51 protein-coding genes (2 of these 51 cut by a window edge) are annotated in these 55,789 nt (G+C 67.8%); 24 read left to right on the top strand and 27 right to left on the bottom strand.

Annotated elements, in window-relative coordinates:
• Both JC616_RS01195 and JC616_RS01190 read right to left on the bottom strand, forming a co-directional pair.
• Positions 1 to 404 carry the 5' end (the start) of a TolC family protein gene (locus JC616_RS01195; RefSeq protein WP_227106330.1) on the bottom strand. Its footprint begins 1,120 nt before the window's first position, so only the first 404 of its 1,524 coding nucleotides appear in the window; the start codon lies at positions 402 to 404; its stop codon lies beyond the left edge, outside the window.
• A gap of 54 nt (positions 405 to 458) precedes the next feature.
• Positions 459 to 6,779: a DUF4347 domain-containing protein gene (locus tag JC616_RS01190; RefSeq protein WP_227106327.1), complete on the bottom strand. Its 6,321-nt coding sequence runs from the start codon at positions 6,777 to 6,779 to the stop codon at positions 459 to 461.
• Positions 6,780 to 7,288: 509 nt separating this feature from the next.
• Here JC616_RS01190 and JC616_RS01185 point away from each other — a divergent pair.
• A complete protein-coding gene (locus JC616_RS01185; protein ID WP_227106325.1) occupies positions 7,289 to 8,071 on the top strand; it encodes a class I SAM-dependent methyltransferase in 783 nt (260 codons plus the stop codon).
• On the opposite strand, the gene JC616_RS01180 is transcribed toward JC616_RS01185, so the two are convergent.
• From JC616_RS01180 to JC616_RS01170, 3 genes are read right to left on the bottom strand one after another with little or no spacing between them, the layout of a single operon-like run.
• On the bottom strand, positions 8,043 to 8,396 hold the full coding sequence (locus JC616_RS01180) for an antibiotic biosynthesis monooxygenase family protein (protein WP_227106323.1): 354 nt from the start codon (positions 8,394 to 8,396) through the stop codon (positions 8,043 to 8,045). The genes JC616_RS01185 and JC616_RS01180 overlap by 29 nt on opposite strands.
• Positions 8,393 to 9,499: a cytochrome P450 family protein gene (locus tag JC616_RS01175; protein WP_227106321.1), complete on the bottom strand. Its 1,107-nt coding sequence runs from the start codon at positions 9,497 to 9,499 to the stop codon at positions 8,393 to 8,395. Before JC616_RS01175 ends, JC616_RS01180 begins: the two co-directional genes overlap by 4 nt.
• Positions 9,496 to 10,122, bottom strand: a complete 627-nt coding sequence (locus JC616_RS01170) for a DUF6058 family natural product biosynthesis protein (protein WP_227106319.1) — start codon at positions 10,120 to 10,122, stop codon at positions 9,496 to 9,498. Before JC616_RS01170 ends, JC616_RS01175 begins: the two co-directional genes overlap by 4 nt.
• A gap of 80 nt (positions 10,123 to 10,202) precedes the next feature.
• On the opposite strand from JC616_RS01170, the gene JC616_RS01165 reads away from it, so the two are divergent.
• A complete protein-coding gene (locus JC616_RS01165) occupies positions 10,203 to 10,922 on the top strand; it encodes an ArsR/SmtB family transcription factor (protein WP_227106318.1) in 720 nt (239 codons plus the stop codon).
• A gap of 257 nt (positions 10,923 to 11,179) precedes the next feature.
• Here JC616_RS01165 and JC616_RS01160 read toward each other — a convergent pair whose 3' ends face one another.
• Entirely contained in the window at positions 11,180 to 11,629 is a 450-nt protein-coding gene (locus JC616_RS01160) for a hypothetical protein (protein WP_227106316.1), read from the bottom strand.
• Between the two features lie 1,041 nt (positions 11,630 to 12,670).
• On the opposite strand from JC616_RS01160, the gene JC616_RS01155 reads away from it, so the two are divergent.
• Together JC616_RS01155 and JC616_RS01150 are read left to right on the top strand one after the other, a co-directional pair.
• Positions 12,671 to 13,225: a cysteine hydrolase family protein gene (locus tag JC616_RS01155; protein WP_227106314.1), complete on the top strand. Its 555-nt coding sequence runs from the start codon at positions 12,671 to 12,673 to the stop codon at positions 13,223 to 13,225.
• Between the two features lie 21 nt (positions 13,226 to 13,246).
• Positions 13,247 to 13,633: a VOC family protein gene (locus tag JC616_RS01150; RefSeq protein WP_227106312.1), complete on the top strand. Its 387-nt coding sequence runs from the start codon at positions 13,247 to 13,249 to the stop codon at positions 13,631 to 13,633.
• Here the strand turns inward: JC616_RS01150 and JC616_RS01145 are convergent.
• From JC616_RS01145 to JC616_RS01090, 12 genes are read right to left on the bottom strand one after another with little or no spacing between them, the layout of a single operon-like run.
• A complete protein-coding gene (locus tag JC616_RS01145; RefSeq protein WP_227106310.1) occupies positions 13,557 to 15,023 on the bottom strand; it encodes a lipid II flippase MurJ in 1,467 nt (488 codons plus the stop codon). The genes JC616_RS01150 and JC616_RS01145 overlap by 77 nt on opposite strands.
• Before the next feature lie 13 nt (positions 15,024 to 15,036).
• Positions 15,037 to 15,897, bottom strand: coding sequence for an acyltransferase (locus JC616_RS01140; protein WP_227106308.1), 861 nt, complete (start codon positions 15,895 to 15,897; stop codon positions 15,037 to 15,039).
• A complete protein-coding gene (locus JC616_RS01135) occupies positions 15,894 to 17,321 on the bottom strand; it encodes an O-antigen ligase family protein (RefSeq protein WP_227106307.1) in 1,428 nt (475 codons plus the stop codon). The genes JC616_RS01140 and JC616_RS01135 overlap by 4 nt, the downstream gene beginning before the upstream one ends.
• Positions 17,318 to 18,421 carry a glycosyltransferase family 4 protein gene (locus JC616_RS01130; RefSeq protein WP_227106306.1) on the bottom strand — a complete coding sequence of 368 codons (1,104 nt, stop codon included), beginning with the start codon at positions 18,419 to 18,421 and terminating at the stop codon, positions 17,318 to 17,320. The genes JC616_RS01135 and JC616_RS01130 overlap by 4 nt, the downstream gene beginning before the upstream one ends.
• Positions 18,405 to 19,646, bottom strand: coding sequence for a glycosyltransferase family 4 protein (locus JC616_RS01125; protein ID WP_227106305.1), 1,242 nt, complete (start codon positions 19,644 to 19,646; stop codon positions 18,405 to 18,407). Before JC616_RS01125 ends, JC616_RS01130 begins: the two co-directional genes overlap by 17 nt.
• Positions 19,643 to 20,971, bottom strand: a complete 1,329-nt coding sequence (locus JC616_RS01120; protein WP_227106303.1) for a cellulase family glycosylhydrolase — start codon at positions 20,969 to 20,971, stop codon at positions 19,643 to 19,645. Before JC616_RS01120 ends, JC616_RS01125 begins: the two co-directional genes overlap by 4 nt.
• Complete coding sequence (locus tag JC616_RS01115) at positions 20,964 to 22,148, bottom strand: glycosyltransferase (protein WP_227106302.1); 1,185 nt, start codon at positions 22,146 to 22,148, stop codon at positions 20,964 to 20,966. Before JC616_RS01115 ends, JC616_RS01120 begins: the two co-directional genes overlap by 8 nt.
• Positions 22,145 to 24,139 carry a GumC family protein gene (locus tag JC616_RS01110; protein ID WP_227106301.1) on the bottom strand — a complete coding sequence of 665 codons (1,995 nt, stop codon included), beginning with the start codon at positions 24,137 to 24,139 and terminating at the stop codon, positions 22,145 to 22,147. The genes JC616_RS01115 and JC616_RS01110 overlap by 4 nt, the downstream gene beginning before the upstream one ends.
• A gap of 27 nt (positions 24,140 to 24,166) precedes the next feature.
• Entirely contained in the window at positions 24,167 to 24,973 is an 807-nt protein-coding gene (locus JC616_RS01105; RefSeq protein ID WP_227106300.1) for a polysaccharide biosynthesis/export family protein, read from the bottom strand.
• Positions 24,974 to 24,978: 5 nt separating this feature from the next.
• Entirely contained in the window at positions 24,979 to 25,893 is a 915-nt protein-coding gene (locus JC616_RS01100) for a glycosyltransferase family 2 protein (RefSeq protein ID WP_227106297.1), read from the bottom strand.
• Positions 25,890 to 27,353, bottom strand: a complete 1,464-nt coding sequence (locus tag JC616_RS01095) for a mannose-1-phosphate guanylyltransferase/mannose-6-phosphate isomerase (protein ID WP_227106295.1) — start codon at positions 27,351 to 27,353, stop codon at positions 25,890 to 25,892. Before JC616_RS01095 ends, JC616_RS01100 begins: the two co-directional genes overlap by 4 nt.
• 7 nt (positions 27,354 to 27,360) lie before the next feature.
• Complete coding sequence (locus JC616_RS01090) at positions 27,361 to 28,794, bottom strand: undecaprenyl-phosphate glucose phosphotransferase (protein WP_107801480.1); 1,434 nt, start codon at positions 28,792 to 28,794, stop codon at positions 27,361 to 27,363.
• A 234-nt stretch (positions 28,795 to 29,028) separates the two neighbouring features.
• Between JC616_RS01090 and JC616_RS01085 the strand changes: the two genes are divergently transcribed.
• The 17 genes from JC616_RS01085 to JC616_RS01005 all read left to right on the top strand — a co-directional run bounded on the left by JC616_RS01085 (position 29,029) and on the right by JC616_RS01005 (position 43,925).
• The gene (locus JC616_RS01085; protein ID WP_227106293.1) at positions 29,029 to 29,208 is read left to right on the top strand and encodes a DUF3460 family protein; all 180 of its coding nucleotides are present in this window, start codon (positions 29,029 to 29,031) and stop codon (positions 29,206 to 29,208) included.
• 63 nt (positions 29,209 to 29,271) lie between these two features.
• Positions 29,272 to 29,940: a class I SAM-dependent methyltransferase gene (locus JC616_RS01080; protein ID WP_227106291.1), complete on the top strand. Its 669-nt coding sequence runs from the start codon at positions 29,272 to 29,274 to the stop codon at positions 29,938 to 29,940.
• Positions 29,941 to 30,063: 123 nt separating this feature from the next.
• Positions 30,064 to 30,474: a biopolymer transporter ExbD gene (locus tag JC616_RS01075; protein WP_227106289.1), complete on the top strand. Its 411-nt coding sequence runs from the start codon at positions 30,064 to 30,066 to the stop codon at positions 30,472 to 30,474.
• Entirely contained in the window at positions 30,471 to 31,340 is an 870-nt protein-coding gene (locus tag JC616_RS01070; RefSeq protein WP_227106287.1) for an energy transducer TonB, read from the top strand. Before JC616_RS01075 ends, JC616_RS01070 begins: the two co-directional genes overlap by 4 nt.
• A gap of 74 nt (positions 31,341 to 31,414) precedes the next feature.
• Positions 31,415 to 32,704: a Tol-Pal system beta propeller repeat protein TolB gene (gene tolB, locus JC616_RS01065; RefSeq protein WP_227106285.1), complete on the top strand. Its 1,290-nt coding sequence runs from the start codon at positions 31,415 to 31,417 to the stop codon at positions 32,702 to 32,704.
• A 14-nt stretch (positions 32,705 to 32,718) separates the two neighbouring features.
• On the top strand, positions 32,719 to 33,246 hold the full coding sequence (gene pal, locus JC616_RS01060) for a peptidoglycan-associated lipoprotein Pal (RefSeq protein ID WP_107801475.1): 528 nt from the start codon (positions 32,719 to 32,721) through the stop codon (positions 33,244 to 33,246).
• A gap of 161 nt (positions 33,247 to 33,407) precedes the next feature.
• Complete coding sequence (gene ybgF / locus JC616_RS01055) at positions 33,408 to 34,154, top strand: tol-pal system protein YbgF (protein ID WP_227106282.1); 747 nt, start codon at positions 33,408 to 33,410, stop codon at positions 34,152 to 34,154.
• A gap of 333 nt (positions 34,155 to 34,487) precedes the next feature.
• Positions 34,488 to 36,155 carry an RCC1 domain-containing protein gene (locus JC616_RS01050; protein WP_227106280.1) on the top strand — a complete coding sequence of 556 codons (1,668 nt, stop codon included), beginning with the start codon at positions 34,488 to 34,490 and terminating at the stop codon, positions 36,153 to 36,155.
• A gap of 27 nt (positions 36,156 to 36,182) precedes the next feature.
• The gene (locus JC616_RS01045) at positions 36,183 to 37,661 is read left to right on the top strand and encodes a S8 family peptidase (protein ID WP_107801472.1); all 1,479 of its coding nucleotides are present in this window, start codon (positions 36,183 to 36,185) and stop codon (positions 37,659 to 37,661) included.
• 320 nt (positions 37,662 to 37,981) lie between these two features.
• Complete coding sequence (locus JC616_RS01040; RefSeq protein ID WP_146176772.1) at positions 37,982 to 38,818, top strand: CPBP family intramembrane glutamic endopeptidase; 837 nt, start codon at positions 37,982 to 37,984, stop codon at positions 38,816 to 38,818.
• A gap of 102 nt (positions 38,819 to 38,920) precedes the next feature.
• A complete protein-coding gene (gene purE / locus JC616_RS01035; protein ID WP_191186231.1) occupies positions 38,921 to 39,409 on the top strand; it encodes a 5-(carboxyamino)imidazole ribonucleotide mutase in 489 nt (162 codons plus the stop codon).
• Positions 39,409 to 40,539 (top strand): 5-(carboxyamino)imidazole ribonucleotide synthase, encoded by a 1,131-nt coding sequence (locus tag JC616_RS01030; protein WP_227106279.1) that lies wholly within the window; start codon positions 39,409 to 39,411, stop codon positions 40,537 to 40,539. Before purE ends, JC616_RS01030 begins: the two co-directional genes overlap by 1 nt.
• A 39-nt stretch (positions 40,540 to 40,578) precedes the next feature.
• Positions 40,579 to 40,998 carry a fosfomycin resistance glutathione transferase gene (locus JC616_RS01025; RefSeq protein ID WP_227106277.1) on the top strand — a complete coding sequence of 140 codons (420 nt, stop codon included), beginning with the start codon at positions 40,579 to 40,581 and terminating at the stop codon, positions 40,996 to 40,998.
• Entirely contained in the window at positions 40,995 to 41,681 is a 687-nt protein-coding gene (locus JC616_RS01020) for a DNA alkylation repair protein (RefSeq protein WP_227106275.1), read from the top strand. The genes JC616_RS01025 and JC616_RS01020 overlap by 4 nt, the downstream gene beginning before the upstream one ends.
• Positions 41,678 to 42,556: a phosphoribosylaminoimidazolesuccinocarboxamide synthase gene (locus JC616_RS01015; RefSeq protein WP_227106273.1), complete on the top strand. Its 879-nt coding sequence runs from the start codon at positions 41,678 to 41,680 to the stop codon at positions 42,554 to 42,556. The genes JC616_RS01020 and JC616_RS01015 overlap by 4 nt, the downstream gene beginning before the upstream one ends.
• Before the next feature lie 232 nt (positions 42,557 to 42,788).
• The gene (locus tag JC616_RS01010; protein ID WP_227106271.1) at positions 42,789 to 43,334 is read left to right on the top strand and encodes a cysteine hydrolase family protein; all 546 of its coding nucleotides are present in this window, start codon (positions 42,789 to 42,791) and stop codon (positions 43,332 to 43,334) included.
• Positions 43,335 to 43,343: 9 nt separating this feature from the next.
• Positions 43,344 to 43,925, top strand: a complete 582-nt coding sequence (locus JC616_RS01005) for a GNAT family N-acetyltransferase (RefSeq protein ID WP_227106269.1) — start codon at positions 43,344 to 43,346, stop codon at positions 43,923 to 43,925.
• A 305-nt stretch (positions 43,926 to 44,230) separates the two neighbouring features.
• Here the strand turns inward: JC616_RS01005 and JC616_RS01000 are convergent, their stop codons facing one another.
• Complete coding sequence (locus JC616_RS01000) at positions 44,231 to 44,602, bottom strand: hypothetical protein (RefSeq protein WP_227106267.1); 372 nt, start codon at positions 44,600 to 44,602, stop codon at positions 44,231 to 44,233.
• A gap of 432 nt (positions 44,603 to 45,034) precedes the next feature.
• Between JC616_RS01000 and JC616_RS00995 the strand changes: the two genes are divergently transcribed.
• From JC616_RS00995 to JC616_RS00985, 3 genes are all read left to right on the top strand, one after another.
• Positions 45,035 to 45,961, top strand: a complete 927-nt coding sequence (locus JC616_RS00995) for an alpha/beta hydrolase (RefSeq protein ID WP_227106265.1) — start codon at positions 45,035 to 45,037, stop codon at positions 45,959 to 45,961.
• Positions 45,962 to 46,044: 83 nt separating this feature from the next.
• Positions 46,045 to 46,866: a class I SAM-dependent methyltransferase gene (locus JC616_RS00990; protein ID WP_107801461.1), complete on the top strand. Its 822-nt coding sequence runs from the start codon at positions 46,045 to 46,047 to the stop codon at positions 46,864 to 46,866.
• Positions 46,867 to 47,388: 522 nt separating this feature from the next.
• Positions 47,389 to 47,823 (top strand): lysozyme, encoded by a 435-nt coding sequence (locus JC616_RS00985; RefSeq protein ID WP_227106263.1) that lies wholly within the window; start codon positions 47,389 to 47,391, stop codon positions 47,821 to 47,823.
• An 89-nt stretch (positions 47,824 to 47,912) separates the two neighbouring features.
• On the opposite strand, the gene JC616_RS00980 is transcribed toward JC616_RS00985, so the two are convergent.
• The 8 genes from JC616_RS00980 to JC616_RS00945 all read right to left on the bottom strand — a co-directional run.
• Positions 47,913 to 48,350: a DUF2846 domain-containing protein gene (locus JC616_RS00980; RefSeq protein ID WP_227106261.1), complete on the bottom strand. Its 438-nt coding sequence runs from the start codon at positions 48,348 to 48,350 to the stop codon at positions 47,913 to 47,915.
• Positions 48,351 to 48,469: 119 nt separating this feature from the next.
• Positions 48,470 to 49,567: an AAA family ATPase gene (locus tag JC616_RS00975; protein ID WP_227106259.1), complete on the bottom strand. Its 1,098-nt coding sequence runs from the start codon at positions 49,565 to 49,567 to the stop codon at positions 48,470 to 48,472.
• A 49-nt stretch (positions 49,568 to 49,616) separates the two neighbouring features.
• Positions 49,617 to 50,444: a S1/P1 nuclease gene (locus tag JC616_RS00970; RefSeq protein WP_227106258.1), complete on the bottom strand. Its 828-nt coding sequence runs from the start codon at positions 50,442 to 50,444 to the stop codon at positions 49,617 to 49,619.
• A 189-nt stretch (positions 50,445 to 50,633) separates the two neighbouring features.
• A complete protein-coding gene (gene tauD, locus JC616_RS00965) occupies positions 50,634 to 51,464 on the bottom strand; it encodes a taurine dioxygenase (RefSeq protein WP_227106256.1) in 831 nt (276 codons plus the stop codon).
• A 55-nt stretch (positions 51,465 to 51,519) separates the two neighbouring features.
• On the bottom strand, positions 51,520 to 52,392 hold the full coding sequence (gene tauC / locus JC616_RS00960) for a taurine ABC transporter permease TauC (RefSeq protein WP_227106254.1): 873 nt from the start codon (positions 52,390 to 52,392) through the stop codon (positions 51,520 to 51,522).
• Positions 52,379 to 53,173, bottom strand: coding sequence for a taurine ABC transporter ATP-binding protein (locus JC616_RS00955; protein WP_048408212.1), 795 nt, complete (start codon positions 53,171 to 53,173; stop codon positions 52,379 to 52,381). Before JC616_RS00955 ends, tauC begins: the two co-directional genes overlap by 14 nt.
• A gap of 16 nt (positions 53,174 to 53,189) precedes the next feature.
• On the bottom strand, positions 53,190 to 54,200 hold the full coding sequence (gene tauA / locus JC616_RS00950) for a taurine ABC transporter substrate-binding protein (RefSeq protein WP_227106252.1): 1,011 nt from the start codon (positions 54,198 to 54,200) through the stop codon (positions 53,190 to 53,192).
• 250 nt (positions 54,201 to 54,450) lie between these two features.
• Positions 54,451 to 55,789 carry the 3' portion of a glycoside hydrolase family 15 protein gene (locus JC616_RS00945; RefSeq protein ID WP_227106250.1) on the bottom strand. Its footprint extends 1,271 nt past the window's final position, so the window shows 1,339 of its 2,610 coding nt (coding positions 1,272–2,610); the start codon falls outside the window, past its right edge — the gene reads right to left on this strand; the stop codon is at positions 54,451 to 54,453.

The raw sequence follows: 55,789 nt of genomic DNA, 5'->3' as shown, positions 1-55,789 counted from the left end.
ATCGACGGCACCAGCGATTGTTCGCCGGTGGCCACGTTCTGGGACGAGGACGCGTTGTCCTTGTTGCGGGCGGTGTAGCCGGCCGCCAGCGCCAGCTTGGGCAGCATGTCCAGGCTGGACAAGTCCAGTTGGCGCTGCGCCATCGCCTCTTCCATCAGCTTGACCCGGTAATCCAGGTTGTACTTCAGCGCGCGCGCCATCGCCTCTTGCAAGGTCACCGGCCCGGCCAAGGGCTCCTGGCTGCCGAACATGGCCTGGCGGTCCGCCGCCAGCGTGGCCTGGCGGTCGCTCAAGCTCATCGGCGCGGGCGTGACCGCGCAGCCGGTCAAGGCCAGCGCCGTCAGCGCGGCCAGCGTTGAATAAACGCCGCGGCCGGCCCCTCCCCCCTGTGTTGCTTTCTTCATATCGTCCCCTGTGCGGTTTGTTGGTTTAGTGGCTCGCCGGCTAGGACCTTGCGGTCAAACCGCGTCCTCCGCCTGCAGCCATCCGGCGATCTGTTGATCGAAGGCGGGCTTGCCGTGCTGGCGGAACTGCTCGTGCAGGGCCGGCTTGCCGGCCGCCGCTGCTTTTTCCGTCGCCGCGGCCGCCTGCTCGCCCGCGCCGGTTTTCAACTGCATATGAGTGACGCCGCGGTGGCCGTTCTGGTCGCTGACCGTCACTTCCAGAGACAAGGAACGGTTCCAGCCCGCCGGCGGCGTGCCGCTGAAACGACCGGTCTGCGGATCGAACTTCAGCCAGGCCGGCAGCGGCTGGCCATTGCTCTGCCGCACCTGGATGTTCAGCACCGCGTCCGGATTGCGGGTGATCACCGTGCCGGGCGGCAGGCTGAAGTTGAAACCCTGTCCGGCCACCAGCGGCCGCACGCCCAGATCCGGCATCACTTGCAACGGGGCGCCGGAGGTGCCGCCCAGATTGGAAACAAAGGGCAGGCCGGCGTTGCCGCGGCCAAACGGCTCGCTGGGCGTCGGCGCGAAGCGGTCCTGGCCGAAGGCAAGCTGGATGGGGTTGCTCGTCTGCGGCCCCGCCGGGCCCTGCGGCGTCGGCGCGGCGCCCGGCCCGTTGCCGTTGCCCGCGCCGCTCACCGCGGCCAGCACGATATTGGGCGTGATGGGCGCGATATTGATGACCGGCGCCGCATTGGGCGGCAGCGGCGCGTCCGCAGGCGGCACAGGCTGGATCGGCGGGGGCGTCTCTGTCCTTGCGCTGCGCAACTGGTAAGCCGGCGCCACCGTTTGCTGCTGGGTCACATTGCCGGCCAGGTCCGCCGCCGCGCCGGATTTGAGCGCCAGCGCCACCGAGCCCACGCCGCTGACCCCGGTCAATTGCACCACGTAGTGGCTGTCGCTGATGCGGACGATATTGCCGATGCCGGCGCTGGCGCTGCCGCTGGTGATCACGCTCAGATCACCGGCGCTCAGGCCGACGATGGGTTTGTTCAACACCAGGTCGTAACGCAGGCTGCCGGCGACGCCGGAGGCCGGGTCCAAGCGGGTGAAGGACTGCGGCGCCGGCGCGGTGGTGTCCACGACAACGGTGAACGAGGCCGACTGCGCGCTGATGTTGCCGGCCGCGTCGGTGGCCGTGGCGCGCACGCTGTGGCTGCCGTCCGCCAGCGCCTGGCTCAGATTGAACAGCCAGACGCCGCCGCCGTCGGCGGTGGCGGTGCCCACCTGCACGCCGTCGATGAACACGGCCACCTTGCTGCCCGCCTCGGCCAGACCGGTGACGCTGGGGCGGTTGACGTTGGTGATGCCGTCGCGGTTGCTGGAGCCGCTGTCGGTGGCCAGGCTCAGACCGGTATTGGCCGGGCTGTCCGGCGCCACGGTGTCCACCGTGATGATGTAGGCCGTCGATTGGCCGCTGGCGTTGCCGGCCAGATCAGTGGAGGTGGTGCGGATGCTGTGATTGCCGTCCGCCAAGGCGCTGCCAAGGCTGTAGCTCCACGCGCCGCTGCCGTCCGCCGTCGCCGTGCCCACCGCCGTGCCGTCCACATACACCGTCACCGTGCTATTGGCTTCCGCCGTGCCGGTGACCGTGGGCCGGTTGTTGCCGGTGATGCCGTCGCCGTGATTGCTGCCGGTGTCCGTCCCCGTGCTCAAAGCCACGCCGGACGGCGCCGCGGGCGCGCTATTGTCTATCACCACGTTGAAGGCGCTGGATTGGCCGCTGCTGACGCCGCCGCTGCTGACCACGGCGGTGATGGCGTGCGCGCCGGAACTCAGGCTGGAGACAAAGCTGTAACTCCAGGCCCCGCTGCCGTCCGCGACCGTGCTATCGATGGGCACCCCGTCCACATAGATGATGACAAGGCTGTTGGCGATCCCGGTGCCGGTCACCGTGGGCGTGGCGTTGCTGGTGACGCCGTCGCTATGGCTGCTGCCGGTGTCGGTGCCGCTGGTCAGGCCGGAGACGCTGGGCGGCATCAGCTGCAAGGCTATGTTGCGGGTGACTGCCGCGCTGTTCTTGGTGCCATCGTTGACGGTGAAGCTGACGGTGCGGGTGGCGGTGTTGGGCGAGCCGGCGGTGTCGATGTAAGTGACCGCGCGCAGCGCCGCCTGCCATTGCGCCAAGGTGGCCGTGGCGCCGCTGGACGTCAGCGTCAGCACCCCGGTGCCGGCGTTGTAACTGGCCGTGATATTGCCCATGGTGCTGCCGTTGTTGGTGAAGGCCAGCACGTCCTCGCCGCTTTGGAAGTTGCCGCTAATCGCCACCGTGGCGCTGGCCAGGGTGGTGTTGTCCAAATCCGACACGGTCAGGCCGCCGTCCACCGGCGTGGCGGCGCCGCCCACCACATAGGCCCCGGCGCTGCCGGTGGTGGTGGCGACAGGCGTTTGATCCGTGGCCGCCACGGTGACGGAACGCGTCGTCGCCGCGCTGTCCTTGCTGCCGTCGTTGACGCTGAAACTGATGGTGCGGGTGGCGGTATTGGGCGTCACCGCGGTGTCGGTGTAGGTAACCGCGCGCAAGGCCGCCTGCCATTGCGCCAGCGTGGCCGTGGCGCCGCTGGACGTCAGCGTCAGCACCCCGGTGCCGGCGTTGTAGCTGGCGCTAATGTTGCCGAAGGTGACGCTATTGGTGTTGCTGAAGGCCAGCACGTCCTGGCCGCTCTGGAAGTTGCCGCTGATGGACACCGTGGCGCTGGCCAGCGTGGTGTTGTCCAGATCGCTGACCGTGATGCCGGAGTCCACCGCCACCGGCGTGGACGTGGTGTTGTCCCCCGCGGTGAAGGCCGCGCTGCCGCCGCTGGCGGTGGCGATAGGGGTTTGGTCCGTCGCCGCCACAGTCACGCCGCGGGTCACCGCGCCGCTGTTCTTGCTGCCGTCGTTGATCTGGAAGCTGACGGTGCGGGTGGCGGTATTGGGCGTCACCGCGGTGTCGGTGTAGGTGACCGCGCGCAGCGCCGCCTGCCATTGCGCCAAGGTCGCCGTGGCGCCGCTGGACGTCAGCGTCAGCACCCCGGTGCCGCTGTTGTAGCTGGCGGTGATATTGCCCATGGTGCTGCCGTTGTTGGTGAAGGCCAGCACGTCCTGGCCGCTCTGGAAATTGCCGCTGATCGACACCGTGGCGCTGGCCAAGGTGCTGTTGTCCAGATCGCTGACCGTGAGGCCGGGATCCACCGCCACCGGCGTGGACGCGGTGTTGTCGCCGGCGGTGAAGACCGCGCTGCCGCCGCTGGCGGTGGCGATAGGCGTTTGATCCGTGGCCGTCACCGTCACCGAACGCGTGGCCACGCCGCTGCTGGCGCTGCCGTCGTTGACCTGGAAGCTGACGGTGCGGGTGGCGGAATTGGGCGTCACCGCCGTATCGGTGTAAGTGACCGCGCGCAAGGCCGCCTGCCATTGCGCCAAGGTGGCGCTGCCGCCGCTGGAGCTCAGCGTCAGTACCCCGGTGCCGGCGTTGTAGCTGGCGGTGATATTGCCCATGGTGCTGCCGTCGTTGGTGAAGGCCAGCACGTCCTGCCCGCTCTGGAAATTGCCGCTGATGGACACCGTGGCGCTGGCCAGCGTGGGGCCGGCGTTATTGCTCACCGTGATGCCGGAATCCACCGCCACCGGGGTGGACGCGGTGTTGTCGCCGGCGGTGAAGGCCGCGCTGCCGCCGCTGGTGGTCACCACCGGCACCACCGCCACGCTGACGGTGGACGCCACGGCCAGCGTGGTGGTGTCCACGCCGCCGTTGCTGGTGCCGCCGTTGTCCTTGACGCTGGTCAGCGTCACCACTCGGTTGCCGATGGAGGGGCTGCCGTTGCTGTCGCGATAGGTGATGCCGTTGATCACGCTGGCCGCGGTGCTGCCGGAAACGCCGCCGCCGCTGCTGATGGACACCGTGGCGGTGCCGCCGGACACCGAGACGGTGACGCTCAGGCCGTTGCCGCTGGTGGTAACCGAGTTGCCGTTGGTCAGCGCCACATTGCTGCCGTCTATGGACAGGATTTCGCTGCTGCCGTCTTGCAGGCCGGATACGGTCAGCGTCAGCAGGATCACACTCTGGCTGGATTCGACGGCGCTGACGCTGGCGCCGCTGAACACCGTCACCGCGGAGCCGCCCATCGTGAAGGTGGGATTGGAGGCGGTGGCGCTGCCGGTGGGCGCGTCGTTCACCGCGGCCACCGCCACCGTCACATTGCTGGAGCCGGTGCCGCCGCGGCCGTCGTTGACGCTGACGTTGATGGTGCGGGTGGCGGTGTTGGGATCGTTGCTGCTGTTGTTGTAAGTCAGCGCCGCCAGCAGAGTGGCCACCCGCGACGGGGTGGCGTTGCTGTTGAAGGTGACGATCAGATCATGGCCGCCCACGCCGTCGCCGTTGCTGGCGATCACGCCTATGCTCACGCCGCCCACCGTCACCACGCTGCCCACGCTGGTGCCGCTGGACAGGGACACCGAGCCGCTGGTGTCGACGCCCAGCACATCCTGGCCGCTCTGGCCGTTGGCGGAGATGTGCACGGTCAGATTGCCGCTGTTGAAGTTGGGGGTGTCGCTGTCCGTCACCGTGACCGCGGTGCCCACGTCCAGTTTCACCGCGCCGCCTTTCTCGGTGAAAGTGGGGTTGTCGCCGTTGAGGTTGCCGATCACCGGCGCGGAATCCGCCGCCACCGTCACCGTCTTGGTCACCGCGCTGCTGTTGATCGCTCCGTCGTTGATGGCGAAGCTGATGGTGCGGTTGCCGGTATTGGGCGACAGCGAGCTGTCGGAATAAGTCACCGCGCGCAAGGCCGCCTGCCATTGAGCCAGCGTGGCCGTGGCGCCGCTGGACGTCAGCGTCAGCACCCCGGTGCCGCTGTTGTAGCTGGCGGTGATATTGCCCATGGTGCTGCCGTTGTTGGTGAAGGCCAGCACGTCCTGGCCGCTCTGGAAGTTGCCGCTGATGGACACCGTGGCGCTGGCCTGGGTGCTGCTGTCGGAGTCGGACAGGGTGATGCCGCTGTCCACCGTCACCGCGGTGCCGGTGCCGCTGCTGTAGGCGCTGGAGCCGCCGCTGGCGGTCAGCGTCGGCGCAAAGCCGAAATTGATGGCGTTGATGGCGCCTATGCCTATCATGCCCGTCACATTATGGCCGCTGGCCGCCAACACCCGGAAGGAATCGATGCCCTGGAAGGCGCTGTTGCCGGACACGTTGAAAGTCACCAGCCCGCCGCTGCCTTGCAGCGCGTCACCCACGTTCAGCGTCAGCGTCGCCCCGCTGACCGCCACGCCGTTGATATAACCGACCAATTGCAGATTGCCGCCGGAAGTGGCGGAATCGTAGCCATTCAGCACCACGCCGATGGAGTTCAAGGTAAAGCGGCTGCTGTCGTTGGACTTGACGCTGAAATAGGAGATGGGAATGGTGCCGTCGCTATAGCCGTCCACCGTTTCCGTGGTCACCGAGCCGGCCTTTTCGACAATAATCGTCTGGCCGCCGTTATTGGTGGAGCCCAATTGCAACGTGAAATCCCAGCCCTGGAGGTTGCCGGCGCTCACGGTACTGCCTGAGGGGTTATAGGTGTTGCCGTCCGATGTGGTGAAATCGGTGGTGCCGGTTACCGGCCGCGCCAGCAAGGCGTCGTAGCTGAAATGCAAGGCATCCACGTCGATATGGCCGCTATTGCGCTCCAGCGTCCAGTCGCCGCCCAGGCGCGCCGCGCCGGTGGAGTCGGTGGACGCGGCCACGTCGGCCTGAGTGTAGCGGGACAGCGCGCTGACGAAGGCCGCGCCGCTGCTGCCGGCGGCGATATCGCAGCCGTAGAGCAGGATGTCGCCGTCGGCGCGCAAGGATTGGCCTATGGTTTTCAGGTCCGCCTGGCGGCTGTCCAGCTTGGCCGTGGTCAGTTCCATGTTGCCCAGCATCAAATCCCCGCTCTGACCGTGGGAAATGATGTGGATGGCGGCGTAGCCATGGTGGGTTTTGGCCCACTCGGCGATCTGGCTCAGGCCGTCCTTGCCGGCGTTGAGCACCACCACCTCCATGCCGGCCGGCATTTGCGCCAGCAGGCTTTGGTAATTGGCGACATTGGATTCGACGAACACCACCTGCTTGGGCGGCGCGGTCGGCGCCAGCGCCGCGGCGAGCTTCTCCGCCAGACGCTCCACCGCGGCCGATCGCGGCGCTTCCGTCGGCGCCGGGCGTTCCGCCGGAAGCGGCGCGTCCGCATGCGCCGAGGCGGCGGCGGCCGTGGCGGCCGCCGCGCCGTCGAACATCAACCTGGGCTCCAGAGCCTGCAACAGCAGGCGCGAGCGCTTGAGAGCCGGTGTCTTCTTGTCACTGCCTTGCGATTGCCCCGCTGATTTCCACCACCCCATCACGCTCTCCCGGATTATTTCGGCTTAAGCGGCTGTTCAACATCTTGCGAGCAAGAGCGAGACAAGGCGAAGACGGCAGAGAAGGCGAAATGTACATACGGTACATAGGCCTTTCTTAAGACGTATCCGCCCGCTGACGCTTCACCAAGCGCAACAAGCATTGAACAGGCGCCAAGACCCAGATCGAACCACGCTTGCGACTACATCCCAAAAGCTGCTTAGCGGATTAGAACCTGTATCAAAGCAAAAATAAATGACAATTAAATAAATTCGAATCAGAACAACAGCGACACCGTAACAAACCGGGCAGCCGGCAAGCTGACAAAAGCTGTCAAGCGCGACCAAGAAGCCCCCTCTTTAAAAAATAGTTGTTCCTCACGCGAAGTAAGCTAAGTGCAAATACGTAGCACACATGATATTTGTTCAACATATTAAAAATCCCCCGGCTTGCCCTCGCCCGCCGCATCCCGTATCGTTCGTCCGCCGTCCGCCCATCCAAGGATTTCCCCATGCCCGCCACCCCGCTGTACTGCGCCCGTCCCGACCGCCTGGACGCCGCCCGCCTGTTGAGCCAGCGCTTCGCTCTGCCGCTGCTGGAACAACGGCCGGAGCAGGGCTATTGGCTGGAATTGGGCGAACAAAGATTGGAACTGCTGACCACCGGCAAGCACGGCGCGGTGTATGCGGAATTCGTCGAGGGCGCGGCCAAGCATCGGCGCGAACAGGGCGGCGGCCGCGGCCAACCGGTGGCCAAGGCCATCGGCCTGAAAGGCGCCAAGGAACTGCCCTATGTGGTGGACGCCACCGCCGGCCTGGGCCGCGACAGCTTCGTGCTGGCCGGGCTGGGCTGCCGCGTCACCCTGGTGGAGCGCTCGCCGGTGGCCGCCGCGCTGCTGGCCGACGCGCTGGAACGCGCCGCCGGCCACCCGGACACCGCCGACATCGCCGCGCGCATGCATCTGGTGCACGCCAGCTCCATCGCCTGGCTGGCCGCGCTAAGCGAGGCCGAACGCCCGGACGTGGTGTTCGTCGATCCGATGTTCCCGGACACCGACAAGAAAAGCGCCGCCGCCAAGAAGGACATGCAGGCCTTCCAGCAGGTGATAGGCGACGATCAGGACAGCGCCGCGCTGCTGCAAGCCGCCATCGCCGCGGCCAAGAACCGCGTGGTGGTGAAACGGCCGCGGCTGGGCGCGGCCATCGAGGGCGTGAAGCCGTCCGCGGTGCTGGACGGCAAATCCACCCGTTTTGATCTTTACGTGATCAAGGCCTTGCATCCAATTCTGGGCTGACGCCATCGGGCGCTTGCGCCCGCTCGTTCATCCCATAATCCCGCAGCACCGCCGCCACCCGCAGCCGGTAATCGGCGAACAAGGCCTCCCTGCCCTGCCGCTGCGCCGCGCGGTGCGGCTCCAGCCGCCGCCAGGCCGCCACCGACGCCTCGTCGCGCCAGAACGACAGCGACAGCATCTTCTCCGGCCGGTTCAGGCTGGCGAAGCGCTCGATCGACAGGAAACCGTCCGCCTCCGCCAGCTCCCGCCCCAGGCGCTCCGCCCAGCCCAGATAACCGTCCCGGCCGCCTTCGGCCAGCTCCACCTCGAAAATCACCGCAATCATTCCGTTCTCCCTTTCTCGCCATAAAGGCGCACCCGCGCGTTGGGCAGCCGGCGAAAACGCGCCGCCGCCGTCAAGTCTTGCCAATCCGGCCGCGCCGCCGCCAATGCCGCCAGGCCGCCGCGCGCGATCTCCAGCGCCAGCGCCCGGCCCGGGCAGGCATGCCGGCCGGCGCCGAACATCAAGGCCTCGCCCGGCCCGGCCGGGTCCAAAGCCGCCGCGGCCAACACCACCAGTACCGAAACGCCGGCCGGCACCGTCTGGCCGCCATAGGACCAATCCCGCGCGACGAAACGGCGGGTGTTGTGCAAGACCGGGTCCTGCACAGCCAGCCAGTCCCACTCCGCCGCCGCGCCCGCCGCCAGCGGCCGGCCCTGAGCCTGATGCCAGATGGCGGCGGCGAACAGGCCGGCGCCGGCGTCCAGGCTCTGGAACAGCAGGCCGATCACATTCGCCGTCAGCGTCGCCTCATCCGGCGCCAATTCATTCTTCAGCTCAGCCAGCATGCCGCCGGCCCGTGGCAAGGCCTCCGCCACTCGCGCCTGCAAAGCCGTCAAGGCCTGCTCTCCGCGCACCAGCGCCTCTACATCGGCATCCGCCGCCAACGCTTGCGACACCGCCGCCGCCTCCGCGACCAAGGCCGGCGCGTCCGCCGCCGGCAGACCCAACAAGCCGGCCAGCGTCAGCACCGGCAAGCCCTGCGCCATCCGGTCCAGCACCTCGCCGTTCAAAGGCTCGCGCATCAGCCAGTCCCGCGCCAGGCTTTCCGACAAGCGCCCGGCCTCCGCGCCCGCCGCCGTCGCCAAGGCCCGGCTCAAAGCCGCCTTCAGCGCCGGATGGCGCGGCGCCTCGCTCATCCGCGCCCACAGACAGAACGTGCGCGCCAAGCCGCCATCGCCCAACTGCGGCGGCGCCGCCTGATCCAGCGGCCGCACCCGGCACTCCGGCGCGGCCAACACCGCCTGCGCCGCCGCGTGGCCGGCCGCCACCCACACGCCCAGGCCGGCGTCAAAATACAATGGCCGCCGCTGCGCCAGATCCCGGTAATAGGGATAGGGATGGGCGTGAGTCACCGCCGCCAGCGGGTCCAAAGGCCAGGCGCTCATATCGCCTCCGTCAGGTAAAGCCGCCGCGTCAGCTCCACGCAGCGGGCGCGCGAGCTGGCCGCCCGCTCATGCGGCGCAAACGGCGCCGCCACCCCGTCCAGCGCCGTCACCGCCCAGGCCAGGCGCTCGCGCCGGGCCGGGTCCAGCGCGAGCCGGCTTTGCCGCTCGGTCAGCGCGTCGATCAAGGACACCAGCGCCTCCTTCTGCGCAATCTCCCCCGGCAAGCCGGCGCGGGTGCACACCCCGTAGCCGCCGGCCAGGAAATCCCGCCACGCCGCCTCCCAATCCGGCTCCGCCTCGGCGGGCGGCAGCTCCAGCGCCGCCAGCCCGGCGCGCCACTGCCGGCCGAAACAGGCGCGCAGGCGCTCCGGATCGCCGTCCAAGGCCAGCGCCTGGCCCAGCCAGCACAACATGCCCTGCGGATACCAGGCCGACTCCGCGCTCAGCGCCGCCGCGCCCATGCAGGATGCGGCCTCCCCGGCCAGCGTCAGCCGGTAGGACGGCCACGGCGCCGCACCGGCCCGCTGCCAGCCGCGCAGGGTGTCCAGGCTCACGCCGCTGCGCGCCAGCAAGGCCGGCTCGCTCAGAAAATGGCTATGCAGATAAGCCAGCAAATCCTCCATTCCCGCTCTCCTTGTTCAAGCTTGACGATGGGTTTATCGTAGCCGGCGGCACCCGCCAAAGTTTCAGCCAAGGATGAACCATGCTTGCAGCCCCGCACGACCGCATACCCGACATCAGCCGCCTGGCCAGCCTGCTGGCCGACCCCGGCCGCGCGCTGATGCTGCTGCTGTTGCAAGACGGCCGCCTCTACCCGGCCAGCGATCTGGCCCAGGCCGCCGGTCTGTCGCCGCAAGCGGCCAGCAACCATCTGGCCAAGTTGCTGCACGGCCAGGCGGTGCGGGTGGAACAGCGCGGCCGCCACCGCTATTACGGCCTGGCCAGCCCGGCCATCGCCCACGCGCTGGAAGCGCTGTCCGCCGCCGCCGGCGAAAGCCGGAGCGCGGTGCGCCCCAAGGGCAATGCCGACATCCGCCTGGCGCGCAGTTGCTACGACCACCTCGCCGGCCGGCTGGGCATCGCCGTCGCCGACTTCCTGCAACAGCAGCAACTGCTGCAACGGCGCGAGGAGCGCGAGTTCGCGGTGACGCCGGCCGGCGCGGACTGGCTGGCGGCGCGGCTGGACATTCAACTGGCCGGCATCGCCCGCCCGCGCCGGCCCTTGGCGCGCGCCTGCCTGGACTGGAGCGAGCGCCGCGACCACATCGCCGGCAGCCTGGGCGCGGCCTTGTGCCAGGCCTTCTTGCTGCGCGGCCTGACCGAGCGCCGCAGCGACAGCCGCGCCTTGCGGATCACGCCGGCCGGTTACGCCTTCTTGAAGCAGGAATGTGGAGTGGGCAGCGAGCAGTTGCGGGGGGATTAAAGCGGTTTGCGCGAGGGGGCGCGGTGGATGAGTCCTTGGGCAGTGTCGGCGGAGGGTACCCTCCCACCCAAGCAAACCATCCGCCGTAGGGCGGAGCGCGGCGATACCCACGCGGAAACGCGACGGGATCGATGCTTGGGTCTTTACGGCGGGCTTTGGTGGGTATCGCCTTTCGGCTCCACCCACCCTACGAATACCCCCCGACCAAACCATCCGCCGTAGGGTGGGTGGAGCGCAGCGATACCCACCTGCTGAGGTTAGCGATTGCGCAGGCGGATGCGGCGGAAGCGCGCTTCCAGGCTGAAGCGCTGCCCCAGCGCCAGGTAGATCTGGTGCTGGCTGTCCACATGGCGGTAAACCCGGACCCGGTCGGCGCCCAGCAGCATCATGATTTCCAGATAGTTGAAGAAACCCATCCACTGGCCGCGACCGGCGCGGTCGTCAAAATCGATGTCGCGCGCCACGCGGCTGAGCAGGCCTTTGCCGACGTATTCCCGATTGTCCTTCAGCCATTGCAACAGGTGAGCCGCGCATTCGCGGCCGTAGGCATGGTCGGCGAGGAGATCCTTGCTGGGCGTGGGCATTTGCCAGTAATGCCGATAGGTGCGGCCGGGGCAGAGACGAACAAAGGGAAGCAGGGCTTCCTGCTGTTCCAGCGAGTGCAGTTTGTAGCGGCGGCGACGGGGGAAGTTTTGAGCGTGATGCATGGTGTTTCTCCTGCTGTGACACAAGATAAACCACCTGCCGAGAGAAGTGGAGGTATTAGGCAGGCGCGTGGCAGGATTGGCGTACCGGGCTTAAACCAAACCGGTGAGTGCATGGCACTCTCCCACCATGCGCCTGCCAAATGGCGCGGCCATGGTAAAGCAGCCCGCGCTGTATCCAGCGAGGGCCAGTTGGTTTAAGCGGACGGGACGCCAATCCCGTGTGCCGCGTGTGGGCGGCAACGTGGGGATTGTTGCCGAGGGGGCGGTTGGGGTCAAGGTGGGGTGGTTGGTTTGCTTGAGCGTGGCTTACTTGTTGAGTGATCTGGTTTTGAATCCGCTGCGCGGATGATGGTTTTCATTGCCGGGGCTGCCCGGCAGGCAGGAAGGGGAACAACTCGGCCAAATTCCCTATCACTGAGCGAATCAAAGATTCGCACGTAGACACCCCAAAGGCCGCCCTGCAAGCCTGGCCTACGGCTTCCCGCCGGGTCCCGTCAGGCCCGAGGCGCGGCTGAACTCGCGATTTGCTAACGTCAAATCGCTCAAACAGGGCAGCCGCTTAAAACCTCGGGCCTGCCACCCGGCGGCAGGCTTGAAGGGACCAGGGGCGCGTCGGATACATGCTTTCTTTTAGGGAGCTAGGCTTATCCACAGACAAGAGCAATGGGGTCAAGTTATTCACAGAAATGACCCACTTCGCTAAACCACCTCTCTTATTCAAAAAAGACCACCTTGTGTAGCGCCCAAGTGTCCCCTCGGGGCGCGCTCCGGGTTTCGCGTCCTGGGGGACGAGGGGGGCTGGAAGGGGGCGGCGGCCCGCCCCCTCCCCGTTCGCCGCGCGGAAAGCGGCACCTAAATCATCATCCGCGCAGCGGACTCAACAGAAAAGCCCTCACAAATCACAGCGCAATCAAAGGAGGACACATCTCTCCGTGAAAGCAGATTCAACAAAGCAACCCTCTCCAAATACAGAGCAATCTATCGAACACCCCCGCCTCCCCTGCTACACTAAATCCCCGCCATGACCCCGGCATCCCCACCATGCACACCGCCCCCGCCCTCATCATCATCGACATGCAACAAGGCATGAGCCGCCCCGAAGCCGGCCCGCGCAACAACCCCCAGGCCGAAGCCAATATCGCCCAACTGCTGAACGCCTGGCGCCAGGCCGGCGCGCCGCTGCTTCACGTACGCCACATCTCCCGCACCCCCGGCTCGCCGTTCTGGCCCGGACAGCCCGGCGTCGAATTCCAGCCGGCGCTGGCCCCGCTGGCGAGCGAACACGTGATGGAAAAGAACGTGCCGGACGCCTTCGCCCACAGCGGCCTGGAACGCTGGCTGCGCGTACGCGGCATCGAACAACTGCTCATCGTCGGCGTCAGCACCAACAACTCGGTGGAGGCCACCGCCCGCAGCGCCGGCAACCTCGGCTTCCGCACCCTGGTGGCCGCCGACGCCTGCTTCGCCTTCGACAAGGCGGACTACGCCGGCACCCCGCGCAGCGCCGACGAGGTACACTCAATGGCGCTGGCCAATCTGGACGGAGAGTACGCCCGCGTCGTGCTGTGCGCCGACATGCTGCGGCAGCTGCAATAAACCCTGATCAGGAGCCCAACCATGCAATTCGCCTACACCATTCTCTATGTCTCCGACGTCGCCGCCTCGCTGGCCTTCTTTGAAAACGCCTTTGGCATGAAGCGCCGCTTCCTGGACGAATCCGGCGATTACGGCGAGTTGGACACCGGCGCCACCACGCTGGCTTTCGCCGCCCACCCGCTGGGCCGCAGCAATCTGCCGGAAGGCTATGTGGCGGCGGACGCCTCGCCGCTGCCGCTGGGCATGGAGATCGCGCTGACGACCGACGACGTGGCCGCCGCCCACGCCCAGGCCTTGCGCCACGGCGGCGTTGAGCTGCAAGCGCCCTCGCTCAAGCCCTGGGGCCAGACGGTGTCCCATTTGCGTTGTCCGGATGGGCTGCTGCTGGAGCTATGCTCTCCGATCTAAAACGCCAGCCCAGCCCCAACAGCAGCACGACTCCGGCCAAGGCGGCCAGCGCCAGTTGCGGCCACGGCCCGGAGCCGCGCAGCGGGAACAAGACAAGCCCGGCGACGATCAGCGGCGCGCACGCCGCCGCGCCCTGGCGCGCCAGCCTTGACGGCAAGCCCTGGCCCAGCCGGACGGCCAGCAGCGCGCCGGTCAAGCACACCCCGGCCAAGGCGGCCAAGGCCAGGCCGGGCAGACCCAGCCAGCGCGGCAGCGTCAGCAACAGCGCGGCGCTCAGCGCGCTGCCGGCCAGTTCCACCGCCAACGGGCCGCGGGTGTCGCCGCCGGCGTAGCAATAGCGCGCCAGCAGCGCGTTCCAGGCTCCGAACACGATGCCCGGCGCGTACAGCGCCAGCAGCAGCGGCAGGTCGCTCGCGGCCAAGCCGGCCGGCAGCAGCAGCGTCACCAGCGCCGGCGCGGCGCCGATCAGTCCGGCCGCCGCCGGCAGGGTCAGCAGGCCGCAGGCGGCCAGGCCGCGGTCCAGCAGCCGCAGCCGGTCCGCGTCCTGCGCGCCGCTCATCTTGCTCAACAAAACCTGGTTCAAACTCATCAAGGCGATCAGCGGCAGATTGATCAGCTTGCGCGCCAGATTCAGCAGGGTAATCGTCCCCTCGCCCAGCAGCGAGGCGGCCAGGCGCTCCAACAAGCCCAGGCCCTGGCTGGCGGCCCCGCTGGCCAGCAGCGGCCACAGCCGCCGCCAGACCTGCCGGACATCGCCGCGGCCGGCGCGCAGCCAGGGCCGCCAGCCCAGCCGCCAGTTGCCGGGCAGCAGCGCCGCCGCCATCAACCCGCTGCCGGCCAGAAAGCATTGCGCCAGCGTCGCCGCCGCCGCGGCCGGCCCGGCCCAGTACAGATAGAGCGCCGCCGGCAGATTGAACAGCAGCGAGCCCAGCCCGGCCAGCAGGAAACGGCCCTGCGCTTGCAACGGCGCCGCCAGCACCGCCTGGGCCAGCAGGCCGGGCGTCAGCCAGGCCAGCCAGCGCAAAGCGGCGGCGGCCGATTCCGCGTGAGCGGCGCCGATGCCGGGGGCCAGCGCCCGCGTCAGCCACGGGGCGGCCAGGCTCAGCAGCGCCGCCAGACCCAAGCCCGCGGCCAGCCAGTGGCGCAGCTGGCCGGCCAGCCAGGCGCCGCGCCGCTCCGGCGTCTGCGCTTGCCACAAGGGCAGCAGCGCGGCGGACAGCAAGCCGCCGGCCAGCAGAGTGCGCAAGGCTTCCGGCAGGAACATCGCCACCAGAAAGGCGTCGCTGCGGCCGCCGGCCCCCCAGGCGGCCACCAGCAGCCACTCGCGGGCGAAACCGGCCAGCAGGCCGGCCAGCGTGGCCAGGGTCAAGAGCGCGGCGGGAGCGAACATGGCTTCGATATCATCAGTGGAACAGGGTGAACAGCCCTTTGCCGCCCACCTTGTAGTTGAGATCGCGCGGCCGCTCGCCCATGGGCTTGGCCCCGCTGCCGCCGACGATCTTGTACGGCGCCACTTCCTTGCCCACCACGGTGTTGGCGGTGACCACCGCGCCGCGGCCGATGCGCGCGCCGTGGCCGATCAGCGCGCCGGTGGCGATCCAGGCGTAGTCGTCGATATAGACCGGCGCGGACACCGACCAGAATTCCGGCGCGCTCAGGTCGTGACTGCCGGCGATGATCTTGGCGTAGGAGGCGATGGCGACGTGATCGCCGATGATCAGCCCCGCGCGCGCGTCCAGCAGGCAGTGCCAGGCCACGCAGCTGTCCGCGCCTATCACCAGATTGTTGACGCCCAGCACCTCGGTGTTGCGCCACACGCTGGAGCCCTTGCCGATGCGCGCGCCGCCCAGGCGCAGCCAGGCCAGCCGCAGGTGGTGGGACGGCAGCTTGTTGATCAGGATGTTGTAGCCCTGCTCCCAAGCGCGCAGCCAGCGGTCCTTGAAAGTGGCCCAGTTGAGGCCGTAGCGCGGCACCAGCTGGGTGGGCACTTCGTCGCGCAAGAGCGCGTAGAAGCGGCTCGCCAAGGGGTGCGGGATGCGGCTTTCCATGTCGACGGAGACGATGGACACGCGCGGTTCGGCGGCGTCACCCTCCTCGAAGGCCACGTTGTTGGCCAGCATCCAGTCGTAGGCGGCAGCCAGTTCCGCCGCCGCCGCGCCCAGGCGCGCGGCGTAGCCGTCCAGCCGCTCGCGCAGCGCGCTGCTGTGGTAAATGCGGTGGCGCAGCGTCAGCGCCGGCGCGGCGGGAAGATCGGTGGGTTTCATCTCGGTTTCGCTTTCGGATCAACGGTTTTCGGGCCGGAGGGCGCGACGGCGCTCAATAGCGGATCGCCGTGGCCGGCCAGCCGGCGCGCCGCTTGCAGATTGACGCCCATCAGCAGCCAGAACAGGCCGATCAACACCATGGTGAAGCTGTAGTAGTGGTCGAACAGGCCGGTGAGCAGCGCCGCCAGCAGGCCGGACAGGGTGCCGAGCCAGATCGCGCGCTCCGGGTCCAGCGCGGACAGCGGGCCGCGCGGCCGCGCCTCTCGCCACCAGGCGACGGTGACGGCGACGAAGAGCAGCATGCCGGGCGCGCCCAGCTTGTAGACGTAATTGAGCCAGAGGTTGGAGATGCCGAGCAGGCCGCTGTCCGGCGGCGGCGGATCCACTTTGAAGCCCAGGCCCAGCGGATAGGCACGCACCGCGTCGGGGAAGCGGCGGTATTCGTCCATGCGGATTTCCGTACTGGCGTTGCTGGCGGAGAAGGTGGTGGCCAGGCGTTCCTGCAAGGGCGGATAGAACAAGACCAGGGCCAGGCCCAGCGCCGCGGCCAGGCCGATGATGCGGCCGGCGTGCGGCGCGCGCCGCCAGCTCAGCCACAGCAAGACCAGCGCCAGGCTGACGATGGCCCCGCGCGAGATGCTGAACAGCAGGCCGGCCGCGCCCAGCAGCGCCACCGTCAGGCCCAGCAAGCGCCGCCAGCCGCGCTGCGCCAGGCCGTAGAAGAAGGCCAGCGGCAGGAAAAGCGCCAACGCGCCGCCGGTGAGATTGGGATGCACCCAGGGCGAGGCCATGCGGGTGTAGTTGGCGGAGAAGATGTCACGCACCGCTTCCGGGTGGGCGTAGCGCAGTTTTTCCAGCACCGGGATGAAGCTGTTGGCGTCGCGGTCCTTGAGGAAATAGCCGATGGACAGCAGCAGCATGGCCAGCGTGCCCAGCAGCAGCGTCACGATCAGGCGGTCGCGGCTGCGTTCGTCCGGCAGCAGCAGCGGCGCCAGAAACAAGGCGGACAGATTGAGCAGCCAGCGCGCCCAGTTGACCGGGCCGTTGCCGTCGGCCTGCACCATCAGCTGGCCCGCCAGAAACGGCAGCAGGCTGAAGGCCATCAGCCACAGCAGCAGCCCTTCGGCGCGGCCGCGCGGCCATTGCAGGAGGCCGACGGCCAGCCGCGGCAGCGCCCCCAGCCAGGCCAGGCCCAGCAAGGCCTCGGACACGGTGACGCGCACGCCCAGTTGCACCGTGGCGTAAGGCGCCAGGGTGGCGGCGAGGCCGAACAGCGCCAGTCCCAGCAAGGGCGCGCGCAGCACGGCGACGCCGGCGCAGGCGGCGGCCAGCGCCAGCGCGGCGGCGGCCGGGCTGAGCAGGGCCAGCAGGCCGCCGAACAACAGCCCGCAGCTCAGGGCGAGCGCGCGATTCAGCGGCGTCATGCCAGCAGCCTGTCCAGCAGTTGATCCACGCGGCGGCGGTAGGCGTCCATATCGTAGCGGCGCGCCCAGGCGCGGTTGGCGTCGACATCGCCGTCCGGCCCGGCCGCGGCCAGCCGGTGCATCAAGGCTTGCAGCTCGCCGCCGTCGTTGGGGGCGAAACGCGCCGCTTGCGGCGGCGCGACCTCGTCCAGCGCGGAGCCGGTGGCCACCGCCACCGGCGTGCCTTGCGCCAGCGCCTCGATCACCGGCAGGCCGAAGCCTTCGGCGTAGGACGGCTGCCATAGCCGTTCCGCCCCCGCGTACACCGCGCTCAGCATGGCGTCGTCCAGATCGCTGAGCCAGATCAGGCCGTCCAGCCGCCGCAGCTCAGCCGGCAGGTCTTCCGGCCGCGCCACCAGCGCCAGCGCCGGCAGGTCCGGCTGGCGCTGACGCGCTTTCCGCCATTGCTCGACGAACCAGGGCATATTCTTGCGCGGCTCGCGCGCGCCCACCGCCAGCCAATAGCGCGCCGGCAAGCCGGCCGGCGGCTCCGCGGCCGGCCTCGCCGGCTGCGGCACCGCGTTGGGCAGCAGCGCCAGCTTGGCGCGCTGGCGCGGAAACAGCCGCGCGGCGGCGTCGGCGGTGAATTGCGACGGCGTCCAGACCGCGTCGGCGCGTTGCAGGGAGCGCGCGGTGCCGGCCCAATCGATCACGCGATAGGCCAGCGCGCGCAGCAGGCTGACGTGGTAGTTGTCCAGGGTCAGCTGGAACACGTCATGCAACAGCATGGCGTAGCGCACGCCGCCGGGCGCGCGCCAGGGCGGCAGCCCGGTGTTGGCGGTGGCGATGTAAAGATCCAGCCGCCGGGCGCGGATGGCCTGCGGCAGAAAGCGGCATTCGAAATGCCAGCGCTCGCGCGGGCGATGCAGCCCGTCGGCCGGGCTGGGCCGCGCCGGGCATTCCGCCAGCCTCCGGTGGGGATGGTCGGCCGGGCAGGCGGTGAAACGCAGCACTTCCACGTTCGGCCGCGCCGCCAGCGCGGCCTCCAGCGCCAGCACTTGCCGCGCGATGCCGGAGCGCGGCGCGGCGGTCACCGGGCGGTAGTCAATTCCGATGCGCATGTCTCAGCTCCCGGTACAAGGTTTCCAGCTGGTCGGCGGCGATGGCCCAATCGTGCCGCCGCCGCACGAATTCGCGCCCGGCCGCGCCCAGGCTGGCCGCGCGCTCCGGCCGGCTCAGCAGCGCGGCCGCCGCCTCCGCCAGTTGCTCGGCGTCGTCGCCGCGCAGGTATTCGCTGTCGGGACGCAGATCCAGCCCGGACGCGCCCTGCGGCGTGCTCAGCAGCGGCAGGCCGGCGGCCAGCGCCTCCAGCACCTTGAGCTTGGAGCCGCCGCCCTGACGCAGTCCGGCGATGAAGGCCGCGGCGCGCCGCTGCTGCGTCGGCAGTTCCGGCACAAAGCCCAGCCACTCCAGCCGCGCGTCCGGCCAGCGCCGCGCCCAATCCTCCGGCATCGCGTAGCCGCATATCGCCAGCCGCGCCCGCGGCAAGCGCCGCCACAACCTAGGCATCACTTCCGCCGCCAGCCAGACGGCGGCGTCGCGGTTGGGCGGGTATTCGAAATTGCCAACGAAGAGCAGACGCTGGCTGGCGTAATCCGGGCGAACTTCGGCGAAGGCGTCGGCGTCCACGCCGTTGATCACCACGTCCACCAGCCGGCCGCTGTGCTGGGCCATCGCCGCGGCGTCCTCCCAGGTGACGGCGGCGACGCGCTCGGCGGCGTTCAGCGCCAGGGCCGCCCAACGCCGGTAACGCCAGCGGTCCCACCAGACGAAGGGCGCGCACCAGCGCGGCAGATGCTGATAGGTGGCCGCGCCCAGTTCGGACTCGACATTGTGCTCGGTCAGCAAAAAGGGCTGACGGCGGCGGTCCAGCGCTTCCAGGAAGGGCTGCAAGCCGTAGCTGTGCTCGATCTGCACCACGTCCCAGCGCTGGCGCAGCAGGCCGTCGAATGTGCGGCTCAGATCAGGCGACAGGCCGTTGACGCTGGCCAGCATCGGGTAGGGTCCCAAGGCCGCCGCCAATAGCGTCAGCGGGTGCTTCAGCGGCCGGCGCGGCAGCACGATCAGCCGTTCCACAATGCCTTCCAGCTGGCGGCGGCAGGCCTCGCTGGCCGGTTCCTTGCTCTGCACCAGCAAGGTGATGCGGTGGCCGCGCGCCGCCAAGGCGCGCAGCAGCTGGAACTGGCGCAGCTTGCCGCCGCTGGTGGTGGGCCAGGGCAGATACGGCAGGGTCCATAGAATGCGCAGCGGCGGGCAGCCGCCAAGGGAAAGAGAGGCCGGCTTCATTCTCGCCACTCCAGGATTTGCAGCTGCGGCTTCACCGCCACGCTCAGGCTGCCGCCGGCGGCGCTCAAGGCCGCGCTGCTTCCGCTCAAGGGCTGGCGCAGCGTGGCGCGGGCGACGCCGGGCAAGCGCGCCGCGCCGCCGTTCGCGCTCCAGAACATCCACAGGCGCGCGCCGTCCGGCTTGCGCCAGGCGATGCTGTACAAACCGTCCGGCGCGGCGTCCAGGCGCGGCGGCGGCGCCGGCTCCAGCCGCGGGCCGGTGATGGCGAGAAAGCGCGCCAGCGCCTTGTAGGCGGGCTTGGGCTTGCCGTTCAGATCCAGCAAGCCGTAACCGCGGTCGCGCGCGCTGGCGCGCTGGTCCAGATCGGACAGCGCGAACAGAAAGACGCGGTCGTAGTCCAGCGCGCTCATCAGCGCCAGCCGGCGCAGTAAATAATCCGCCTGGCCGTCGCGGCCGATGATGTCCTGCTCTTCCTTGGGGCCGGCGTAACTGGACCAGCCCCATTCGGTGGCCCAGATGCCCGGCGCCTTGACCTGGCGCAGCCGGGCGTTGATCTGCTGAGCGCGCAGCACGAAGTCCCGCGTTTTAGGATCATCGCCCTCAGGCTGCTGGCTGTAGGGATGGTAGGCGACGATGGTTTTCAGATTCAGCGTGCCCTTCTTGCCCAGTTCCTCCAGCATCAGGCCGCCGCGCACCGGCATCTGACTGTAATAAGCCATGCCGGCCATCACCACCGGCTTGCCCGGCGCCGCGGCGCGCAGCGCTTCCGCGCTGGCCTGCAGCAAACGGCCGTAACCTTCCGGGCTGGGCAGCGGCCGCCAGAAGCCGGGCAGGTTGGGCTCGTTCCACACCTGCCAGGCGTCCACCGCCGGATAGCGCTTGGCCAACATGGCCATGCGCTTGGCGAACACCTTGTCGTCCTTGGGCGGGTACTGGTCGCTGGAACCAAGCAGCGGCGGCACGCTGCTGGCGAAGGGCGCCGATCCCACCAGGTAGAACACCGATTTGAGCTTCTGCGCCTTCAGCGTGTCCACCAGCTGATCCAGCGGCGCGAACACGAACTGGTTTTCCTTGGGTTCGTGGCGGTCCCAATGCAGGTCCACCCGCACCCAGCTCAGGCCCAGCGATTTGAGCTGCTGCATCTGGCGCTGGTATTGCTCCGGCGTGAACCAGAGGAAGTGCGCGTTGACGCCGAGAAAGTCGCGCCACACCACCGGCCGGCCGGCGGTCAGCTCGGTGGTTTCGGCGCGCGGGCCGGCCGCGGCCAATGTCAGCGCCGCCGCCAGGACCAGCGTCCGCCACGCCGCGCCGCGCGCGCTAGCCATGCGCCCTCTCCCCCAGCGCGGTCTGGAACATGCGCAGAAACTGCGTCGCCACGCGCGGCCAGGCGCGTTCCCGCCCCAGGCTGCGCGCCTGTTCGCTGTGCAGACGCAAGCGCTCGGGCTGACGCAGCAGGCTGATCAGGGTCCGGGCCAGCGCCGCGCTGTCCCCGCGGGCGTAGACCTCTCCATTGCCGAAGGAGGCCTCCTCGGCCAGCGCGCGCGCGTCGGAACAGACCACGCCGCGGCCGCAGGCCACGGCCCAGGACAGCGCGCCGCTGGCGCCGCACATCCGGCCCAGCAAGGCCAGCTTCCACGATTCCCGATACGGCAGCACCATGGCGTGATGGGCCTGGATCAGGCCGGGGATGTCGGTGGCCGGCAGGTCCGGCCGCCACTCCAGCATGTCCCGATGCAGCCCCAGCAGGATGGCTTGCTGGCGCAGGGATTCCAGATAAGAGCCGGAGCGGCCGAAGGCGACGTCCGGCGCCACCCCGCCCGCCAAGGTCAGCCGCACCCGGTCCCGGGTGTCCGGTTCTTGCTGCAGCAGGGCCAGCGCGTCCAGCACATCCTCTATGCCCTTACCCTGGTAGATGTAGCCGAAGTACAGCAGCCGCAACGGCCCCTGCGGCGGCAAGGCCGGCAGCGGTTCGGCGGCGATTTCGCGATTGCCGTGCGCAATGTGGAACACCCGGCCGTCCGGCAAGCGCATCCGCCGGGCCAGGCCTTCCGCGCCGGTGGCCGTCAGCGTCACCAGCCGGGTCAAGCGCCGCGCCAGCCGCCGCTCGCGCGCCAGCGTCAGCGGGGCGGCCAGCAAGGCCGCGGCCTGGGCCAGCGGGCGCGGCAGCCGCCGCGGCAAGCCGGGCGGCCGCCAGACCAGGCGTTCCGGATCATGGACGGTGGCCGTCAGCCTCAGCCCCGGCTGATGGCGCGCCAACCACTCCAGCGCCATGAATTCGCCGCAGCGGCCGCCGCCCAGTTCCGCGTGCACCAGATCGAAACGCCGCCAGTCCACGTTCTGCATCTGCCAGGACAGTTCCAGCGCGTTGAGCGCCAGCGGCTGCCCGTCCAGCGGGGAGACGACGCTGACGCCTTCGTCTTCCAAAGCCCGACGCCAGGCGTCGGCGTAGTCGGCGATGCCGTTTTGCTCCGACGGCAGCGGAGCCAGCAGGGCGATCTTCATCGGCCTTCTCCTTTCCAACGCGCCGCGCCTCTCAACACGGCGGCGGGGATTTCAAAACGGCGGCGGTTGAGCACAATGCCGTCTACCTGTCCGAACGCGGCGCCCAGGATGGCCAGCGCGTTTTCCACCACCGGTACCGTGGAGGCGCGCGCCTCCACCACCAGCAAGATCAGATCGGCGCGCTTCAGCTGCACGAAGGCCTGCTGATTGTCGAGCAGCGCCGGCGCTTCGATCAGCGCCACCTCGCCGGCGGCGACGCGCGCGTCCCCGGCGGCCAGCCGCGCCGGCACGCCGCGCTCGGCCAGCACCCGCAAAAAATGGCCGGCGACGAAGCTGACGCCCTCGCCGCGCCGCGACGACGCCAGACCGATGACCAGGCCGTCCCGCGCCAGCTTGTCGGCCGGCAACTGGCTGTACAGGCGATAGACGCTGGCCTCGAAGGCCGGCGGCGGGGTCCGCCCCGGTTCCAACTCCATCAGCGTGCTCCACAGCGGCACGCCGAAACGGCGCTCTACGCCGCCGCCGTCGTGGATGCGCTGGTCCAGCAGATAGCACAGGTAAAGCGCGAACAAGCCCACCGCCAGGCCGGCCGGCACCGCGGCCAGCAGGATCGCCAGGCTCTTGGGAAACACGCGCGCCGGGCTGAAAGTGGCCTGCTCTATCACCGCGATATTGCTGATGCGGCTGTTGTCCAGCTCACGGTCTATGCGCGCTTTTTCCAGGCTGTCGCGGTAGAGCAGGTAGTTCTTTTCCGCCACCGCCAGATTGCGTTCCAGCCGCGACAGCTCCGGCTCCACGCCGAGAATGCGCGCGCGCTCGTCCTTCAGCTCGGCGATGGCCTTGTCGTAAGCCGTCACCTTGGCCTTCAGTTCGCCGGCGCGCATGCCGCGCTCCAACTTGCCGCGCTCCAGCAGATTGACGAGATCGCTGGGCGCGCGGTTTTCCGAACGCTGCACCGTGTCTTTTTCCCGGGCGATCAAGTTTTTAAGCGCGGCGATGTTTTCATCCAGCTCGCGGATGGGCGGCGCGTCCGGCAGATAGGTCTTGAGCTTGTCCAGCCGTTCCAGCTCCAGGCCGTTGAGCTTGAGCTTGAGGTCTTGCCGCGCCGGGTTCAGGCTCAGTTCGCGCTCCTTGACGATTTCGCGCGGCAGCTTGCCGCCGCTGGCCTGGGCGTTGGCGATGCCGCCCTGCATCGCCGTCCACTCCGCCTGATCGGCGCGGCGCGCCGCCTCCAGCTTGTTGAGCTGGTCGGTGAGGCTGTCCAGACGCTCCTTGGAGCTGATGCCGTCGATCTGGCGCAATTGCTGGCCGATCCGCTCCTTGTAGCCGGCGATCTGCTCGGCCAGCTTGCCGCTTTCGGTTTCGTAAAACGCGTACAGGCTTTTGCGCCCCAGCGCGCGGCTGCGCTCGTCGATGTACAGCGCCAGCCATTTGTTCAGCACTTGCCGCGCCACCGCCGGATCGTCCCAGCTGAAAGCGATTTCCATCACCGCCGAGCCGCTTTGGTGGCTGACGCTGAATTGCTTTTCCAGCTTGGCGGCCAGCCGCTCCTGCGGCGTCTGCGTTTCCACCACCCCGATCAGGGCCAGCGCGTCGCGCGCGCCGTCCAGCACAGCGCCGGCCGCCTGCTTTAGCCGGTGCTTGACGGTCTTCCACCAGCCTTGCGGCGGCGGCGAGCGCATCTCGTTCAGGTAGTAGTCGGCCACTTGGTGGATGATGGGGCGGCCGGTCAGCAGCTTTTCCTCGTCGACGATGGGATCGCGCTGAGTGCTGGGCGCCACCAGCGTCTGACGGTCGGCGTATTCGATCGGCAACGTACTGGTGTCGCGGCCGGGCTTGACCAGCAGCCGCGCTTCGGATTCGTAGCGGGCCGGCAGCAGGAAGGCGCCCAGCGCCGCCACCAGCACGGTGGCGACGAAGGCCCATTTGAACTCGCGCCGGAAGATGAAGAACAGGCGGGCCAGGTCGCGGAAGGAGCGGATTTCTATCATATCGCTATCGCCGGTGCGGACCAGGGGCTAGCCGCCGGCCTTGATGGTGGGGTTGTTCTGGATGTTGACGTTGTTGCTGCCCTTGCCGCCCAGGTCGTAATTCAGTCCTATGCCTATCGCCTTGGAGAAGGGCAGCAGCTGGTTGACGTACATGTCCACGCCCTCCACCGCCTTGCCGATGGCGGACTTGGGCACGAACACGATGTCGCCGCGCTGCAGCATCACCCCGCGCCGTCCGGCGGCCGGGTCCAGCATCCGCGCCAGATCGGTGAAATAAATCTGATACAGGCCGGTCTCGTCCATGCGCAGCAGCGCCACGTGCTCGCTGTCGGCGGACGGCAGCACGCCGCCGGCGCCTATCACCGCCTGTTCGATGCTGGCGGCGGCGCTCAGCTCGAAGGCGGACGGATTGCGCACCGCGCCGCCGACGAAGACGCGGTTGCCCGGCGCGATGGCGATGTTGACGGTGACTTGCGGCTGGCGGTACAGCGCGGACAGCCGCTCGGTGATCTCCGCCCCTATCTCCTCCGGCGTGCGGCCGCCGCCGCGGACCAGGCCGGCGTTGGGATAGGAAAAGCTGCCGTCCGGACGCACGAAGAACAGCGCCATCTCGTCTTTTTCCGCCGGGGATTGCGCGTCGCGGACGATGCGCAGGGTGTCGCCGTTCATCACCCGCGTCGTCGGCGGCGGCAATTGGCTGATGTCGCGCAGCGCCAGCCGCCGCGCTTCCACGGTCTTGGCGTCCGGCAGCGCGATGGTGCTGGGGGTGGAACAGGCCGTCAGTCCGCCCAAAAGGGCGGACAACAAGACGGCGGCGAGCTTGGCGGTGGTCATCGCGTTCATTTCCAGTAAGCGGGGAACATGCTGAGGCGGCGCTTGAGCGCGCGCGGCAGCCAGCGTTCGACATGGCCCAGCCGGTAGCCGGCCAGCTTGAGCGCGCAGCGCAGCAGCACTTCGGGCTGCCGCCAGGGCTGGCCAGCGCGGCGGACCGTCTCCAGTTCCGAACGCACAAAGCGCCGCCCTTCCGCGCCGGCGCGGCCGAAGCGTTCGGCGATCCAGCGCTCGCGGCCGTAAAACACGCCGATGTCGAAATAACGGCGCATTTCCTCCCACAGCCCGTAATCGTGGGAATGGTGGACGCAGGCGGCGGCTTCGTAGCGCACCGACCAGCCGGCCAGCAGCATGCGGCCGGCGACGTGGGCGTCTTCGGAGCCGATCACGTCCACGGGGAAACCGCCCACCCCGCGCAGCGCCTCGCGGCGATAAGCGGCGAAGGAGTCCGAGCTGAAACAGGTCTTGATGCCCAGCTCGGCGGCGTCGGCCAGCCGCTTGGTGCGGCTGAACGGCGGATAATTGAAGCGGCGCGCGTGCGCGCCCAGCAAGCCGGCATCCGGCTGCGGCAGTTGACGGCCGTAGGCGACGCCGATGTCGTCCTCCGCCAGCAGCGCGTCGCGCAAGCGGCGCAAGGCGTCGGGGCCGGCGGGAATGGCGTCCTGGGTCAGATAGATCAGCACTTTGGCGTCGGTCAGCTCGCTGGCCAGCCGGCGGGTGCCGCCGTGATTGAAGTCCGCGGCGCGCACCGGCACCACGCTGGCGCCGGCGGCCAGCAGGCGCGCCCGGCTGCCGTCGCTGGACTCGCTGTCCAGCACCAGCCATTCGTCCGGGCGCAGGCTTTGCGCCGCCAGCGCCGGCAGCAGCCGGTCCAGATGGCGGCCGGCGTTGCGCACCGGCAGGATCAGCGCGGTTCGGCTCACGGCGCGGCCTCCGAACGGCCGTAGTCGTCGGCGAAGCGCACGATGTCGTCCTCGCCCAGATATTCGCCGCTCTGCACCTCGATCAACACCAGATCGATCAGGCCGGGATTGCTCAATCTATGGGTTTCGCCGGCGGGAATGAAGGTGGATTCATTGGTGTGCAGCAAGCGCTCTTCTTGGCCGTGGGTCACCATCGCCGTGCCGCTGACCACGATCCAGTGCTCGCTGCGGTGATGATGCATCTGCAAGGACAGCGCCGCGCCGGGCTTCACCACGATGCGCTTGATCTTGTAGCGCTCGCTGTCCGCCAGCACGGTGTAATGGCCCCAGGGCCTCTGCGAGCTCAGGTGCAGCCGCCAGGCCGGGTGGTTCTGCTCCTGCAGCCGCCGCGCCAGCTCCCGCACGTCCTGGCTGCGCTCGCGCTTGGCCACCAACAAGGCGTCCGGGGTGTCCACCACCGCCAGATTGTCCACGCCCAGCATCGCGATCAGCCGGCCGCGGCTCTGGATGAAGCAGTCCCGGCTGTCCCGCAGCAAGGCGTCGCCGCTGACGCGGTTGCCGTCCGCGTCGGCCGGGAACTGCTCGGCCAGGCTGTCCCAGTTGCCGATATCGCTCCAGCCCAGCTCGCAGCGCACCACCGCCGCGGCGCGGGTATGCTCCATCACCGCGTAGTCGATGGAAATGTCCGGGCAGCGGCCGAAGCGCTCATGCTCCAGCGCGCGCAGCCTGTGGTCCGCGTGCGGGGACGCCGGGCTGTGCGCCAGGCAGTCCCGCACCGCCGCCAGCACCTGGGGCGCGTGTTCGGCCAGTTCTGCGCACAGCGCGGCGGCGGAAAAACAGAACATGCCGCTGTTCCACAGATGACGGCCGCCGGCCAGATAGCTCTCGGCGGCGGCGCGGTCCGGCTTTTCCACGAAACGCGCCACCTCCTGGCCGTCGACGCCGATCGCCGCGCCGGCCTCGATATAGCCGAAGCCGGTTTCCGCGCGGCTGGGCGTCAGGCCGAAAACGACGATGCGGCCGGCGGCGGCCAGCCGCGCGGCCTTCTCCACCGCGGCGGCGAAAGCGGCTTCGTCTGCGATCAGATGATCCGCCGGCAACGCCAGCAGCAGCGGATCGGCCTCCGGCTCGCGCTCCAGCAGGTCCGCGGCCGCCGCCGCCAGCGCCGGCGCGGTGTTGCGCCCTTCCGGCTCCAGCAGCAGCTCCAGCGCCAGTCCGCCGGCGTTGACCGCCCGGCATTCGTCCAGGGTGCGCAGCTGCGCCTGCTGATTGGTGATGATCATCACCCGTTTCACCCCCGGCAGGCGCGCGGCGCGCAGAAAGGCTTTCTGCAACAGGCTCTGATCGTCGGCCAGCCGGATGAAGGGCTTGGGAAACGCTTGCCGGGACACCGGCCACAAACGGGTGCCGGCGCCGCCGGACACGATGCAGGGAATCAGTTCTGGTCTTGGGCTTTGCATGGCGGCCTCAATAGGCTTCGTCGGCCGAGAGCACGGCCGGCAGGGTGCGGATCAGGATGTAGGCGTCGAACCACAGCGACCAGTTCTCGATGTATTCGAGATCGTGCGCCACCCGGCGCTCTATCTTGGTCAGCGTGTCGGTCTCGCCGCGGTAGCCGTTGACCTGGGCCCAGCCGGTAATGCCCGGCTTGACCCGGTGGCGGGCGGAATATTCCGCCACCGCGTCCTCGAACAAGACGCCGGCGGCCTTGGTGGCCGTGGCGTGCGGACGCGGCCCCACCATGGACATGCTGCCGCCCAGCACATTGAGCAATTGCGGCAACTCGTCCAGGCTGGTCTTGCGGATGAAACGGCCGACGCGGGTCACGCGCGGATCGCTGCGCGTGGTTTGCGCCTCGGCGTCCGCGTCGGCCTGCTCCACGTACATGGAGCGGAATTTGTAGACCTCGATCAGGCGGTTGTTGTAGCCGTAGCGCCGCTGCCGGAACAACACCGGCCCCGGCGAATCCAGCTTGATCGCCGCGGAGATCAACAACATCAGCGGCGCGGCCAGCGTCAGCGCGCAAGCGGCCAGCAACACGTCCTCGCAGCGCTTGAGCAAGGGCGACCAGCCCTTGAGCGGCCGCTCGGAAATATTGAACATGGGCAGCCCGGCCACCGCGCTCACCCGATGATGGGCGTGCCGCAAGCCCGCCATGTCCGGCGCCAGCAGCACCGTCACCGGCAAGCGCCGCAGCAGGCTGACCAAATCCCCCATCCGCTTGACCGCCGCCCAGGGCAGCGCCACCAGGATTTGCTGCACCTCGCCCTCGCGCACCATCGCCTCCAGCCGCTGCATGCCGCCCAAATAGGGCAGGCCGGCCATCGCGTGCTGCAAACGGTCGGAGCGGTCGTCGACGAAACCAATCACGCAAGCGCGGATGTCCGCGTTCTCCCGCAGGAAACCGGCCAGCAAGTGGCCGCTGGCGGTACAGCCCAGAATCACCGTGCGTTGCAGGCCCACGCCGCGGCGCACCAGCCGGCGGCACCAGACATGCACCAGCAAGCGCTGCGACAGCAAGAGCGTCAGCGTCGCCGCGAACCAGACCGGCCACAGCCGGTCCGGCAAGGCCGCCAGCGCCGGCGACAACCCGCGCGCCAGCCACAAGACCGCAAACAGCAGCGCGCACGCCGCGGCCAAGGGCCGCAAACGCAGCTGACGCAGAAACATGCCGCCGCCGTAGACGCCAAAAGCCTGAAAAGACAGCAAGGCCAGAACGCCGGCAAGCAGCAAGACCTGCACGGCCTGCCCGCGGGCCTCCGCCGAAACCGGCTCAAGCAGCAGCAAAACGCAGCCGGGCGCCAACACCATCGCCAAATGCGTCAGCCGAGCCAGCAGCCGCAGATAGGTCAAGGTCTCGGGGTAGAACTGCACCAAGCTGTCCACATTGCGAATTCGCATCACATAAACCGTTAAGTTTAATTTGCTTAAACAAAAACGCCTTTTCAGTTTAAAATTTTGCTTAAATGTCTTTAAATCTTTTACGCAATATCGCAGCAAAGCTTCTCCGACGCAACCAGATTTGCGTTACAGTTTGAAATCTGTTGTCAAAAAGAATGTAAAGCGGGCGCTCAAGCTGACTGCGCGGCGATTTATCGATTAAAATCACGACATCACCCCAGAAGGAACGATGCGATGTATCAGTCCGATTTCACCCAATTCATCAACGGCTTCCTGGAAGAACATCCGGAAGTGGACAACCAGCGCCGCGAACTGCGCCTGACCCTGTGGGATCGTCAAGTGAACGCCGACGACCAGGAACGCTGGAAAGAATCCCGCGTACCGCAGCAACCCTATGTTTACCAGCCGGAATAAGCCCGGCTCCCCGCCTGACCCGACGCCCGCGCCGCGGGCGTTTCCGATTGCACTGCACACCCCATGACCAGCCGCACCGTGGCGCTAGACGGCGCCTTGCACGATTACCTGCTGAACATCAGCCTCAGCGAACACCCGGTGATGCGCGATCTGCGCGAATTCACCGCCACCCACCGCATGGCCAAAATGCAGATCGCGCCGGAACAGGGCCAGTTCATGGCCTGGCTGGCGCAGCTGATAGGCGCGCGCCGCTATCTGGAGATCGGCGTATTCACCGGTTACAGCGCGCTGGCGGTAACGCTGGCGATGCCGGAAGACGGCCGCACGCTGGCCTGCGACGTCAGCGAAACCTTCACCGCCGTCGCCCGCGACTACTGGGCCCGCGCCGGCGTCGCCGAGCGCATCGAACTGGTGCTGCAACCGGCGCTCGCCACCCTGCGCCAACAGCTGGACGCCGGCCAGGCCGGCCAGTACGACCTGGCCTTCATCGACGCGGACAAACCCGCCTACCGCGACTATTACGAAGCCTGCCTGCAGCTGGTGCGCCCCGGCGGCGTGATCGCCATCGACAATATTTTCCTGTCCGGCCGCGTGGTGGAGCCCAAGCCGGAAGACCCGCCCGGCGTGCATCTGATGCATGAATTCAACGCTGGCCTGAAGCACGACCCTCGCATCCGCATGTGCGTGCTGCCGGTGGGGGACGGGCTGACCCTGTGCACGCGGCAGGCCTGAGCCCCCACAGGCGACCGTGGCCATGAACTTTTCATGATCCGCCGCGGTCTGATCCGCTTCCCCCGGACACCTAGACCGGAGCCCGGTGTATCATGACCGCTTGCCAACGCTAACAGACGCTCCATGCTCAATCGCCGTCCCCGCCGCCAGATGAACCAGATGAACGTCGTGCCTTACATCGACGTGATGCTGGTGCTGCTGGTCATCTTCATGGTGACCGCGCCGATGTTCACGCCCGGCGTGATCGAAGTGCCCAGCGTGTCCCAGGCCGCTAGCATCGACACCCGTCCGCTGGAAGTGACCGTGGACGCCCAGGGCAAGATTCAACTGATAGACAACGACCGCAAGACCGACGTCGCCTCCGTCGCCGATCTTGCGGTGCAAATCCAGGCCTTGGGCGCGGCCGAACGCCCGGTGGCCATCTCCGCCGACGCCAACCTCAAGTACGCCGAAGTGGTGCAGATCGCCGACAAACTCCACCAGGCCGGCGTCAAGCGCGTGGCGCTGACGGTCAAGCAGCAGAAGCAGGGATGATGGCCGCAGTGTCCACCTCGCCGCGTCCTTGGTCGCTGATCGTTTCGGTACTGCTGCACGTCGCCGTGGTCGGCCTGCTGCTGTGGGGCGGCTTCCATTCCCAAACCCTGCAGGAACAGGCACCGGTGGCGCTGGAGCTGTGGACCACCGCGCCGCCTCCGCCCGCGCCGGCCGCGGTGGCCGAACCCAAGCCCGCGCCGGTGGCGGAACCGCCGCGCCCCGTCGTGGCCGAGCCGCCGGCCGACGTCAACCTGGGCCGCGACAAGAAACCGCCGGAACCGCCCAAGCTCAAGCCGGAACCCAAGCCCGAGCCTAAACCGGAGCCCAAGCCGGAACCGGCGAAGAAGCCCGAAGCGAAAAAAGCGGACAAGCCCGCCGAGAAAAAACCGGAGGCCAAAGCGCCGCCGGCGCCGGCCGCCAAACCGCAGGCCAAGCCCAAGCCGTCCAAAACCTACAACCCGGAAGCCGACGATCTGCTGGCCAGCCTGGACAGCCCGCGCACCAGCGGCAAGGCCAATGCGCGCAGCGATCAGGCCGGTTCGCCCAACGGCGTGGCCGGCGGCGCGGCCAACGGCTCGTCGACGGCCAAGGCCGGCTGGATCAGCCGGGTCAAGGCCAAAGTCACCCCGCTGGTGCAAGTGCCGCCGGAACTGAGCGGCAACCCCAAAGTGGTGTTGCAGGTCAGCCTGCTGCCCTCGCTGGAAGTGAACCGGGTGCAGCTGCTGCAAAGCAGCGGCAGCAAGGCTTACGACGACGCGGTGCAAAGGGCGATCTGGGAAGCGAAAACCTTCCCGGCGCTGCCGCCCGGCGCCAATTTCAACGATGGCTACCGGCAGTTCAAGATGGAGTTCCGGCCCAAGTCATAAGGCGGACCAAACACAAGCCATGATGGACCGGCTGCGGCGTCGCCTCATGCCGATAGACTGATTCGAGGGAACTAATGTCCAGCTTCAAAACTCTGTTGAATATGCTGCTCGTCACGCTGGGCCTGATGGCCGCAGGCGGCGCGCAAGCGGAAATGACCATCGAGATCGTCGGCGGCGGGGCCAATCGCCACGCCATCGCCATCGCGCCGTTCAAGGACGAAGCCAACGCCCAGGGCGGCCTGAGCCCGGTGATCAAGAACGATCTGACGATTTCCGGCGCCTTCCGCATGGTGGACGCCGCCGGCGTGGCCAATACGCCGTTTGAGCCCGCCGACATCCGCTACCCGCTGTGGCAGGCCGCCGGCGCGCAGTCCGTCGCCATCGGCAAAGTGGAGGCCGCGAGCGGCGGACAGTTGAAAATCAGTTTCCGGCTGATGGACGTCGCGCAGAAGAAGCAGCTGACCGGCGGCGAATTCACCGTCACCCCGGACCGCACACGCCAGGTGGCGCACGCGATCGCCGACATGATTTACGAGGCGATCACCGGCCAGAAAGGCTTCTTCAACACCCGCATCGTTTACGTGCTGAAGACCGGCGGCAGCTATCTCTTGCAAGTGGCGGACGTGGACGGCGGACGCGCCCAGACCATTCTGCGCTCCAGGGAGCCCATCATCTCCCCCAGCTGGAGCCCGGACGGCGGACGCATCGCCTATGTGTCGTTTGAAAGCAAGAAGCCGGTGGTCTGGGTGCAGAGCCTGGCCACCGGCCAGCGTTTCGCCGCCGCCAACTTCAAGGGCAGCAATTCCGCGCCGGCCTGGAGCCCGGACGGCGGCAAGCTGGCGGTGGTGCTGACCACCAGCGGCAATTCGCAGATTTACGTGATCAACGCCAACGGCGGCGGCGCGCGCAGGCTGATGTACAACGGCGGCATCGACACCGAGCCCACATGGAGCCCGGACGGCGGCAGCTTGTACTTTGTCTCCGACCGCGCCGGCGGCCCGCAGATCTACCGCGTGTCCGCCGATGGCGGCAACGCCCAGCGCGTCACCTGGGAAGGACGCTACAACGTGTCGCCCAAGGTGTCGCCGGACGGCAAGACCCTGAGTTACATCCGTCGCGAGGGAGGCAACTTCCGCGTGATGGCGCAAGACCTGGCCACCAACGACAGCCGCGCGCTGTCGGACAGCGGCTACAACGAACGCCCAAGCTTCGCCCCCAACGGCCGCATGGTGCTGTACGCCAGCGACGCCGGCGGCAAGAGCGTGTTGTACGCCGCCACCACGGATGGCAGCAGCAAAGTGAAATTGGCCGTGATCAACGGCGATGTACAGGACCCGGCTTGGGGCCCATTTAATCGTCCTTAATTGGAGCTATTGATATGAACTGGAAACAACTCGTCCTCGGCACCGCCACCGTTACCCTGCTGGCCGCCTGCGCCAGCACCAAACCGGCTGACACCACCGCCGGCACCCAGCAGCCCACCACGCCGCAGACCACCGCGCCGGTGGACACCGGCAGCGGCAACCAGAATCAGGTGTCCGTGGATCCCTTGAACGATCCCAACAGCCCGCTGGCCAAGCGCAGCGTCTACTTCGGCTTCGACTCCTCCTCCGTTGACGCCAGCGGCAAGCCGGTAGTGGAAACCCACTCCGCCTACCTGAAGCAGAACGCTGACAAAAAAGTCATCATCCAGGGCAACACCGACGCCCGCGGCAGCCGCGAATACAACCTGGCCCTGGGTCAGCGTCGCGCCGAAAGCGTGAAAAAGGCGATGGAAGTGCTGGGCGCCAAGGAAAGCCAGCTGGAAGCGGTCAGCTTCGGCAAGGAAAAACCGCGCGCCACCGGCAACACCGACGCGGACTTCGCCGAGAACCGTCGCGCCGACATCGTGTACCAAGGCCACTAAGCCCAAACCGCCGGCCCGATTCAGGGCCGGCTTTTACAGCCGGACATCGGGCGGATGCGTTTTCACGCGCTTGCCGTTAAGATATCCGGCTGTATTCATTGCCACCCACCTTACAAGCGTCGTCCCCTCCGGGCCGGACGGCGGGACATCCCGGGACAACCATGAAACGGCTCACCCTCTGCAGCGCGCTCTTGCTGGTTCTCACCGGCTGCGCCACCACCGGCGATCTGGAAGAAACCCGCCGCCAGCTGGACCAAGTCAACCGCCAGGCGTCCACCCGGCTCAATGAAGTGGAAAGCAAGCTTTCCAATGAAAAGCTGTTGGAAATGGTCAGCCAGCTGGAAGCGATGAAGGCTGAAGTGGCCAAGCTGCGCGGCGACGTGGAAGTGCTGAACTACAATCTGCAAACCACGCAGAAGCGCCAGAACGATCTGTACAACGATCTGGACGGCCGATTGGGCCATCTGGAAAACAGCGGCGCCAAGCCCATGCCCGCCACGCACGGCGACGCGGCCTCCGGCTCCGCGGACGGCGGCGCCGCCACCAGCCCGGATTACGACAAGGCGCTGAACCTGCTGCGCGCTCGCGACTTCGCCAAAGCCGCCGACGCGCTGCGCGGCTTCATCGAACAAAACCCGCAAGCGCCGCAAGTGGCGGAAGCCACTTACTGGCTGGGCGTGTCCCACACCGCGCTGCGCCAATACGACGCCGCCATCGACATCCATCGCCGCTTCGTCGAGCGGTTTCCGGACAACCACTTCGCGCCGGAAGCCCTGCGCAATATCGGCAATTGCCAGCGCGACCTAGGCCAGATGGACCAGGCCAAAGCCACTTACAAACGCCTGATCAAACTGTATCCCAAGACGGACTCCGCCCAAAAAGCGCGCCAACAACTGGCAAAAATGTAACACCCCGGCCGGCTCCCCTCCGGCCGTCATGCCCCATTTTGAAGCCAGCCCGCCGCGGCTGGCTTTGTCTTCCGCGTCGTTTCCGTCGCCGGCAAATAGCTGATTTTTCAATAAAAAATTAAAACACAAATAATTATAACCAATGGTTATCCGCTCGCCGCACCAAAATGGCGCAGCGCTCCGCCTCCCTCTCCTTCCGCCGCCTCCGCGCCCGCTTGCCTTATCCATGCGTTTTCTCTACCAAACATGCTTATCGCATGACAATATATTCGTTCTGGGTTTAAACCCAGGATAAAAATACAAACGACAAGATCTACAAAGGAGTTACCCGTGATGAGAACCACACAAGCAAGCGGAACCCAATGGTTCCGGCTTGGCGCTATCGCCGTGGGCGTAGCGCTGATCGGCGGCCTGTCCGGCTGCGAAGACGACGGCAGCGGCAGCCAGCCCGGCGACGGCTCCAGCCATCATGGCGGCAGCGGCCGCCTGGCGGTGGACATCTTCGGCAACCGCGGCGGCGTGCTGACCGCGGTGCCCAGCGGCCTGTGCCTGGGCCAGCCCCGCGTGCAATGGAGCAACGGCGCCCGCGGCTTCAGCGTCGAAGACAGCGCGCCGGACCAGCCGCTGACCGCCACCGTCAGCTGCGCGCTGACCAGCGCCAGCCAGACCCTGGTGCCGCAAAACGTGTTCAGCGCGCCGTCGGTGTTCGCCGTGCTCAAGGCGGACCGCACGCTGGCGGTCTGGGGCAGCCGCCGCCTGGGCGGCGACACCTCCGCCCTGCCCGCCCAACCCAAGGACGTGGTGGCGGTGGCCGGCAATGAACGCGCGATGGCCGCGCTGCAGGCCGACGGCACCGTCGTCGGCTGGGGCCGCGCCGGCTCCGGCGCCAGCTTCGCCGGCCCGGTGGGCGTAGGCAGCGCCGACGCCACCTCCCCGGTGGCGCCGCTGGGCAAGATCGCCAAGCTGTGGCCCACCAAACGCGGCTTCGTCGCGCTCAACGGCGACGGCAGCGCCACCAGCTGGGGCAATATCGAAACCACCTTCGACGGCAGCGGCGGCTCCAAATCCATCTCCTCCTACTTCGACGCCGCCCGACTGGCCGCGCTGAAGGACGTCGCCAGCGTCAGCCACAATCTGGGCGCGGTGGCGGTGCTGAAGAAGGACGGCAGCGTGCTCGCCTTCGGCGATCCCAATTCCGGCGGCGACGCCTCGCCGCTGGCCGCCAAACTCAACAATGTGGCCAGCATCGCCGCCACCGATTACAACTTCGCCGCGCTGAAAAAAGACGGCAGCGTGGTGGTGTGGGGCCTGAACTGGGACGGCCAGACCAGCGACTACTACGACGGCAGCGAGCCCATGCCCGCCGGCGTCAGCGCCGTGCAGACCAACCTCAACGTCTTCGCCGCGCTGAAGCAGGACGGCTCGGTGGCCACCATAGGCAGCGCCTACTTCGACCGCGGCGCCGACACCGGCCCGGTGGCCGGCAACCTGGCCGGCGTGGCCAAGCTCTACGCCAGCAAGACCGCCTTCGCCGCCTTGCGCAAGGACGGCAGCGTGGTCACCTGGGGCGACAGCGCCCGCAACGACGCCAGCGGCGTGCAACACCAGCTCAACCGCGTGCGCGCCATCGCCTCCACCGAACTGGCCTTCGCCGCGCTGCGTCAGGACGGCAGCGTCGTGACCTGGGGCGACGAACTGCGCGGCGGCGACAGCAGCGCCGTGCGGCACCGCCTGCGCGATGTGGTGGCCGTGTTCGCCAACGACTACGCCTTCGCCGCCTTGAAGGCCGACGGCAGCGTGGTCACCTGGGGCGCGCCCACCCACGGCGGCGACAGCTCCGCCGTCCGCTCGCGCCTGGTCAATATCCGCGCCATTTACAGCACTCCGCTCGGCGGCTTCCTCGCCGTGGCCAAGGACGGCAAGTTCGTCGCCTGGGGCAGCCCGTCCGCCGGCGGCAATGCCCCGGCCGGCCTCGCCGCCATCCCCTACGTCAAGAACTAAGCCGTCGCCGCATTGGAGCAATAACACATGAACCGCAAAACCTCGCTGTCCCTGCTGACCGCCGCGCTGCTGGCCGGCGCCGGCGCCGACATCGCCGCCGCGGCGCCCTCCGCCGCCGGCATCACCGGCATCATCGTCAAATACCACAGCGTCTCCCAGCTGCAACTGACCCAGGCTCGCATCGCCAACGGCGGCCGCGCCCCGTCCAGCCGCCCGGCGGATTTCGCCGCCCGCACCCAACGCGTGCAGCAACTGAGCGGCAGCCCGCTGCAATTCCATCACCAGATGGGCACCGGCGCCTACGTCTATCAAAGCGGCAAGGCGATGAGCGTGGCCGAAGCCCAGACCCTGGCGCGCAAGATCCAGCAAGACCCGGCGGTGGAATACGCCGAGCCGGACTTCGTCATGAGCCCCAACTACCTGCCCAGCAGCCCGCTCTACGCGGCCAAGCAATGGGATATGCAGGCTAGCGCCGGCGAACCGGGCGCGATGAACCTGCCGGCCGCCTGGGACCTGTCGCTGGGCGCCGGCGTCACCGTGGCGGTGCTGGACACCGGCTACCGTCCGCACGCCGACCTCAAGCCCAATCTGCTGGAGCCGGGCTACAACTTCATCTCCGATCCCAAGCGCGCGCGCCTGCCGGCGGTGGCGCAGACCAATGCCGACGGCAGCCCGCTGCTGGACAGCAACGGCCAACCGGTGCAAAACGCGCGCACCAACAACGGCCTGGATCAGGGCGATTACAGCGACGGCAGCCTGTGCCGCGCCGGCAACAGCAGCTGGCACGGCACTCACGTGGCCGGCACCATCGCCGCGGCCGCCGGCGACGCCAACGGCCTGACCGGCGTGGCGCCCAAATCCAAGCTGCTGCCGCTGCGCGTGCTGGGTCAATGCGGCGGCGCCAGCTCGGACATCGCCGACGCCATGCTGTGGGCGGTGGGCGCCACCGTGCCCGGCGCGCCGGTCAACGCCAATGTGGCGCGGGTGCTGAGCATGTCGCTGGGCGGCGCCCAGCCGTGCAGCCGCACCTATCGCGACGCCATCCAGCAGGTCAACGCCCGCAACGGCGTGGTGGTGGTGGCCGCCGGCAACGCGATGAAGAACGTGCGCAACACCAACCCGGCCAGCTGCCCCGGCGTGATCACCGTCGCTTCCAACGGCAAGTCCGGCGGCATCGCCTCCTACTCCAACTACGGCGCGATCACCACCGTCACCGCGCCGGGCGGCGACCTCAACAGCGGCGACCCCGGCATCTACTCCACGCTGAACAGTGGTACTACCGTGCCGGGCGCGGACAGCTACGCCGCCTTCCAGGGCACCTCCATGGCCACGCCCCACGTGGCCGGCCTGGTGGCGCTGATGCTGTCCTCCAACCCCAGCCTCAACTGGAAAGCGGTGCGCAACATCCTGATCAAGACTGCCCGCCAACCGGCGGCGGATTGCGAAGGTTGCTCCGCCGGCATCACCGACGCCGCCGCCGCGGTGCGCGCGGCCAAAGCCAACTAAGCCGGCCGGCGGTCGGCGCCCCGGCGCCGGCCGCCGGTTCGCTTGCGGCTTCCTTTCCCTGCACACCGGGAGCCTGCCGCCGCGGCTCTGGCCCAAAACCAGACGGCGGCGGCTTTTTTCTCAACGCTTTCAGGGCGCGCTTACGATCTCGCGAACCAAGACATGACATGGCGTTGCGGTGGGGAAAGCGGAATGCGCACACGGTACACGAGCATTTTGAATGCCATACTCACCGTGCCACGTCTCACGACGCGCAGCAGATCGTAAACAGGTTCTTAGGTATCATTCAGTATCCAAACCCATCCCGCCGCGAGCCCGCCATGCCTCTGCCCACCCCGCCCCTGCCGGATTCCCTATCCCTTGCCGCCTTCCTCCTATTGGCCCTGGCCTTGCTGGCCGAAAGCCTGCGCCTGCGCTGGCCCTCCCGCCTGGCCGCGCTCAGCAGCGCCGGCGTCGCCGTCGCCTGCGGCCTGGTGCAGCCCTTGGGCGCCGCGGCCCTCCTCGCCGCCCTCGCCGTCAGCCTGGCCGCGCGCCACTACCGGCGGCCGGAGCTGTGGCTGGTCTGGATCGCGCTGCTGCTGGCGCTGGCGCTGCACGCCTTGCCCGGCTTCGACAACCCCTTGCTGTGGCAGGGCCTGAGCACGCCGAACAGCGCGCCCTACCGGCTGTACTGGAGTTACGACAAGGGCGCCGCCGGCTGGCTGCTCTTGATGGTGCTGGCCGCCAGCCCGCAAGTGGAACGGCGCTGGGGCCCGGCGGCGGCCGGCGTCGGCGCGCTGCTGCTGCTGGTCGTGCTGGGCCTGGCCAGCGTGGCCGGCGTCATCGCCTGGGCGCCGAAATGGCCGCATTGGCTGCTGCCCTGGCTGTTCGCCAACTTCTTCCTGGTTTCGCTGGCGGAGGAAGCCTTCTTCCGCGCCGGCCTGCAACGCTGGCTGGAGTTGCGCACCGAACCCTTTCCCGCCCTGATGGCCGCCGCGGTGGCTTTCGGCCTGGTCCACGTCGCCGGCGGCTGGGTCTGGGTGGGGCTCGCCACCCTGGCCGGCCTGGGTTACGGCCTGGTCTACGCCGCCACCCGCCAGGTCTTGTGGGCGGTGCTGGCCCATGTCGCCTTCAACGCTGTGCACCTGATTCTGTTCACTTATCCGCGGCTGATGTGATATGCCCTAAGTACCTTGATGTCAAAATAAAAAACCATAACGGCAGCAGGCCCCAATCGGGTAAAATCCCGGCTTTAGCCTCAACCAGCGAGCTTCTCCGCCATGATTGAAGTCGGCATCGTGATGGGTAGCAACAGCGATTGGGAAGTCATGCAGAACGCCGCCCGCGTGCTCAAAGACTTCGGCATCGCCTGTGAAACCCGCGTCGTCTCCGCCCACCGTACTCCCGACCTGCTGTTCCAATACGCAGAAACCGCTGCCGAGCGCGGCCTGAAGGCCATCATCGCCGGCGCCGGCGGCGCCGCCCACCTGCCGGGCATGCTGGCCGCCAAGACCCATGTGCCGGTGCTGGGCGTGCCGGTGCCGTCCAAATACCTGCGCGGCGAGGATTCCCTGCTCTCCATCGTGCAAATGCCCAAGGGCATCCCGGTGGCCACCTTCGCCATCGGCGAGGCCGGCGCCGCCAACGCCGCGCTGTTCGCCGTGGCCATGCTGGCCGCCACCCGCCCGGAACTGGCGGAACAACTGATCGCCTTCCGCCGCAAGCAAGAAGAAACCGTGCTGGCGATGACCCTGCCGGAGATCGAATAATGGCCGCCATCCTGCCCCCGGCGATGCTGGGCATCCTGGGCGGCGGCCAGTTGGGCCGCATGTTCGCCGTGGCCGCCAAGACCATGGGCTACCGCGTCACCGTGCTGGACCCGGACGAAGCCGCGCCGGCGGCGGACTTCGCCGACCGCCACCTGTGCGCGCCGTTCAATGATCCGGCCGCGCTGGAAGACCTGGCCAAGAGCTGCGCCGCCGTCACCACCGAATTCGAGAACGTCAACGCCGACGCGATGCGCCTGCTGGCCAAGACCACCCGCGTGTCCCCGTCCGGCGACTGCGTCGCCATCGCCCAGGACCGCATCGCGGAAAAAGCCTGGATCGCCAAGGCCGGCCTGCCCACCGCGCCCTATCTGGCCATCCAGAGCGTGGAAGACATCCAGGTCGAACTCTCGCCCTATCTGCCCGGCATCCTGAAAACCGCGCGTCTGGGCTACGACGGCAAAGGCCAGGTGCGGGTGAGCACCGCGGCCGAGGCGCGCGCCGCCTACGCCAACCTGGGCGGACAGGCCTGCGTGCTGGAAAAAATGCTGGACCTGCAACTGGAAGTGTCCGCCATCGTCACCCGGGTCAGCGCCACTCAGAGCGCGGTGTTCCCGGTGGCCGAGAACATCCACGCCGACGGCATCCTGGACGAATCCATCGTGCCGGCGCGCATCAAGCCGGCGCTGGCGGCCGAAGCGCAAGCCATGGCGATGCGGCTGGCCGAGGCGCTGGACTACGTTGGCGTGCTGGCGGTGGAATTCTTCGTGCTGGCCGACGACAGCCTGGTGGTCAACGAGATCGCGCCGCGGCCGCACAACTCCGGCCATTACACGCTCACCGCCTGCCTGACCGACCAGTTCCAGCAACAGGTGCGCGCAATGTGCGGCCTGCTGCCGGGCCGCACCGAGCTGCTCAGCCCGGTGGTGATGGTCAATCTGCTGGGCGATGTGTGGAAGGACAACGGCGCCCAGCCCAATTGGGACGTGCTGGCGGAAGCGCCCAACGCCCAACTGCATCTGTACGGCAAGAAAAGCGCGCGCCCCGGCCGCAAGATGGGCCACTTCAATGTGATGGCGGCTACGGCCGACGAAGCCTTGGATCAAGCCCGGGCCTTGAAGGACACTTTGTAAGCGCATGGCGAAACCTCAGGGTTTCGCCATTTTTCCGCCATGAAGCTGAACGGACTGAATCACCTGACCCTGGCGGTGCGCGATCTGGAGCGCGCCTGGGACTTCTACGCCCTCACCCTGGGCTGCCAGCCCCATGCGCGCTGGGACGGCGGCGGTTATCTGAGCCTGGACGGCCTGTGGCTGTGCCTGTCCTTGGACCCGGCCGCCGCGCCAGCCCCCGGCTACACCCACTACGCCTTCGGCGTGGACGCCGCCGACTTCCCGGCCTGGCGCGAACGCCTGGCCGCCGCCGGCGTCCGCCAATGGCGGGACAACCGCAGCGAAGGCGACTCGCTCTACTTCCTGGACCCGGACGGCCATCAACTGGAACTGCACGTAGGTACGCTGGCCTCGCGGCTGGCCGCCTGCCGCGCCCGCCCTTACGCCGGCATGCGCTTCTTCGACGAGGCGCCGGAATGAACGCCGACATCGCCGCGCTGCGCGCCGGACTGAGCGCCGTCGCCGTCCCGGAACAGGCCGCGCCGATGCGCGCCTATATGCGCGGGCAGTTCGACTTTCTCGGCGTGCCCACGCCGGCGCGCCGCAAGGTGTCCACGCCCTGGATCCGCGCGCTGAAGACCCAAACCGCGGAATACTGCCTGGAGCTGGCCGAACAACTGTGGCGGCAGCCGGAACGCGAATTCCAATACGCGGCGGTGGACCTGCTGACCGAGCGCGCCGAGGCACTGCCGGCCGCCAGCCTGCCCCGGCTGCTGACCCTGGCCGCCGCCAAGCCCTGGTGGGACTGCGTGGACGGCTTGGCCGCCTGGGTGGTCGGCACGCTCGCGCGCCAACACCGCGATCTGCAACACGATATGGACGCGCTCAGCGGCGATGCCGACTTCTGGCTGCGCCGCGTCGCCATCCTGCACCAGCTGCGCTGGAAAACCGACACCGACGCCGAACGCCTGTTCCGCTACTGCGCCGCCAATGCCGGCGACGCCGAATTCTTCATTCGCAAGGCCATAGGCTGGGCCTTGCGCGAATACGCTTACACCGACGCCCGCGCCGTGCGCGCCTTTGTCGCGGCCACGCCGCTATCCGGGCTCAGCCGGCGCGAAGCCTTGAAACACATTGCCCGCTCCACCGAGGATTTCCGATGACCGGACTCAACACCACCCAACTGACCAGCTTGAAGAAAATCTACTCCGGCAAGGTCCGCGACCTGTACGAGATCGACGACCAGCGCATGCTGATGATCGCCACCGACCGGCTGTCCGCCTTCGACGTGATCCTGGACGACCCCATTCCCGGCAAGGGCCAGATCCTCACCGCCATCTCCAACTTCTGGTTCGACAAGCTCAAAGATCTGGTGCCCTGCCACCTGACCGGCGACGCGCCGGAAGACGTGGTCTCCGCCGCCGACCTGCCGCAAGTGACCGGCCGCGCCGTGGTGGCCAAGCGCCTGAAACCGGTGCCGATCGAAGCCGTGGTGCGCGGCTACCTGGCCGGCTCCGGCTGGAAGGAATACCGCCAGAGCGGCACCGTCTGCGGCCTGGCGCTGCCGGCCGGCCTGCGCGAGGCCGACAAGCTGCCCGAACCCATCTTCACCCCGTCCACCAAGGCGGCGGTGGGCGACCACGACGAAAACATCAGCTACCAGCGCTGCGAGGAAATCGTCGGCGCCGAACTGGCCGCCCAGGTGCGCGACACCGCGATCAAGCTCTACCGCGCCGCCGCCGAATTCGCCGCCAGCCGCGGCATTATCATCTGCGACACCAAGTTCGAGTTCGGCCTGGACGAAAACGGCGTGCTGACGCTGATGGACGAGGCGCTGACCCCGGACTCCAGCCGCTTCTGGCCGGCGGACAGCTACGCGCCGGGCGGCAACCCGCCGTCCTTCGACAAGCAGTTCGTCCGCGACTGGCTGGAAGCCTCCGGCTGGAACAAGCAGGTGCCGGCGCCGACGGTGCCGCTGGAGGTGCGCGAGAAGACCGCGGCCAAATATAAGGAAGCGCTGGACAGGCTGACCGCCTGAGAACCTGCTTACGATCTGCTGCGCGTCGGCGATACGGCGTTGAAAACCGTTTCAAAATGCTCATGTACCACGCGTACATTCCGCTTTCTCAGCCGTTTTCGCCTTGTCTCGCCTTAGCTCGCGAGATCGTAAACAGGTTCTAAGTACCAACCTAAGCCCCGCCTCGGCGGGGCTTGCTTTTTAAGCCGTTTCATATGACATTGGCGACTCAATCCCGCGACAGGAAACCCCGATGAAAACCGCCCTGCTGATCATCGACGTGCAAAGCGGCATGTTCGACCACGAACCCCGCGCCGACCACGCCGACGCCGTCATCGCCCGCCTCAATCAACTGGCCGCCGCCGCGCGCGCGGCCGGAACGCCGGTGGTCTGGGTTCAGCATGAACGCGCCAGCGCGCCGCTGATCCACGGCTCGGCGGAATGGCAGCTGGCCCGCGGCCTGGACGCCCAGCCGGACGACCACTACCTGCGCAAGACCACGCCGGACTCCTTCCTGCGCACCGGCCTGCATCAGCAACTGCAACAATGGGGCGTCGGCCAACTGGTCATCGCCGGCTACGCCAGCGAATTCTGCATCGACACCACCACCCGCAGCGCGGCGGCCCACGGCTACGCCATCATCCTGGCCAGCGACGCGCACACCACCCACGACAAGGACCACGCCAGCGCCGCCCAAATCCGCGCCCATGAAAACGCCACCCTGCCCAAGCTGGGCAGCTTCGGCGTGCCCATCCTGCTGCGCGCGGCGGCCGAGATCGCCTTCCCCGCCAAGGCCTGACCGCCCCGCATGCCCATCGCCCAGCCCACCCTCAACACGCCGCGCCTGCAGCTGTTGCCGGCTCAGCCGGCGCAGGCGCGCGCGATGCTGGATTTCCACGTCCGCAACCGCCAGCACTTCGAACCCTGGGACCCCAAGCCCGGCGACATGTTCTTCACCGAGCTGTACTGGACCATGCAGCTGCGCCAGCGCGCGCGCGACTGGGAAGAAGGCCGCGGCGGCCGCTTCCTGCTGGCCCTGCACGCCGAGCCGGAACGGGTGATCGGCAGCGTCGGCCTCAGCAATATCAGCCGCGGCGCCTTCCAGTCCTGTCATCTGGGCTATGGGCTGGACCAGCACTGCCAGGGCCAGGGCCTGATGCGCGAAGCGCTGGAGGCGGTGATACGCTGCGCCTTCGACACCCTCAGGCTGCACCGGGTCCAGGCCAACTACCAGCCGCACAATCTGCGCAGCGCCGGCCTGCTCAAGCGGCTGGGCTTCGAGATCGAAGGCCACGCCAAGAACTACCTCTATCTGAACGGCGCCTGGCGCGACCACGTGCTGAGCTCGCGGCTGAATCCGGACTTCGACCCGGAACACATGCTGGCCTGAGCGCCTGTCCACCATCCGCTGCGCATCAGTAGGACGAGTAGCCACGCTAAAAGCCTGTGCACGACCTGTTCAGTGTTTTGGCCCTGGCTTGGCGCACAGGAAACCGCCTATCCGAAGCGCCCCAAACCTCTTCAAGACCGCCGCGTGGGTATCGCTGCGCTCCACCCACCCTACCCCTGGCCAACGACCGCGCGTAGGGTGGGTGGAGCCGCAGGCGATACCCACCGGCACCCGCGGTTGAGGATCACGCCAACCAAAGCGAAACAAGGCCTTGCTCGCGACACGCAACGGATCGTAAACAGGTTCTAAGACGTCACCGTCTCCAGCCTCTCCATCGCCCCCTGCAAACGCTGCTGCAAAGGCTCCAGCAAGGCCCACAGCGCCTTGCCGCGCACTTGCGCGTTTTCGGTGTGACGCAGCATCAACAGCACCGCGCCCAAGGCCTCATTGCATTGACGCAGCTCTTCGGCGATATCGTCGTAATGCTCGCAGCAACGGGCTAAATGAATCAGAACGGGATCGATGGCGGCAAGCGCGGTATTTTCCGAACGCAGACCTTGCAGATGTTTGACGGTCTTGATCAGACGGCTGGCCGCTGGGAGAGCGGCTGGAGATTGAGCGGCCTCCTTGGGCGGAGGCGGTTTGGAAAGCAGGGACAGAACTGACAATAGAGGCATGACGGGCTCCGATCCAAAATGAGCCTGCCATCCCGCTTCCAATCACGATGGGCAGGCATATGACAGGGTTGGAAGGCAGGCGAATCGGAGCCAGCAGGCCAAAGGCCTCCCTGCCATAACCTGCCCTGATGGGCGCAGCTATAGCGTGGCATTGGGATGATATCCCCCGATTCTATTCAGGCTTCCATTCCTGATGCCGCGCTGTATGAAACGGCATGCGGCTCATGGTGCCCACCCAGCTTGGTCTGGTCAAGCGCGGCGCGTCCGGGAAGGCCTAGCAAAACGGCCCCCATCCCATGGCGGCGAACAGGCCAGGACATTTGGATAGCGCTTGCCAGCATCCTTGCGCCATGTTCTGCTGTGAAGCCGCCGCTTCGCCGCAACCCTGATGCCGCGGCGCAGTCAAAACAGGCCATAAAAGGGCTCACCGCCATGCAAACCTTCCATCTGAACGCCGACGACGGGGAAATCCTGCACGCCGCCTGCTGGCTGCCGGACGGCGCGCCGCGCGCCGTGGTGCTGATCTCCCACGGCATGAGCGAATACGCGGTGCGCTACCACCGCTTCGCCCAGACCCTGAGCGCAGCCGGCTACGCCGTCTACGCCCACGACCACCGCGGCCACGGCGCCGCGCCGCGGCTGCGCGGCCATTTCTCTGCCGACGGCGGCTGGGACAAGGTGGTGGCCGACGTGGACACCCTGCGCCGCCACGCCGCGGAACGCCATCCCGGCCTGCCGGTGGCGCTGTTCGGCCACAGCATGGGTTCCTTCATCGCCCGCGCCTATTTCCTGCGCCACGGCGCGGCGCTGTCCGGCCTGATCCTGTCCGCCACCGGCTACCGCCAGCGGCCGCTGGCCTGGCTGCTGCGCGGCCTGGCGCGGCTGGTGGCCCGCTTCGGCAGCCCGGAACGCCCCAGCCGGCTGCTGGCGCGGCTGGTCTTCGGCAGCTTCAACCTGGGCTTTCTGCCCGCCCGCACCGGCATGGACTGGCTGAGCCGCGACCCGGCGGAAGTGGACAAATACCTGGCGGACCCGCTATGCGGCTTCGACCCCTGCCCCGGCCTGTGGATAGATTTGTTCGGCGGCATCATCGCCATGGAACGCGGCGAGGCGAGCGGCGACAGCCTGCCGCGCCGCTGTCCGGTCTGGCTGCTGGCCGGCAGCCGCGACCCGGTCAGCCTGGGCAAGCTGGGCCTGGGCCAGCTGGAAATTCGCTACCGCGAAGCCGGCCTGCTCGATGTGCAGACCACGGTCTACCCCGGCGGCCGCCACGAAATGCTGAACGAAACCAACCGCGTGGAAGTGGAGCAGGACATGCTGCGCTGGCTGGAGCGGATTAGCGCGCAGCCGGCCAGTTAGACAGGAGCATTGAAACCAGCGCCCAAGCGCGCCGGCGCGAATTGGACTAAAATCCGGCGATTCGTTTTTCGCAGGAGGCCGCCATGAGCCTGATTCCCGAGATCAAACCGCAGCAATCGCTGGAACTGCTCAAAGAGCTGCACATCCTGACCCGCGACGGCAAGATCAACCAGGACACCCGCCGCAAGCTGAAACAGGTTTACCACCTGTACCAGTTCATCGAGCCGCTGATGGCCGATGTGCTGGCGGAAAAAGGCGAGATGAGCCTGGCCGACCACGGCGCCGGCAAATCCTATCTGGGCTTCATCCTTTACGACCTGTTCCTGAAGGACAAGGCCGCCGGCAGCGTCTACGGCATCGAAACCCGGCCGGAACTGGTCAGCCGCTCGCAAGAGTTGGCCGCCCGCCTCGGCTTCGAACGCATGGGCTTCTTGAACCTGAGCGTGGAGCAGTCGATCACCTCGGAGCAATTGCCGGAGCAGGTGGACATCATCACCGCGCTGCACGCCTGCAACACCGCCACCGACGACGCCATCCGCTTCGCGCTGGCCAAGAACGCGCGCTACATCGTGCTGGTGCCTTGCTGCCAGGCGGAAGTGGCCGGCGTGCTGCGTCAGAAGAAAAACCAGAGCTTCGGCCTGACCCCGCTGTCCGAAATGTGGCGCCACCCCATCCACACCCGCGAGTTCGGCAGCCATCTGACCAATGTGCTGCGCTGCCTGCAACTGGAAGCGCGCGGCTATCAGCTCACCGTCACCGAGCTGGTGGGCTGGGAGCACTCGATGAAGAACGAGCTGATCATCGCCAAGTACACCGGCCAGCGCAAAAACAGCGCGCGCGAACGCCAGGAGGCGATTCTGAAAGAGCTGAACCTGGAAGACCTGCGCGAGCGCTTTGTTTACTAGTAGCCAGTTCAAAGGCTTTAATGATTCGCGGGTTGCAGCATCGTTAATACAATGGAAACCGCGTATTCGACGCGCCCTCACTCCCTTCAAGCCTGCCGACGGGTGGCAGGCCCGAGGTCTTAAGCGGCTGCTTGTTCGAGCAGCGCGACGTTAGCGCGCTGCGAGTTCAGCCGCGCCTCGGGACTGACGGGAACCGGCGGGAAGCCGTAGGCCAGGCTTGCAGGGCGGCCTTTGGGGTAAAGGGGAATTTGGCCGCGCAAATTTCCCTTTCCGTTTGCCGGGCGGAACCGGCCCTAAATCATCATCCGCGTAGCGGACTCAAAACTCAAAATATCGTAAACAGGTCCAACTACGCCACTGACACCCGTCGCCTCGGCCCGTTTCCGGGCCCTGAGCATAATGGGAACGACGCACCCGAACCGCCCCGCGCGGCCGGTCCCGCCCCCGCCCGCTTCTCCTCCCGCCTCAGATTCTTCCGAGCGTTTCTCCGCGTCCGCCGGGGGCCCTTCCCAGGAGCCCGACATGAATATCAGCGCCAACGGCGTCAAACTGATCCAGCAATTCGAAGGCCTGCGCCTCAAGGCCTACCAGGACGCGGTGGGCGTCTGGACCATAGGCTACGGCCACACCGGTCCGGACGTGACGCCGGGTCTGGTCATCAGCCAGGCCCAGGCCGACGCGCTGCTGGCGCGCGATTTGAACCGCTTCGAAACCGGCGTCTCCCGGCTGGTCTCGGTGCCGCTGAACCAGAACCAGTTCGATGCGCTGCTCAGCTTCAGCTACAACCTGGGCCTGGGTTCGCTGCAGAACTCCACTCTGCTGCGCCTGCTCAATCAGCGCGACTACGCCGGCGCCGCCGCCCAGTTTCCGCGCTGGAACAAGGCCGGCGGCAAAGTCCTGCCCGGCCTCACCCGCCGCCGCGCGGCGGAGCAGGCGCTGTTTCTGCAGCCGGTCTGAGCACGTGGTCTGAGCCATGAAAAAAGCCCAAGCGTTTGCTTGGGCTCTTTTTTGGAACGCGGCGGGCTCCGCCGCGCCGCCGCCGTGTCTTATTGCGGCGACTGCACCAGTTGGGATTCCTTCACTCCTGCCTGGCCTGCAGCCTCGTCAACGCTCTGCAGCTTGTTGCGAGCGTACAGCACGCCCATCTTCACTTCCTGCCAAACGTAGTAAATCTTGCCCGCCACCATGTCCAGGGTCAGGCTGGAATCGTTCTCGGCCTTGCCCACCAGCGTGTGCGAACCCGGCTCCAGATCGGCCATGATGTAGGTTTTGGCCACGGTGTCGCCCAGAGCCTTGTTGTCGGCCAGAACATTCATTTTCACGGCGGCGCCCATCGCCTCGTTGCGATAGATGTAGACGCGGGCCTTGGCCGGCTGGGCGTTGAACTGCTTGGCTTGAGCGTCCGCCTCGGGCGTGGCCAGCGTGGTGGAAGCGCAGCCGGACAGCAGGGCCAACAGAGAAGCAGCGGCAAATAGTTTTTTCACGGAAAGTTCTTTCTTATACTTAAATGGTATGGCGGCGGGGATTCTACATGCAAATATTCCGCCTCGCATCCATCCATTTTCACTTTCCGAAAATGCCGAACCGGCCTCGCGGCCCCGGCTCAATCCCCGTCCGCCAACACCGTCTCGCCGTCGCGCTGCGCCAGCATGAAACGGCGCAGCGGCCGGTGGCGCGCGATCAGCTCCGCCAAGCGCGGCGAATGGCTGGTCACCCACAGCTGGCTGTGGCGGCCGGCCTCGGCGATCAGCCGCGCCAAGGCCGGCAACAAATCCGGGTGCAGGCTGTTTTCCGGCTCGTTCAAGGCCATGAAGGCCGGCGGACGCGGGCTGAGCAAGGCCACCGCCAGGCATAGGAAACGCAAGGTGCCGTCGGACAATTCGGCCGCCTCCAGCGGCCGCAGAATGCCGTCGCGCTGCATCAGCATCTGGAAACGGCCATGCAGCGCCTCCGTCTGGAAGCGGCTGTCCGGAAACGCGTCGGCCAGCACGCTGTGCAGCAGTTCGACGTCGCCGATCTCCACAATGGTCTGGAAAGCGGCCGCCAGGTTGCCGCCGTCGTGCGCCAGCACCGGCGAGCGGATGCCCACTTGCGGCGCGCGCGGCGGCGAGCCGGGCCACACCGCGAACTCATGGTAGAAACGCCAGCGCCGCAGCGTCTCCCGCACTTGCGACACCTCGGGATAGAGATGCGGTTCCGACAACTGGCCGAACACCGATTCCTCGGCCTGCAGGCCCAATGGATAGGTGGTTCTGACCCCGTCCACGCTGGTGAGAAAGGCGCTCTGATTGCGCCGCTCCAGCACCTGGGCCGAGGGGCGGCGGCCCTGGCCGGCCAGCCACAGCGTTTCCTCCTTCACCAATGGGTCCAGCGAGAACAGGCTGCGGCTGGGCTCGGGGTAGCCCAGCTGCAATTCGTAGTCGTAATCGGCCAGCCGCGCCGCCAGCGCCATGCGCTTGGGCTCGCCCTTGCGGTCGCCGCGGCGCAGGCCGCCGGCCCACATCGCCTTCTGAATGCCGCCCTCTTCCGCCAGCGCCGCGGACAGGCGGCCGCAGGCGGCCTCGTGCAGCAGGCGCACCGCTTTGTAGAGATTGGATTTGCCGCAGCCGTTGGGCCCGACGACGACGTTGAGCGGCTCCAGCTCCAGCCGCAGCTGACGGATGGAACGGAAACCCTTGAGGCTGAGCTCGTGAATGGACATGGCGGCTCCGGTGACGACGGAGCCGCCATTTTAGCGCGGACGCGCCGTTTTACTGCAGCGCCTGGTTGATCACCATGGCGATGCGCGCACCGGCCTTGACCAGCTGCTGTTTGACCAGCTGAGCGCCGGCGGTCTGGTAGGTGCGGTCCAGATAGGCCACGTCGCTGGGCGCTTGGCCGCAGCTGAAGTTGGACAGCGGGCCGTAGACCTCGCTGCGCGCGTACTGATTGGATTCCTTGATCCAGTCATTGACCTGCCCGCTCTGCCAGCCGGCGATATTGCGCGCGTAGTACTTGAGGTTCTGCGTCGCCCAGCTCTGCTCGTTGGCGCCGCTCAAGGCCTGCTGCACCAGGGCGGTGTCCCACACCGAATGCAGATTGCCGGTCTTGTTGCTGCCGGCCAGCCGCGTCTTGACGTCGTTGCCGCCGCGGTCGTGGTTGTCGGCCGCGTGCAGCGGCTGGTGGATGTCGCCGATCATGTGGAGCAGGAAGGTCAGCGCCTGGGCGCGGGCGGACTTGCTCGCGGTTTTGTCGGCCAGCACCTTGCTGTAGCGCCCGATCTGATTGGACGCGCAGTTGCCGCTGGGACAATCGTCCTCTTCCACGCCGTCGCACACCGGTTCGTCGTTGTAATGCCATTGATCCGAGCCCGGCAGCTGCTGTTTCAATTCCTGCTTGTGCTGGTCCATGTACAAGGCCAGCTGGGCGAAGTCCGCGTTGGGGATCAATTGATTGACCGCGGCCTTGGCCTGGGGGCTCAACAATTGCTGAGCGACGTAGCCGGTGACGCGGTGGCCTTCCTGGCCCCAGGCCAGCGCTTGGGCGCTGGGCAGCGCGAAAGCGGCGGACAACAGCAGGGCGAGCGTAAATTTCTTCATGACGGTTTCTCTTGTGATTGTGATATGCCGAGACGGGCGCGCCGCCCGCCTTTTTATGGCGAACGGATATTACCCGAAAACCGTTAAATTAAGATGCCAATATCATTTCATTTGAAGATATACGCTGTACGACCCCGTAAAAAAAACCCGGCAATGCCGGGTTTCCTTTTCCTGCTCATTCCGCCGCGCTCAACGCGGCCGGTCGCCCAGGATGGTGGCGCGGTGCATCACCCGCCGCTGCGGCAGGTAATCCGCCACCGCGTAATGCTGGGTCACGCGGTTGTCCCAGAACGCCAGATCGTTTTCCTTCCAGCGCCAGCGCACGGTGAATTCCGGCCGCGCGGCGTGGGCGAACAGCAGGGCCAGCAGGGCATCGCTCTCGCGCGGCGCCAGTTCCAGGATGCGGGTGGTAAAGCCTTCGTTGACGAACAGGCCCTTGCGGCCGGTGACCGGATGGGTGCGCACCACCGGGTGCACCACCGGCGGATGGTCGCGGCTGGCCTGTTGCCAGCGCGTGTATTGCGGCGTGTCCTTGAAGCGGCTTTCCGGGAAGGAATGAATAAAGCTGTGCTCGGCGCTGAGGCCGTCCAGCAGCGCGCGCAAGGCCGGCGACAGCGCGTCGTAAGCGGCGCTGTTGCTGCTCCACAGCGTGTCGCCGCCCACCTCCGGCAGCTGCCGCGCCGCCAGCACCGCGCCCAGCGGCGGGGCGGCGATGAAGGTGACGTCGGTATGCCAGTTGTCGTTGTCCGGCAGATTGTCGACATGGGTGTCCAGCACGATGATTTCCGGCTGCTCCGCCACCGTCGGGTAGACCGGATGCAGGTGCAGATCGCCGAAGCGGGCGGCGAAATCGCGCTGCTGGCGCGGCGTCAACGGCTGGTTCTCGAAGAACAATACCTGATGGCGCAACAGCGCCGCCTCGATCGCGTCGCGCTCGGCGCCGGACAGCGGCGCGCTCAGATCGACGCCGGAAACAATGGCCCCCAGGGCCGGGCTGATGGCTTGCAGTTGCAGGCTCATGAATGTGCTCCTTATCCGCGCGGCGGAAACCAAATCCAAAAAGTCGAAAACTCGCTCAAAAACGTTCCGGCGCGGCCCAGCCGGCGAAGCGCCGCTCCGCCCAACGCAGCCCCAATTCCAGCGCCAGCGCGATCCAGGCGATGATCAGGATGCCGGCGATCACCGCGTCGGTGACCAGGAACTGGGCGGCGGACTGCACCATGAAACCCAGGCCGCGGGTGGCGGCCACCAGCTCCGCCGCCACCAGGGTGGACCAGCCCACGCCCAGGCCGATGCGCAGCCCGGTCAGGATCTCCGGCAGCGCGCTGGGCAGCACCACCAGCCGCAGCAGCTGGCCGCGGCTGGCGCCCAGCGAGCGCGCCGCCTGCAGCCGCGCCGGGTCCGCGCGGCGCACGCCGGCGGCGGTGGCGATGGCCAGCGGCGCGAAGATGGCAAGATAGATCAGCAGCACCTTGCTGGCCTCGCCAATGCCGAACCAGATCACGATCAGGGGCAGATAGGCCAAGGGCGGCACCGGCCGGTAGAACTCGATCAGCGGGTCCAGCGCCGCATGCGCGCGCCGGCTCAGGCCCATCAGCATGCCCAGCGGCACCGCGGTGGCCGCGGCCAGCAATAGCGCCAGGCCCACCCGGCCCAGGCTGGCGGCGGCGTGACGCCACAGGCTGGCGTCCATGAAGCCGTTGACGGCCAGGTCCGCCAGCCGCGCCGCCACCTGGGCCGGGCCGGGCAGGAATAACGGCGACACCAGGCCGCCGGCGCTGGCCGCCCACCACAGCAGCAGCAGGCCGCCCACGGACAGCGCGCTGGGCCAGCGCCGACGCCAGGCGGCGAAGCGGCCGGAGAGCGGTGCGGGGGCATGGGCCGGCGGCGGCGCGCTCAGCTCGGCCTGCGCGGCCGGACCCAATTCAGTCAGTTCAAGCGGCGGCATGGTCGGCCTCCTCGGCGCGGAAAATCCAGTCCAGCAAATGCTCGCGCATGGCGATGAAGGCGGGATCGGCCTTGATCGAGCGCGCCGATTCGCCGGCGGCGTAGCGGTGGGCGAAGCCCAGTTTCTGCCGCAGCGCGATGCGGCCGGGGCGCGGCGTCAGCACCAAGAGCTCGGTGCCGAGGAACAGCGCTTCCTCGATGCTGTGGGTGATCAGGAAAATGCCCTTGCCGCTGCGCTGCCACAGGCTGAGGATCAGCGACTGCATCTTTTCCCGGGTCAGCGCGTCCAGCGCGCCCAAGGGCTCGTCCAGCAGCAGGAAGTCGGGATCGGCCGCCAGCGCGCGCGCCAGGCCCAGGCGCTGGCGCATGCCGCCGGACATCTGGCTGAGCGCGTGGCCGGCGAAGGCTTCCAGCCCCACCCAGCCCAGCATGCGGCGCGCCTCGCTGCGCCGCTGCTCGCGCGGCACCCCGCGCAGACGCAGGCCGAAGGCGACATTGTCCTCGGCGTTGAGCCAGGGCATCAGCGCGTCGTCCTGGAACACCACGCCGCGATCCGCGCCCGGCCCGCGCACCGGCCGGCCATTGGCCAGCACCCGGCCCTGGCTGGGCGTCTGGAAGCCGGCCATCAGCCCCAGCAAGGTGGACTTGCCGCAGCCGGACGGCCCCAGGGCCACCACGATCTCGCCGGAACGCAGCTCCAGCGACACCCGGTCCAGCGCCTGCACCGGGCCGGACGGGCCGGCGTAGCTGACGCCGGCGTTTTCCACGATCAAGCTAGCCATCGCGGCCTCCTCGCGCTCAGCGCGGCTGCGCCAGCCGCACGAAGCGCGGCTCGACATAGGCTTGATAATCCGGCAGCACCGCTTCCACCTTCTTCTGTTCCTTCAGGAACAAGGCGGTGTCGCGCAGCGCCTTGGCGGTGCCGCCGCCCAGCAAGCGCGGCGACAGCTGCTCCTGCGCCAGCGGGAAGCGGCTGCCGGCCAGCAGGCCGGGAATCTGCGCCGGATCGGCCCCGGTCAGCCGCGCGATCTTGGCCACCTGCGGCGAGCCGGCGCTCCAGGCCGCCGGCTTGGCGCGGTAATCGGCGAAGGCCTGCAAAGTCACCTTGGCGAAGGCGGCCAGCGCCTGCGGCTGGGCGGCGGCGAAATCCTTGCGCGCCACCCAGGCTTCGAAAGTGGGCGCGCCCCACTGCCCCACTTGTTCGGAATTGACCAACACCGAGCCGGTTTTCAGCGCCTGGCTCAAGGCCGGGTCCCAGACATAGGCGGCGTCGATGTCGCCGCGCTGCCAGGCGGCGCTGATCTCGGACGGTCGCAGATTGACGATGGACAGCTTGGCCGGGTCCAGCTTCCAGTGCTTGAGCGCAGCCAGCAGGCTGTAATGGGTGGTGGAGACATAGGGCACCGCCACCTTTTTGCCGATCAGGTCCTGCGGGGTCTTGATGCCGCTGCCCTTGCGCGCCACCAAGGCCTCGGAGTTGCCGATCTCGGCGACGATCAGAAAGGTCTGGATCGGCAGCTGGCGGGTGGCGGCGGCGCTGAGCGGACTGGAGCCCAGATCGGCGATATGCACATCGCCGGAGGCCAGCGCGGCCAGCACTTCCGCGCCGCTCTCGAACTTGCGCCATTGCAGCGGCCGGCCGATGGCTTTTTCATACAAGCCGTCGGCCTGGGCCACTTTGGAGGGATCGACCCCGGTCTGGTAGCCGATGACAATGGGCGCCTCAGCGGCGTGTGCCGCCAAGGCAACGAGAGAGAGGCTGGCGAGGCTGAGCGCCAGCAGGGAACGGCGGGAGATGAACATGGACATGGCGAGTTCCTGAACAAGGGGGACTCAGCACACTATAAAAGCCATGTTTAATATCAAAAAGTAATTAAATTTGCTTTCAATATTCCAAATAAATCAATAGCGTATTGGAGCCTGTTCAAAGTCTCGCGAGCAAGAGCGAGACAAGGCGAAAACGAGCGAAAAAGCGGAATGTACGAGGGGTACATGAGCATTTTGAGCTCGTACTCACCGTGCAACGCTTCACGACGCGCAGCAGGCTTTGAACAGGCTCTTACCAGTTCACCTGATCATTCAACGTCAGCCCGCCGGCCGGCGCCTGCAACACCCGGTTGCCGGCGCGCTGCTCCCAGCTCACGCTGCCGTCGGCGTTCTTGCGGTAGTACTTGTACTCGATGCGCTGGCCGGCCGGCAGATTGACCCGGGTCTTCCACAGCGGGTAGGCCGCCGCGTCCGCCGGCAGGCCCAGATCGGTGTTCCAATTGCCCAGCGCGCGCGCCGCGCCGGTCACGTACAGCTGCTGCCCCCAGCGGGTATCGGCGGCGGCCTGGATCTCCACCGTCGCCTCTCCGGCCTTGGGTTCCACCCGGCAGGCGTAGTAACGCGCGCAGGCGGCTTCCGGCAGATCGACGACGCGTCCGGCGCGGATGGAGGCCAGCAGGCTGATGTACTCGCCCATCGCCCAGCTCAGCGGCGCGATCGAGCGGGTGGGCGTGCCGGCGCGGTTGCCGGCCGGCGTCTCCACCGCCCAGCCGTCCGGCAGCACCGCGCTGTGCGGCCACACCTGTTCCGGCAGCATGCCCTCCGGCGTGGCCAGTTGCTTCAAGGCGGCCAGATAGGGCTGGCCGGCCGCGCCGCCGCCCTGGCGCGCAATCTCGTAGACGCCGCGCTCGGCGGTGAAGATGGGCCACAACCGGCCCACGCCGCTGCCGGCGAAATCGCCGCCGTCGTTGCGTTCGCCGTAGCCGTCGAAGTTGTAGCGGAACCAGGCGTTGACCGGCAGCGCCGGCGCGCCGGGCAGGTCCAAGCGCTGGCCCAGCACCGCGTCGTAAATGCCCAGCGTGGCGAGCACCGCCGGATCGTCGGCGCGCTTCACGCCCATGCGCACCAGTTCCAGGAAGCCGCCGTCCACCACCCGGCGCGCGTCGCGGCTGCCGCCGCCGTTCTTCACTTCCAGCGCCTGCGGCGTGTCCGGGCCCAGCGCCGGCGCCTGGCCGGCGCGACCGGCCCCGCCGGCGCGCGCGGACGGATTGAGGCGCAGATAATAACGGCCGTCGCCAAAGCCGCCGCTGCGGGTGAAGGTCCAGGCGTCCACGTTCTGCTGCCAGTAATCGGCGGCGGACAGATAGCGCGCGGCGCTGGCGTCGTCGCCGTTGGCGCGGGCGATGTCGGCGGCGGCGGCCAGGCCGGCGATCTGCGCCGCCAGCGTGGACGGCGAATAGCCGCTGTTTTCCTCCCAGCGCTCCTGGTAGGTCCACGGCCCGGCGTTCAGGATGTAGTCGGCGGCCAGCTTGATGCGCGGCCACAGCGGCGAATACACCGCCGGCCCCTGGCGCCAGGCCAGCAGGATGGGCATGGCCTGCTCGTCCATCTGGGTGCCTTGCCAATACTGC

This window comes from Chromobacterium rhizoryzae, from assembly GCF_020544465.1.
Classification (GTDB): domain Bacteria; phylum Pseudomonadota; class Gammaproteobacteria; order Burkholderiales; family Chromobacteriaceae; genus Chromobacterium.
The sequence above is the reverse complement of the archived record's forward strand: the minus strand, read 5'-3'. Positions and strand labels throughout refer to the sequence as shown.

Excerpts from the sequence above, each read along its gene's own strand:
- JC616_RS01160 (WP_227106316.1), bottom strand. The coding sequence starts at position 11,629 with ATGCATCACGCTCAAAACTTCCCCCGTCGCCGCCGCTACAAACTGCAC.
- JC616_RS01045 (WP_107801472.1), top strand. The coding sequence starts at position 36,183 with ATGAACCGCAAAACCTCGCTGTCCCTGCTGACCGCCGCGCTGCTGGCC.
- JC616_RS01000 (WP_227106267.1), bottom strand. The coding sequence starts at position 44,602 with ATGCCTCTATTGTCAGTTCTGTCCCTGCTTTCCAAACCGCCTCCGCCC.
- JC616_RS01110 (WP_227106301.1), bottom strand. The coding sequence starts at position 24,139 with ATGATAGAAATCCGCTCCTTCCGCGACCTGGCCCGCCTGTTCTTCATC.
- JC616_RS01015 (WP_227106273.1), top strand. The coding sequence starts at position 41,678 with ATGACCGGACTCAACACCACCCAACTGACCAGCTTGAAGAAAATCTAC.
- JC616_RS01020 (WP_227106275.1), top strand. The coding sequence starts at position 40,995 with ATGAACGCCGACATCGCCGCGCTGCGCGCCGGACTGAGCGCCGTCGCC.
- JC616_RS01140 (WP_227106308.1), bottom strand. The coding sequence starts at position 15,897 with ATGAAACCCACCGATCTTCCCGCCGCGCCGGCGCTGACGCTGCGCCAC.
- JC616_RS01070 (WP_227106287.1), top strand. The coding sequence starts at position 30,471 with ATGATGGCCGCAGTGTCCACCTCGCCGCGTCCTTGGTCGCTGATCGTT.
- tauC (WP_227106254.1), bottom strand. The coding sequence starts at position 52,392 with ATGCCGCCGCTTGAACTGACTGAATTGGGTCCGGCCGCGCAGGCCGAG.
- JC616_RS01085 (WP_227106293.1), top strand. The coding sequence starts at position 29,029 with ATGTATCAGTCCGATTTCACCCAATTCATCAACGGCTTCCTGGAAGAA.
- purE (WP_191186231.1), top strand. The coding sequence starts at position 38,921 with ATGATTGAAGTCGGCATCGTGATGGGTAGCAACAGCGATTGGGAAGTC.
- JC616_RS00955 (WP_048408212.1), bottom strand. The coding sequence starts at position 53,173 with ATGGCTAGCTTGATCGTGGAAAACGCCGGCGTCAGCTACGCCGGCCCG.
- JC616_RS01180 (WP_227106323.1), bottom strand. The coding sequence starts at position 8,396 with ATGATTGCGGTGATTTTCGAGGTGGAGCTGGCCGAAGGCGGCCGGGAC.
- JC616_RS01050 (WP_227106280.1), top strand. The coding sequence starts at position 34,488 with ATGAGAACCACACAAGCAAGCGGAACCCAATGGTTCCGGCTTGGCGCT.
- tolB (WP_227106285.1), top strand. The coding sequence starts at position 31,415 with ATGTCCAGCTTCAAAACTCTGTTGAATATGCTGCTCGTCACGCTGGGC.
- JC616_RS01090 (WP_107801480.1), bottom strand. The coding sequence starts at position 28,794 with ATGCGAATTCGCAATGTGGACAGCTTGGTGCAGTTCTACCCCGAGACC.
- JC616_RS01170 (WP_227106319.1), bottom strand. The coding sequence starts at position 10,122 with ATGGAGGATTTGCTGGCTTATCTGCATAGCCATTTTCTGAGCGAGCCG.
- JC616_RS01095 (WP_227106295.1), bottom strand. The coding sequence starts at position 27,353 with ATGCAAAGCCCAAGACCAGAACTGATTCCCTGCATCGTGTCCGGCGGC.
- JC616_RS00990 (WP_107801461.1), top strand. The coding sequence starts at position 46,045 with ATGAGCCTGATTCCCGAGATCAAACCGCAGCAATCGCTGGAACTGCTC.
- JC616_RS01115 (WP_227106302.1), bottom strand. The coding sequence starts at position 22,148 with ATGAAGATCGCCCTGCTGGCTCCGCTGCCGTCGGAGCAAAACGGCATC.
- ybgF (WP_227106282.1), top strand. The coding sequence starts at position 33,408 with ATGAAACGGCTCACCCTCTGCAGCGCGCTCTTGCTGGTTCTCACCGGC.
- JC616_RS01145 (WP_227106310.1), bottom strand. The coding sequence starts at position 15,023 with ATGTTCGCTCCCGCCGCGCTCTTGACCCTGGCCACGCTGGCCGGCCTG.
- JC616_RS01105 (WP_227106300.1), bottom strand. The coding sequence starts at position 24,973 with ATGACCACCGCCAAGCTCGCCGCCGTCTTGTTGTCCGCCCTTTTGGGC.
- JC616_RS01135 (WP_227106307.1), bottom strand. The coding sequence starts at position 17,321 with ATGACGCCGCTGAATCGCGCGCTCGCCCTGAGCTGCGGGCTGTTGTTC.
- JC616_RS01175 (WP_227106321.1), bottom strand. The coding sequence starts at position 9,499 with ATGAGCGCCTGGCCTTTGGACCCGCTGGCGGCGGTGACTCACGCCCAT.
- tauA (WP_227106252.1), bottom strand. The coding sequence starts at position 54,200 with ATGTCCATGTTCATCTCCCGCCGTTCCCTGCTGGCGCTCAGCCTCGCC.
- tauD (WP_227106256.1), bottom strand. The coding sequence starts at position 51,464 with ATGAGCCTGCAACTGCAAGCCATCAGCCCGGCCCTGGGGGCCATTGTT.
- pal (WP_107801475.1), top strand. The coding sequence starts at position 32,719 with ATGAACTGGAAACAACTCGTCCTCGGCACCGCCACCGTTACCCTGCTG.
- JC616_RS00970 (WP_227106258.1), bottom strand. The coding sequence starts at position 50,444 with ATGAAGAAATTTACGCTCGCCCTGCTGTTGTCCGCCGCTTTCGCGCTG.
- JC616_RS01040 (WP_146176772.1), top strand. The coding sequence starts at position 37,982 with ATGCCTCTGCCCACCCCGCCCCTGCCGGATTCCCTATCCCTTGCCGCC.
- JC616_RS00995 (WP_227106265.1), top strand. The coding sequence starts at position 45,035 with ATGCAAACCTTCCATCTGAACGCCGACGACGGGGAAATCCTGCACGCC.
- JC616_RS01190 (WP_227106327.1), bottom strand. The coding sequence starts at position 6,779 with ATGGGGTGGTGGAAATCAGCGGGGCAATCGCAAGGCAGTGACAAGAAG.
- JC616_RS01010 (WP_227106271.1), top strand. The coding sequence starts at position 42,789 with ATGAAAACCGCCCTGCTGATCATCGACGTGCAAAGCGGCATGTTCGAC.
- JC616_RS01125 (WP_227106305.1), bottom strand. The coding sequence starts at position 19,646 with ATGAAGCCGGCCTCTCTTTCCCTTGGCGGCTGCCCGCCGCTGCGCATT.
- JC616_RS01030 (WP_227106279.1), top strand. The coding sequence starts at position 39,409 with ATGGCCGCCATCCTGCCCCCGGCGATGCTGGGCATCCTGGGCGGCGGC.
- JC616_RS00985 (WP_227106263.1), top strand. The coding sequence starts at position 47,389 with ATGAATATCAGCGCCAACGGCGTCAAACTGATCCAGCAATTCGAAGGC.
- JC616_RS01130 (WP_227106306.1), bottom strand. The coding sequence starts at position 18,421 with ATGCGCATCGGAATTGACTACCGCCCGGTGACCGCCGCGCCGCGCTCC.
- JC616_RS01025 (WP_227106277.1), top strand. The coding sequence starts at position 40,579 with ATGAAGCTGAACGGACTGAATCACCTGACCCTGGCGGTGCGCGATCTG.
- JC616_RS01005 (WP_227106269.1), top strand. The coding sequence starts at position 43,344 with ATGCCCATCGCCCAGCCCACCCTCAACACGCCGCGCCTGCAGCTGTTG.
- JC616_RS01120 (WP_227106303.1), bottom strand. The coding sequence starts at position 20,971 with ATGGCTAGCGCGCGCGGCGCGGCGTGGCGGACGCTGGTCCTGGCGGCG.
- JC616_RS00975 (WP_227106259.1), bottom strand. The coding sequence starts at position 49,567 with ATGTCCATTCACGAGCTCAGCCTCAAGGGTTTCCGTTCCATCCGTCAG.
- JC616_RS01150 (WP_227106312.1), top strand. The coding sequence starts at position 13,247 with ATGCAATTCGCCTACACCATTCTCTATGTCTCCGACGTCGCCGCCTCG.
- JC616_RS01165 (WP_227106318.1), top strand. The coding sequence starts at position 10,203 with ATGCTTGCAGCCCCGCACGACCGCATACCCGACATCAGCCGCCTGGCC.
- JC616_RS01080 (WP_227106291.1), top strand. The coding sequence starts at position 29,272 with ATGACCAGCCGCACCGTGGCGCTAGACGGCGCCTTGCACGATTACCTG.
- JC616_RS01075 (WP_227106289.1), top strand. The coding sequence starts at position 30,064 with ATGCTCAATCGCCGTCCCCGCCGCCAGATGAACCAGATGAACGTCGTG.
- JC616_RS01185 (WP_227106325.1), top strand. The coding sequence starts at position 7,289 with ATGCCCGCCACCCCGCTGTACTGCGCCCGTCCCGACCGCCTGGACGCC.
- JC616_RS01155 (WP_227106314.1), top strand. The coding sequence starts at position 12,671 with ATGCACACCGCCCCCGCCCTCATCATCATCGACATGCAACAAGGCATG.